The organism is Altericroceibacterium xinjiangense (assembly GCF_003958635.1).
In the GTDB taxonomy this organism is placed as follows: Bacteria; Pseudomonadota; Alphaproteobacteria; order Sphingomonadales; family Sphingomonadaceae; genus Altericroceibacterium_A; species Altericroceibacterium_A xinjiangense.
On sequence record NZ_RSEK01000002.1, the window covers coordinates 55,190 to 110,584 of the forward strand.

The window sequence follows — 55,395 nt, forward strand, 5'->3', positions numbered from 1 at the left end:
AACGTCGCGATCAACCCGGACGAAGCGAAGGCGGAGCCGCACAAGGAACCCACGATCCAGGGCGACATCGACCACGCGATGAAGGAAGCCGCGCACGCGGTCGACCTGACCTACACGACTCAAGGACAGGTTAGTGCGGCGATGGAGATGCACGCGAGCATCGCCGAATGGGACGGGCATACGCTGACGGCGCATTCCAGCCTTCAGATGCTCAACTACAACATCAACGAACTGGCCGACGCGCTGGACCTTGAGCCCGAGCGGGTGCGGCTGATTTCCCGCTACGTCGGCGGCGGTTTCGGATCGAAGCTCGGCATCGCGGCGGAACTGGTCGCCGCCTCCGTCGCGGCGATCGAACTGGGCCGCCCCGTGCGGGTGGTGATGACGCGGCGGCAAGTGTTCGAATGCGTCATCCGCCGTTCGGAAACGGAACAGCGGCTGAGGCTCGGCACCGATGCCGACGGGCGCCTGACTGCCTTCGGGCACGAAGCGCGCGTCAGCAATCTTCCGGGCGAAAAATTCGCTGAGCCGGTCACGCAGGCCAGCAAGTTCCTTTACGCCGGGCACAACCGGAAGCTGGCGATCAACCTGGCGCGAATCCACCGCGTCACTGCCGGGTCCGTCCGCGCGCCGGGCGAGGCAGTCGGAATGCAGGCTCTCGAAGCTGCGATGGACGAACTGGCAAACGCCGTCGGCATCGATCCGGTCGAATTGCGCCTGCGCAACATCCCGGAACGGCACCCGACGATGGACATCCCCTACAGCTCCCGCAAGCTGGCCGAGTGCCTGCATGTGGCGGCCGAACGCTTCGGCTGGGACGGTTCCGACCGGCGACCCGCCCAGCGGCGGGAGGGAGACTGGTGGATCGGCACCGGCATGGCGAGCGCGGCACGCGTCCACAACCTCGCCAACGCGCAGGCCCGCGTCACGCTGCAGGCGGACGGCACGGCAATCGTCGCCAGCGACATGACCGATATCGGCACCGGCACCTACACCGTGCTGCGCCAGATCGCGGCCGAGATGCTGGGGCTCGATCCCGAAAACGTGCTGGTCCGGCTGGGGGATACCGACTTCCCGCCCGGCCCCGGCTCCGGCGGCAGCCACGGCGCGGCATCGACCGGGTCGGCCGTGCAGTTGGCGTGCGAGACCATTCGTGATCGGCTGGTCGAACGGCTCGGCTGCAAACCCGACGAACTGACGCTGAAGGACGGCTTCGCCACCTGCGGCAACCGGCGCGCCGCCTATCCCGACCTTTTGCAAGGCGCGGACATCGAGGAAATCGGGAAGTTCGAGGTCGGCAAGATCAAGGGCCAGTATTCCACCGCGATGTACGGCGCCTTCTTCACCGAGGTCGCGGTGAACGCCTGGAGCGGCGAGACACGCGTTCGCCGGATGACCGGAGCGTTCGGCATCGGGCGCGCGCTCAACGAAAAGACCGCCCTTTCGCAGTGCATCGGCGGCATGGCCTGGGGGATCGGGCAAGCCTTGACCGAACAGCTGATGTTCGACCGGCGCGATGGGCACATCGTCAATCCGGATCTGGCCGAATACCACGTGCCGGTGAACCTGGACGTGCCCGATCTCGACGCGGTGCTGGTGGAAGAACGCGATCCGGCAGCCAGTCCGCTGCAGGCCAAGGGCGTAGGCGAACTGGGCATTTGCGGGGCGGGCGGCGCGATCTGCAACGCGATCTACCACGCCACTGGCGTGCGAGTGCGCGATTTCCCGATTACGCCGGACAAGCTGATCGCGCAGCTTCCGGACGTGTGACGCGGCTGTTTTGGGATCCGGGGCAGAGTGTCGGGAGGCGGCGTTCAGGCGCTCTCCGAGGTCTGCGAATCAGCTTCCCGGCTCCAACCCCGATGATCGCCCCGGCTCTGTGATCTCCTGCGCGAAATTCCCCGCGCAGCCAGCGGCGCAGCGCGGCGGTCCCGGTCATCCCGAAGGGGACACTTCCGCCAAAGCCTGAACGGTGCAGCGCGGACGCAGCGGCGAATGCTTCCGCCGGGTGCTCGAGCGGGAAAGCTCTCACGTTCCCGCAACCGCAGTGCCGACTCGCCGGTCAGTTGCAGGTGCGCGCAGAATCGGCAGGCTCCAGCGGTGCTGAAGGTCGCTTCCGTGCGGATCGAGACCGCAAGCGGAAAAATCGTCGCTGTGGGGGAACGCGGCGGTGAGGCCGCTAAACCACTGGTCGGGACGACTGGATTCGAACCAGCGACCCCCACACCCCCAGTGTGGTGCGCTACCAGGCTGCGCTACGTCCCGATCAGTGGAAGCGGGCCTATAGGCTGCGCGTTCTACGATGGCAAGCGGGCGCGTTGCCAGTCGATTCCTTTGCTGCTAGGCGGCGCCGGTATTCACCGCAGCCCCGGTTCGGGGACTGGCGGTGCGCTATTCTTTTGCCGATCTTCGGACATGACAGGTCTTCGCCATGCTTGATTTCCTTACTGTCGGTGCGGCCGGGGCAGAGCCTCCGGCATGGGCCAGTTTCCTGCCGATCATCGGAATGATCGCGATCTTCTGGTTCCTGATCATCCGTCCGCAGATGCGCCAGCAGAAAGCGCACCGCGCCAAGATTGCTGCGATCAAGCGGGGGGACCAGGTAGTCACCGCCGGCGGCCTGATCGGCAAGGTCGTCCGGGTGGACGATGATTATGCGGATATCGAAATCGCACAAGGCGTGCGCGTGAAGGCCGTCAAGTCCACCATCGGCGACATCGTCGCGCCGAGTGGCAAGCCGGCCAACGATTAATCCTATCGGGACCGGCGCGAACATGCTCGATTTTCCTCGCTGGAAAAAAGTCTGGTACTGGCTGATCACCCTTGTGGCGATCGCGGCCTCGATCCCTTCGCTCGTCTCCATGACGGGTGCCCGGTGGCCGGATTCCCTGCCCGACCCGCAGATCAACCTGGGGCTGGACCTTGCCGGCGGCAGCCGCATCCTGCTCGAAGCCGATCCCGCCCAGGTCGCCCGGCAACGTGCCGAAACGATGGAAGAGGCCGTGCGCGGCGCGTTGCGCGAAGCCGATCCGCCGATTCGCATCGGCGATATCTCCAGCCGCGGCGCCACCCTGAGCTTCATGCTGGAAGACCCGTCGGAGATCGACCGGGCCCGCGAGATCCTGCTCCCGCTGATGAACGGCGTCGGCATGGTGCGGGAATGGGACCTGCAGGTGCTGGACGGCAACCGCTTCGTCCTCTCCCAGACGCAGGCTGGGCTTGAAACCGCCGTCACGCAGGCAATGGACAGCGCGACCGAAGTCGTTCGCAAGCGCATCGACGCACTCGGCACCCGGGAACCGACGGTCCTGCGGGAAGGCGATACGCGCATCCTGGTGCAAGTACCGGGGCTGGGCGATCCTACCGCGCTGAAGGACCTGCTCGGCCAGACGGCGAACCTCGAATTCAAGCTGGTCGACCAGACTGCTTCGCCCGCCGACCTCGCCCAGGGAATCGCGCCTCCGGGGGCGGAAATCGTGCCCTACGCGGCGGACAGCGGGTTTGCCGGTCAGCAGATCGCCGTCCGGCGGCTGGGCGGAATTCGCGGCGATTCGCTGATCAACGCGCAGCAGACCTTCGAATCGCAGGGCAATGCGCCGGTGGTGTCGATCACCTTCGACAAGCAGGGCGCGGACCGTTTCGCCCGGCTGACCAGCGAGAACGTCAACAAGCCTTTCGCCATCATCCTTGACGGAGAAGTGCTCTCCGCGCCCAACATCAACGAGCCGATCCTCGGCGGAACGGCGATGATTTCCGGCAACTTTACGGTCGAAAGCGCAAACCAGCTGGCGATCTCCCTGCGCTCCGGCGCGCTGCCGGTTGATCTCACCGTGATCCAGCAGGGTACTGTCGGGCCGGAACTGGGTGCCGATTCGATCCGCAAGGGCCTGATCGCGATGGGCGTCGGCGCGCTGGCCGTGCTGGTGATCATGGTCGTCACCTATGGCCGCTTCGGCCTTTATGCCGACATTGCGCTGGTGCTGAACGTGCTGATGCTGTTCGGCATCATGGCGATCCTCAACACCACGCTGACCCTGCCGGGCCTTGCCGGTTTCGTGCTGACGATCGGCGCGGCGGTGGACGCCAACGTGCTGATCTACGAACGTATCCGGGAAGAGCGGAAACGCGGCCGCCGCGTGATCGCCGCGGTCGAGAACGGCTACAAGGAAGCCAGCCGCGCGATCTATGACGCAAACGTGACCAACTTCATCGCCGGAACCCTGTTGTTCCTGTTCGGGTCAGGTCCGGTGCGCGGCTTTGCCATCGTGCTGATCATCGGCCTGTTCACTTCCGTGTTCACCGGCGTTACCCTGACCCGGATGTGGGTTGCCGGCTGGCTGCGCCGCGCGCGGCCGACCGACCTCAACGTGTAAGGCTACCCATGAGACTGCTGAAGCTCGTCCCCGACAACACCAACATCCACTTCCTGAAGTGGCGGGTGCCGTTCTACATCGTCAGCCTGCTCCTGATCGCGGCCAGCCTGACGCTTGTGTTCACCAAGGGCCTCAACCTCGGCGTCGATTTCGTCGGCGGGCAGCAGATCCAGGTGACCTTCACTCAGGACCAGGAAGCGCCCGTGGCTTCCTTGCGGGAACGGGTGGAAGCGCTCGGTTACGGTGATCCGGTCATCCAGCGTTCGGGCGCGGAAAACCAGGTCTCGGTCCGCTTCCGCCTGCCGCCGGAAATCGCCGAGAATCCGGAGGCGTCCGATGCGATGACCACCCGGGTGACCAGCGCCATCACCGAGAATTTCCCCGGCGCCCGGATCGATGACCTGAGCGCGGTTTCCGGCAAGGTTTCCGGGGAACTGTTCACCACCGCGATGTACGCGCTGGTGCTGGCGATGATTGCCATCGCGATCTACATCTGGATCCGGTTCGAATGGCAATTCGGCGTCGGCGCGCTGTTTGCGCTGTTCCACGACGTTGTCCTGACACTGGGCATGTTCGCCCTGTTCCAGTTCGAATTCGACCTGAAGATCATCGCCGCGATTTTGACGATCATCGGCTATTCGCTGAACGACACGATCGTGGTCTATGACCGTATCCGCGAGAACATGAAGAAGTACCGCCGGATGCCGCTGCCCGAGTTGCTCGACTTGTCGGTCAACGAGACTCTGTCGCGCACGGTCATGACCTCGCTGACGCTGCTGATCGTGCTGATCTCGCTGCTCGTACTCGGCCCGGCCAGCCTGTTCGGCTTCACCGCGGCAATCACGCTGGGCATCTTCGTCGGAACCTACAGCTCGATCTACATGGCCGCGCCGATCCTGATCTGGCTGGGGGTTTCGTCCGACAGCTTCGTGCCTGCGGAAGGACCCGGTGACCGGGCGGAAAGAGTGACCCCCCGGCCCTGACAGGGCCGCGGGTTACAGCTTCCGAACCAGCATTTCCGCCACCGCCAGCCAGGCCGGCTTGTCGATCACGATCTGCCGCTGGCCCGTGCCGGGGGGCAGCAGGCCCACCATCTCACCATTGCGGTCGATCAGCCGTCCGAACGCAAAGCGCCCGCCGCTGCGCGGGACAAGCACGTCGCGGTTGATCATCCGGGATACGTCCTCCAGCGGAAACTGGCGCAGCCAGACCTGGTCGCCTGCGCGGTATTCGCCTTGCGCCGCCTCGACGGTCAGGCAGACGAGCGGGGCCCCGCTGTTGAGGTCGGTCGGCAACATCGCAGCGCGCGGAGCGGAGAGCGCCTCAGCCCCGGCATCGGTAAGCCGCGCGACGACTTGCGCTTCGGCGGTGTCTTCCCCTTTCACCAGCATTTCGGGATCGACTTCTAGCGCCGCAGCGATCCGGTTCATCCAGTCGAGCGAAAGGCTGCGCATCCCGGTTTCCAGACGGCCGATGGTTTGCGCAGTGGTGGGCGGATCGCACCGTTCCGCAACTTCGGCCAGCGTCAGGCCCTTGTCCTTGCGAATGTCCCGTATGCGATTGATCACCGTGCTTACCTCATAACCGGTGCGGTTATTTTCCTTTCCTACACTAACCTTCCTTTGGCAAGAGGGGAGCGCGTCGAGAGGAGAGATTCGCGGATGAAACAGCAACTTGCCGAAAGGGAACTGACGTCCGAAGGCGTGCGGCGCCTGCCCGGAGTGGGGCGGCGCAAGCGCAGCGTCACGGTCAATCTCGCCGAATCGCCGCTGGCCTGGCTGTTCGCCCGCGGACACCTGGAAGAACGGCTGTTCGATGCGGGGGAGCGCCTGCGCACCGATTACGAACGCGCCCAGCTGCCCCCCAGCGTGACGATGAACTGGAGCCCGGTGCAGATCCGCAGCACCGCCGATCGGGGGCTGAACGCGACCGAACGCCAGATCGCGGCGCGCACCCGGTTCGATGGGGCGATGGGCGCGGCGGGCAAGGGGCTGCAGGACATCCTCTGGCGCGTCGTTTGCGCGGGCGAGGGGCTGCCCGACGCGGAAAAGATCCTCGAATGGCCGGCGCGCAGCGGCAAGCTGGTGCTGAAGCTGGCGCTGGAGCGCGTGGCGGACTTCTACCGCCTCGCCTGACGCGTGATCGGCGCGGTGGCCGAGCACGTGTCAGGAGCCAACACATGGCAGTGCGGACGGGGGCGCAGTTCGGGGCCGGGCGGGAAACGTCCGGCCCCTTTACCCTTCGACGAGTTCGGCGAGTTCCAGCCAGCGTTCTTCAGCCGCGTCCTTCTCGGCACGGGTCTTTTCCAGTTGCTCGGTCAGCTGCGCGAACCGGTCAGGATCACGGGTATAAAGCTGGGGATCGGACAAATCCGCCTCGCCGCGAGCGATTTGCGCGTCCAGCTCCTCGATCCGCTTTGGCAGCAAGTCGTAGTCGCGCTGGTCCTTGTAGGTCAGCTTGGTCCGGGACGGCGGCGGCGGGGGAGGCGGCGGAGCCGTGTCGGCTTTCGGCTTCGCTTTCGCGGGCGCGTTGCGCTGCGTGCGTTTCGCCTGCCAGTCCTCGTACCCGCCGGCGACCACATCGACATGGCCCGAGCCATCGAGGCCGAGCGTCACCGTCACCGTGCGGTCGAGAAAGTCGCGGTCGTGGCTGACGATCAGCACGGTGCCATCGTAATCCGCAATCACTTCCTGCAGGAGGTCGAGCGTTTCGAGGTCGAGATCGTTGGTCGGCTCATCCAGCACCAGCAGGTTGGACAAGCGCGAGAATTCCCGCGCCAGCAGCAAGCGGGAGCGTTCGCCGCCCGAAAGCGTACCGACCCGGGCGTCGATCAGCGAAGGATCGAACAGGAAGTCCTTGAGGTAGGCCTGAACGTGCTTGCGGGTGCCGCGCACGTCCACCCAGTCGCCGCCTTCGGCCAGAATGTCGCGCACGCGTTTTTCCGGTGAAAGCAGGCTGCGCTGCTGGTCCACCATCACCCCGCTCAGGGTTTTGGCCAGCGTGATCGTACCCTCGTCCGGCTCAAGTTCGCCGGTCAGCATCTTCAGCAGGGTGGTCTTGCCCGCCCCGTTCGCGCCGACGATGCCGATCCGGTCGCCCCGCTGAATGCGCAAGGTGAAGTCCTTGATGATCGTGCGGTCTTCGTACCGCTTGGTCACGTTCTCGGCGACGATGACGGCCTTGGTCTTCACCTCGTCGCTGACGAGCTTCATCTTCGCCGTGCCCGCCGGGCTGATCATCGATGCGCGCTGGGCGCGCATCTGCCACAGCTTTTCCAGCCGGCCCTGGTTGCGCTTGCGCCGCGCGGTTACCCCGCGTTCAAGCCAGTGCGCCTCGATCTTCAGCTTGGCGTCGAGCTTGTCCGCCGCACGCGCTTCCTCGGCATAGACTTGCTCTTCCCATGCCTCGTACCCGCCGAACCCGATTTCCTTGCGCCGCAAGCCTCCGCGATCCATCCACACCGTCGCGCGCGTCAGCCGCTTCAGGAACGTCCGGTCGTGGCTGATGGTGACGAATGCGCCGTTGTAGCGCTGCAGCCAGCTTTCCAGCCAGTCGATCGCCGCGAGGTCGAGGTGGTTGGTCGGCTCGTCCAGCAGCAGCAAGTCCGGGTCCTGCGCCAGCGCGCGGGCGATGGCGGCGCGCCGCCGCTCGCCTCCGCTGGCGCTTGCCGCCTCCCGCTCCATGTCGATGCCGAGCTGGTCGGCGATTGCTTCCACTTCGTGGCGGGCAGGGGCATCCGTGCCGGACAGCGCAAAGTCCATCAGGGTATCGCAGGCGGTAAAGCGCGGCTCCTGTTCCAGCAGGACGATCTTCAAGCCGGGTTTCAGCGTGCGCAGCCCCCGGTCGGATTCGATCTCGCCCGCGATCAGGCGCAGCAGCGTCGTCTTGCCCGCACCGTTGCGCCCGATCAGCGCCAGCCGGTCACGCGGGCCGATGAACAGGTTAAGGTCCTGGAACAGCCAGCCGCTGCCTTGCTGAAGGCCAAGGCCTTCCCAACTGAGGATCGGAGCTTCCGCCATTCGCGGGCAGGTAGGGACTCGCGGACCAACCGGCAATGGCAAAGCCGCTGCATCGCACTCTGCACCGGCGGCAACATTCACGCACGGTTCAATGGACCGGGCCTAGGGGCGGGGCATGCGCAAGCCGATCCTGACCCTGACCGCCGCCGTGTTCATGAGCGGCCTCTCCTTCTCCCCCGGCTTTGCCCAGGCGCATGACGAGCAGCAGCACGCGCGCAAGGAAATGCGGTCAGGCACCCTGATGCCGCTGCGTGAGATCGAGCAGAAGATCCTGCCGCAGATGGCCGGGCACGAATACCTCGGCCCCTCGTACGATCCGGCCGCGATGGCCTATCGCCTCAAGTTCATTCGCAGCGGCAAAGTCGTGTTTCTCGATGTCGATGCGCGCACCGGCAAGGTGCTTGCCCGTTCCCGCTGAAGGGTTTCATGAACGGCCCGATGAAACAGGCGCGCGGTTGACGCGTTCCTTAACAGAGCCCACATCTCGGGCCGCGTGAAGACAGGGGACCGGCAACAATGCGCATTCTGATCGTCGAGGACGAGCCCACTCTCGGGGAACAGCTGAAGTCGACCCTTGAACAGAACGGCTACGCCGTCGACTTGTCGACCGATGGAGAGGACGGACACTTCCTCGGCGCGTCCGAGGATTACGACGCCGTCGTGCTCGATCTCGGACTGCCGGAGATCGACGGGCTGACCGTGCTCGGCATGTGGCGCAAGGAAGGGCGCAACTTCCCCGTGCTGGTGCTGACCGCGCGCGACAGCTGGTCGGACAAGGTCGCCGGTCTCGATGCCGGGGCCGACGATTACCTCGCCAAGCCATTCCAGACGGAGGAACTGATTGCCCGCCTCCGCGCGCTGATCCGGCGCGCGTCGGGCAATGCCTCGTCCGAACTGATCGCCGGCGACGTCCGGCTGGATACCCGGTCCGGCCGCGTCACCCGGGCGGGAGAGCCGGTCAAGCTGACCGCGCAGGAATACAAGCTGCTGAGCTACCTGATGCACCACAAGGGCAAGGTCGTCAGCCGCACCGAACTGATCGAACATATCTACGATCAGGATTTTGACCGCGATTCGAACACGATCGAGGTTTTCGTCACCCGCATCCGGAAGAAGCTGGGTGCCAACGTGATCACCACCATCCGTGGCCTTGGCTACAGCCTCGACGACCCCGACGAACCCCACCGCGGCGAGTGAGGCCCGGCCCGCAGACGCGCCTCGCGCCGCTGCGGACGGACCATCGCGCCCGGAGCAGGAACAGGTGACCGTCGCGGCCGGGCCGCTGCACACGGGCAGCCTTGCCCGGCGGATGATGCTGATCGCGGCGGGCTGGATCTTCATCCTGCTGCTGGTCGGCGGTCTCGCGCTCGATCGTACGCTCACATCGCTGGTGACGCAGCAATTCGACGAACAGCTCGACTACATGCTCACCGCGATGATCGCTTCGGCGGAAGTCGGGGACGATGGCGATGTCTATTTCAACCGGCCCTTGGGCGATCAGCGGTTCCTTGAGCCGAACAGCGGTCTCTACTGGCAGATCAGCGGAGAGGGCCGCGAGGATTTCCCCTCCCGTTCCCTGTGGGACCGCAGCCTGACGGTCCCGGGGGCGGAGCTCGCGGACTTCGAACCGCACCACTACGATTCCGACGAATTTTCAGGGGAGCCGCTGCGGGTCGCCGCCCGGTCCATCGTCCTGCCCGGCAGCGACACGCGGTGGTGGTTCATCGTCGGCGCCGCGCGCGATTCGCTGAACGCGCAGATCGCCAGCATCCGCGCGATCCTGGCGTGGAGCTTCGCCGTGCTCGGCATCGGCTTGTTCGTGATGGCGGGCTTGCAGACCTTGTACGGCCTTGGCCCGCTGCGCCGCATCCGCCAGGCCATCGCCCGGATACGCACCGCAGGCACCAACCGGGTGACCGACCCCCTGCCGCTGGAAGTCCAGCCGATGGTGGAGGAACTGAATGCGCTGCTCGCCCACTCGGAACGGCAGGCGGAAGAAGCGCGGACCCACGCCGGCAACCTCGCGCACGCGCTCAAGACCCCGCTGACCGTCCTGACCAACGCCGCCAGCGCCCAGTCGCCCAATTTGGACGAAACCGTGCTGCGCGAAGCCTCCGTAATGCGTCGGCAAGTCGATCATCACCTTGCCCGCGCCCGCGCGGCCGGGCGGCGCGCGGTCGGCCTTGCCCGCGCCAACGTGCTGGAAAGCGCCGAAGCGGTGGAACGGGCGGTAGCCCGGCTCTATCCGCAAGTGCGGTTCGACATCGCCGGGTCCAGCGCGGCGGAAGTCGCGATCGAGCGGCAGGATCTCGATGAGTTGGTCGGCAACGTGATCGAGAACGCAGCCAAGTACGGCGGCGGCAGCGTGTTCGTCACCGTCGATGCCGAACCGGAGGCCGAATGCTGCGTCGTCTGGGTGGAGGACGATGGATCGGGCATTCCCGAAAGCCAGCGGCAATCCATCTTCCAGCGCGGGGCGCGGCTCGATACGGAAAAACCGGGTACCGGGCTTGGCCTTGCGATCGTGCGCGATGTGGTGGAAATCTACGGCGGATCGGTCAGCCTGGCGGAAAGCGAGGATCTGGGCGGGCTGCTGGTCAGGCTCTGCCTGCCGCGCGCTCCTGCGGAATAGCCCGCTTCGCTACCCGCGCGATCAGGCGCGCCGGGCGCGCTCGTGGTGCCGGATCACTTCCTCGATCACGAAGCGAATGAACTTCTCGCTGAATTCCGGGTCCAGATCGGCTTCCTCGGCCAGCTTGCGCAGGCGCTGAATCTGCCGTTCCTCCCGCGAAGGATCGGCCGGGGGGAGCTGGGCCTGCGCCTTGTATTCGCCCACGGCCTGCGTGATGCGGAATCGTTCCGCCAGCATGTGGATCAGCGCCGCGTCGATGTTGTCGATGCTGCGGCGAAAGCCGGCAAGCATCGGGTCGGCTGGGGAGCCGGCTGTGTCGTCTGACCGCGGATTGTTCATCGAAACCTGTAGTTGGCTGGCCATGCGCGCACGCTAGCAGCAATTGGGCGCTTGCCAAGCGCAAGGCAGCAACTGCGCGCTTGCCAAGTGCGGGCAGGGGCTCCATGTGCACGGGCGATGAGTGCACAGGTCGCCACGCTGCCCCGGAAGGAGCCCTCGCTGGCTCCCATGCTCAACCTTACCGCGACCGCGATGAATTCGGTCAACGCGGTGATCCTCGATCGGATGCAAAGCGAAATTCCGCTGATCCCGGCGCTGGCCGGGCATCTGATTTCGGGCGGGGGCAAGCGAATGCGCCCGATGCTGACCATCGCCGGGGCGGAACTGGTCGGGTATCAGGGCACGCGCCACCACAAGCTGGCCGCCGCGGTCGAGTTCATCCACACCGCTACCCTGCTGCACGATGACGTTGTCGACGGGTCCGAAACTCGCCGCGGCCGGGAAACCGCAAACATCGTGTTCGGCAATCCGGCAACGGTGCTGGTGGGCGATTTCCTGTTCTCGCGTGCGTTTGAGCTAATGGTCGAAGACGGCAGCCTGCGAGTGCTGAAGATCCTTTCGTCCGCCAGCGCGGTGATCGCGCAAGGGGAAGTCGATCAGCTGACCGCCCAGCGCAAGATCGAAACCACCCAGGAACATTACCTCGACATCATCGGCTCCAAGACGGCCGCGCTGTTCGCCGCTGCAAGCCGGATCGCGGCCGTGGTCGCCGAATGCGGCGAAGCGCAGGAGCAGGCGCTCGACGATTACGGGCGCAATCTCGGCATCGCCTTCCAGCTGGTCGACGATGCGATCGATTACGATTCCGACCGGGCCGAAATGGGCAAGGACCAGGGCGACGATTTCCGCGAAGGCAAGATGACCCTGCCGGTGATCCTCGCCTATGCGCGCGGGGACGCCGAAGAACGCCGGTTCTGGCAGGATGCGATTGCGGGCTTCCGCAATTCGGATGAGGATCTGGCCCATGCGATCGAGCTGATCGGGCGCCACGATGCGGTCGCCGCCACCCGGGAACGCGCCCGCCACTTCATCCAGCGCGCCTGCGATGCCTTGTCGATCTTCCCCGACAACAAGGCCCGCACCGCCATGATCGAAGCGGCCCAGTTCGTGATCCGGCGCAGTTCGTGATCCGGCGCGGCTGCTGAACCCGCCGCCGCTTCCCTACACCGGGCAGACGGTGGCAGACGAATCGAATGCCTGCGCCTTTCTCTTCCCCGCCGCGTCTCCGGCCGCTCCCGCCGGCGCATCATTGTTGCGCCGGCGGGAAAGAACATTTTATTTTCCTCGCGTGGGGAGAGGCGTCACTTTTCAGCACCAAGATACTGAAACCGTGAGGAAAAGTCGGGTGACACCGGGGTGTAGGACATGTCAGGTGTGTCAACCTCGGTCCGCGGCATGAGCGACGACCTGCCGATCCACGCGGTCCTCCCGGACGTGCTTGCAGCGCTGCGCCAGCGCAGCTCTGCGGTGCTGATCGCCCCGCCGGGCGCGGGCAAGACCACCGCAGTCGCTCCGGCTCTGCTGGATCAGGACTGGTGCAGCGGCACGGTGATCCTGCTCAGCCCGCGCCGGGTCGCCGCCCGCGCTGCGGCAGAACGGATCGCCAGCCTGCTGGGTGAACCTGTGGGGGAGCGGGTTGGCTACCTCACCCGGCTCGACAGCAAACGCTCCGCCGCCACCCGCATCATGGTTGTGACGGAGGCGATCTTCGTCTCCCAGATCCTGTCCGATCAGGAGCTTTCCGGCGTCTCCGCCATCCTGTTCGACGAAGCACACGAACGGCATCTCGACAGCGATCTCGGCCTCGCGCTGGCGCTGGAAAGCCAGGCGGTCCTGCGGGAAGACCTGCGGATCTTGGTGATGTCGGCCACCATCGACGGCGCGCGCTTCGCCCGTCTGCTCGGCGGCAATGCCCCGGTGATCGAAAGCGAAGGCAAGGCCTACCCCTTGCGGATCGAATGGTTCGGCAGCCGCCCTGAACTGCGCATCGAAGACGCGATGGCGAGCGCGATCCTCACCGCCTGGCGAGAGGAGGAAGGGGACATCCTCGCCTTCCTCCCCGGCGTACGGGAGATCGAACGGACGCGGGAACGGCTGGTCGAACGCCTCGCCGAAGCGCTCATCCTCCCGCTCCACGGGCAAGTCGATCCCGCCGCGCAGCGCATGGCGATCCGGCGCGATTCGCAAGGGCGGCGGCGAATCGTGCTGGCGACCAGCATCGCGGAAACCTCGATCACGCTGGAAGGCGTTTCGGTGGTGGTCGACAGCGGGCTTACCCGGCGCGCGGAATTCGATCTGGCGGCGGGCACGACCCATCTCGTCACCCACCGCGCCAGCCAGGCCTCGGCCGCCCAGCGTGCGGGCCGCGCCGCGCGGCAAGGGCCGGGGGCCGCCTATCGCTTGTGGGAAGAAGCCGCACACGCCGGGCGCCCGCCGTTCGATCCGCCGGAAATGGTCACCGCCGATCTGGCCCCGCTCACGCTTGCGCTGGCGCAGTGGGGCGTGGCCGACCCCGCCTCGCTGCCGTGGCTCGATCCGCCGCCGGAGACGGCGCTGTCCGCTGCCCGCACGCGCTTGCAGACGCTCGGCGCACTCGATGCGGACGGCCGGATCACGCCGCACGGGCAGAAAATCGCCGCCCTGCCGATGGCGCCGTGGCAAGCTGCGATGCTGCTGTTCGGCGCACAGCACGCGGCGGAACGGGACGCCGCCCGGCTGGCGCTCCTGCTGCAGGAACGCGGCCTCGGCGGGCGAGGGGAGGACCTCGGCGCCCGGTTGTCTCGCTGGAACGCGGACCGAAGCCCGCGCGCCGATGCCTCGCGCAAGCTGGCGGACGGCTGGGCGAAGCGCGCGAGGGCGCAGGTCCCCGCCGGCAAGGAGAAGGGGAGGGAGGCGGTTCCCCCCGGCATTCTCCTCGCGACGGCGTTGCCCGACAATCTCGCCCGCCGCCGCGATGCGTCGGGGGAAACCTGGCTCTCGGCCGGCGGGCGCGGCTACCAGCTCGATCCGGCGTCGCCGCTGGCCCGGGCGGAATGGCTCGCCATCGGGGATGCGCAAGGACAAGCAAAAGCAGCGCGGATCACGGCCGCGGTGCCGCTGACGACTGCAGAAGTGGAGCAGTGGCAGTCCAGCCGGGTCGAGCGGCGCTCGACCCTCCGCTGGACCGGGGACCGCCTTGAAGCGCGGCTGGAACGGCGGCTCGGCGCGATTACGCTCGCCACGGGGCCCGACTCGCGCCCCGACGAGGATGCCATTGCCGCGCTGCTTGTGGATAAAGCTGTGGGAAACGCCGGGGAAAACCTGGGGGAGATCCTTCCTGCAGAACTGATCGCCCGCGCCCGCTTTGCAGGCATCGAAGCGCTTCAGCCCGAAAGATTGGCCGAGACCGCGGATCAGTGGCTCGCGCCGTTGCTCACCGGGCGCCGCGATCTGGCCGTGCCCAAAGGCGCGGTGACGGACGCGTTGCTCGGGATGCTCGACTGGGACACGCGGCAGCGGCTCGACAAGCTGGCCCCGCGTGAATTCGCCACCCCCGCCGGAACCCGGCACGCGATCGACTATGCGGGGGAGGGTGCCCCCTCGGTCGAAGTGCGGGTCCAGGCGCTGTTCGGACTGGACCGTCAGCCGATGATCGGGACCACGCCGCTGCTGCTCCAGCTGACCAGCCCCGCCGGGCGGCCGATCCAGGCGACCCGCGACTTGCCCGGCTTCTGGCGCGGAAGCTGGCAGGACGTGCGCAAGGAGATGAAGGGCCGGTACCCCAGGCACCGCTGGCCGGATGAACCCTGGGCCGAAGTCGCCAGTCTCAAGACGAAGAATGCGTTCGAGCGCTCTTGATTTCGCCTTCGAATAGCAGGAAAGCACCCCCATGCAGGCTCGTATCTTCAAGCGCCCGAAAAACGCGATGCAATCGGGCAAGGCGCTCACCGATCAGTGGGTACTCGATTTTGTGCCCGCGGAGGCGCAGCGCGCCGATCCGCTGATGGGCTGGGCGGGCAGCGGCGATACCCGCCGCCAGATCCAGCTCAGCTTCCCCAACCTTGAGGCAGCCAAGGCCTACGCCGAAAAGTACGGCATCGATGCCATGGTCCACCAGTCGCCGCCCCGCCGGCTGAAGCTCCAGGCCTACGCGGACAACTTCCGGTAGGTTTGCCTTGATGGAAGGGCCTGATGGGGAGGGTCTGATGGGAAGGGGTTGAAACCCCGCCCATTACCCGCCATACAGGTTGCGGGAGTCGGGTGGACGTTCGCGTCCGCCAACTTGGTCAGGTCCGGAAGGAAGCAGCCACAACGGATGGCAGCGGGTCGCCCGGCTCCTTTTTAGCGCAGAAGCGCTTCTCCTCTGATTCGCTCTCATGACAATCGGCTCGCCAGCCCCTACCTTCCGGGGCATGGACGATTCAGGCGAGACATTCGGCGATACCCGGCCCGAGGACGCGGACGACCCGCAACCGACGGCTGCCGAACTGGAAGCGGCAGGCCAGTCGGCCTTGTTCGCTCCGCCGGACACCGCTCCGCAGCCGCCGAAGGCGCCGCCCGCTTCTGCATCCCGAACGACAACGGTGGAGGCGGCTCAGCCTTACCGCGTGCTCGCCCGCAAGTACCGGCCGCAGACGTTCGCGGAATTGATCGGCCAGGATGCGATGGTTCGCACGCTGGCCAACGCAATCGCGCGCGACCGGCTGGCCCACGCCTTTCTGATGACCGGGGTTCGCGGGGTCGGCAAGACGTCCACCGCGCGGCTGATCGCCAAGGCGCTGAACTGCATCGGGCCTGACGGGCAGGGCGGACCGACGATCGATCCCTGCGGCCGGTGTGAGCCGTGCCGCGCGATTGCCGAAGGCCGCCACATCGACGTGATCGAGATGGACGCCGCAAGCCACACCGGCGTGGACGACGTGCGCGAGATCATCGAAGCTGTGCGCTATGCGGCCGTTTCGGCACGCTACAAGATCTACATCATCGACGAGGTCCACATGCTGTCGCGCAACGCGTTCAACGCGTTGCTGAAGACGCTGGAAGAACCGCCGCCGCACGTGAAGTTCCTGTTCGCGACCACCGAGGTCGAAAAGCTGCCCGTGACGGTACTCAGCCGCACGCAGCGCTTCGACTTGCGGCGCATCCCCACGTCCTTGCTGCAGGATCATTTCGGGAAGATCTGCGAGCAGGAAGGAGTCGGGGCAGAAGACGAGGCGCTGCAGATGATCGCGTCGGCCGCCGACGGGTCGGTGCGCGACGGACTGTCGATCCTCGACCAGGCCATTGCCCATGCGGACCTGGAGACGGGCGGCACCGTAACTGCGGAGCGGGTGCGCGACATGCTGGGCCTGTCGGACAAGGGTGCGCAGCGCCGGCTCTTCGCCACCCTGCTCGAAGCCCAGCCGAAAGCGATGCTGGAGGAAGTCGCCCGGCAGTACGCCCTCGGCATCGAGCCGGTGGCGCTGATGCGCTCAACGATGGAACTGGTCCACCGGATCACCGTCGCGCAGATCAGCGGCGCCGGGGACGCGGCCAGTCCGGAGGAACAGCAAACGCTCGAAGACTGGGCGGGCAAGCTGTCGGCCGGGCAATTGCATCGGCTGTGGCAATTGCTGCTGAAAGGGTACGAGGAAGTGCGCGGCGCGCCCGATCCGCTGGTTGCGGCGCAGATGGCCTTGCTGCGCGTGCTCCATGCTTCCGCCATGCCCGATCCGGGTGAACTGGCGCGCAAGCTGGATGAAATGGCCGCAGGCGGAGTTGCGCTTGCCGCGCAGGCTCCCGCGCAAGTCGGCACTTCCGCGGCAGCTCCTGTCGCTCTGGATTGGGGGGCTTTGTGCGACCAGGTGGAATCCACCGGCCAGCTCCGTGTCGCGCAAGTGATGCGCGACTGGATCAGGGTGATCGAACTGGTTCCGGGACGGCTGGTCTATGCCCTGTCACCGGGCATGTCGGACGACCCGGGGACGGAAATCCGCGATGCCCTGCGGCAGGTCACCGGCGAGAGGTGGGACGCCGAACGCGGCGCGGGTGAGGGAGCGCTGAGCTTGCGTGAGCAGGCGGAAGCCGCCAAGGCTGCCGAACAAGAGCAAATCCGTCGCTCTCCGCTGGTCGAGGCTGCGTTCGCGGCCTTCCCGGAGGCAGAGCTGATCGAAGCCGAAGAAGCGCCGCGAGGCGATCGCAACTGGAGCAGACGAGCATGAAATCGATGGAAGAGATGCTGCAGGCCGCGCAGCAGGCCGCCGAAACGATCCAGAAGCAGATGGGCGAGGCTCAGGCCAAGCTCGACACCGTCGAAGTGGAAGGGTCCTCTGGCGGAGGTCTGGTAAAGATACGTGCCACCGCCAAGGGGCGTATCCTCGGTGTATCGATCGACGACAGCCTGATCGTGCCGAACGACAAGCAGGTGCTGGAAGACCTGATTACCGCTGCATTCAATGACGCGCGGACCAAGGCGGACAACGCCGCCAACGCCGAAATGAGCCGCATCCAGCAGGGCATCGGCTTGCCGCCCGGCTTCAACTTTCCCGGAATGGGCTGAACCAGGCCTATCAAGCCGCAAGGCCTGGACTTCTCCGGTCTTGCGGCTTGAGCACCGACCGCTTTTGCCATCCTGACGGGGGTTCCCGCTAGGTGGCCTTCCGGCATTGCAGCGTCCTGCGCCGCACCCCATATTCGGTTGCAAGCAAATGGGCTGCGCCGCGGCGCGCCAGCAATGGACTGTCTGATTTTATGAATTCCTTCCCTCTCCTTCCCCTGCGGGACATCGTTGTTTTCCCCGGCATGGTCGTGCCGCTGTTCGTCGGCCGTGAGAAATCGGTCGCCGCACTCGAAGCGGCAATGGAAGCGGACAAGGACATCTTCCTGCTCGCCCAGCTCGATCCCGGGTGTGACGATCCCGCGCGTGACGATCTCTACGACGTCGGCGTGGTCGCGCAGGTTCTGCAGTTGCTGAAGCTGCCCGACGGCACGGTGCGCGTGCTGGTCGAGGGGCAGAGCCGCGCCACGCTCAAGACGATGCGCGAGGAAGGCGGCTGCATGATCGCCGATGTCGACATGCAGGAAGAACAGACTGCGTCGGGCAACGAGGTCGCGGCGATGATGCGCTCCGCGCTAGAGCAGTTCGCGGACTACGCCAAGCTCAACAAGAAGCTGCCCGAGGACCTTGAGGAAGAGCTTTCCGCGATCGACGACGCGGGCCGCCTGGCCGACGCGATCGCTGCAAATCTTTCAGCGAAAGTCGCGACGAAGCAGTCGCTGCTGACCGAACCCGATCCGCTGAAGCGGCTGGAAATGGTCTATTCGATCATGGAAGGCGAACTGTCGGTGCTGCAGGTGGAGCGGAAGATCCGCGGCCGCGTGAAGCGCCAGATGGAGAAGACGCAGCGCGAGTATTACCTCAACGAACAGCTGAAGGCGATCCAGTCCGAATTGGGCGGTGACGAAGGCGAGGGTGACGAGCTCGCCACGCTGCAGGAAAAGATCGAATCCCTGAAGCTGTCCAAGGAAGCGAAGGCCAAGGCAACTTCCGAGCTCAAGAAGCTGCGCACGATGCAGCCGATGAGCGCGGAAGCCACCGTGGTACGCAACTATCTCGATGTGCTGCTCGGCCTGCCGTGGGGCAAGAAGAGCCGACTGAAGAAGGACATCGGTAAGGCGCAGGAAGTCCTCGACGAGGATCACTACGCGCTGGACAAGGTGAAGGACCGGATCGTCGAGTATCTCGCAGTTCAGGCACGCACCAACAAGCTGAAGGGCCCGATCCTGTGCCTCGTAGGCCCGCCGGGCGTCGGCAAGACCAGCCTGGGCAAGTCGATTGCCAAGGCGACCGGGCGCGAGTTCGTGCGCCAGTCCCTTGGCGGTGTGCGCGACGAGGCGGAGATTCGCGGTCACCGGCGCACTTATATCGGGTCGCTACCGGGCAAGATCGTCAGCAACTTGCGGCGAGCCGGTACGTCCAATCCTCTGTTCCTGCTCGACGAGATCGACAAGCTGGGCCAGGATTTCCGCGGCGATCCCGCGTCGGCTCTGCTTGAGGTGCTCGATCCGGAACAGAACTCTAAGTTCCAGGACCATTATCTTGAGCTGGATATCGACTTGTCCGACGTGATGTTCGTCTGCACGGCGAACTCGCTCAACCTGCCGCAGCCGCTGCTGGACCGGATGGAGATCATCCGGCTGGAAGGTTACACCGAAGACGAAAAGGTCGAGATCGCGCAGCGCCACCTCATTGAAAAGCAGGTGGAGGCGCACGGACTCGAGAAGGACGAGTTCGAACTGGCTGAGCCGGCATTGCGCGACCTGATCCGTTATTACACGCGCGAAGCCGGCGTGCGGACGCTGGAGCGTGAGATCGCGAGGCTGGCGCGCAAGTCGTTGCGCAAGATTCTGGAAGGCGACGCGGACCAGGTCACGATCACGCCCGACAATCTCGGTGACTTTGCAGGGGTCCGGAAGTTCCGCCACGGTATGTCCGACGACGAAGCGCAGGTGGGTGCGGTAACCGGCCTTGCCTGGACCGAAGTCGGGGGCGAGCTGCTGACGATCGAGAGCGTCACTACCCCGGGCAAGGGGGAGATCAAGACGACCGGCAAGCTCGGTGAAGTCATGAACGAAAGCGTGGCCGCTGCCTTCAGCTTCGTGAAGGCGCGGGCGCCGGCGTACGGCATCAAGCCCTCGATCTTCCAGCGGAAGAACATCCACATCCACTTGCCGGAAGGGGCTGTACCCAAGGATGGGCCAAGCGCAGGCATCGGGATGGTCACTTCGATCGTTTCGACCCTTACAGGCATCGCGGTACGTCCCGATGTCGCCATGACCGGTGAGGTTACGCTGCGGGGTCGGGTTCTGCCGATTGGCGGGTTGAAGGAAAAGCTGCTTGCCGCGCTGCGCGGCGGGATCAAGACGGTGCTCATCCCGGAGGAAAACCAGAAGGATCTGGTCGAGATACCGGATAACGTGAAGGAAGGTCTTGATATCATTGCCGTAGCGCATGTCGATCAGGTGCTGGAACGTGCGCTCACAGCACTGCCCGCTCCGATCGAGTGGACAGAGGCGGATGATCTCGCGAGCCAGCCGAGCCCTCCGCACGTTGCAAGCGGCGCCGCCAGCGTTGCCCACTAGGGCAGCAAAGGTCGGTGCTTTGCCGGGCCAGCTCGTCTCGCTGGGTCCCACCGCGGCTGGAGTGCGATTGGTCGCCGGGAAATAAGTGTTTGCGCGTTGAAGCACGCTTTCGCGTGGTTTTGCCCTAGACAGGCGGCGGAAAACTCGCTCAAGTCGCGACATCGCAACCGCGATTCAGACAGTGGATTTTTCGTCACAGGCCTAGCTGATTGAGGGGGTGTTTTCTGAAATGAACAAGAACGAGTTGATCGGAGCCGTTGCGGATTCCAGTGGCCTTTCGCGCAGCGATGCCACCAAGGCGGTTGATGGGGTGTTCGACGCGATCACCGGTACACTGAAGAACGGCGACGAAGTGCGTCTGGTCGGATTCGGCACCTTCTCCGTTGCAAAGCGCAAGGCGTCCACCGGCCGCAACCCTCGCACGGGTGAACCGATGGAAATCAAGGCTTCCACCCAGCCGAAGTTCAAGCCCGGCAAGGGCCTGAAGGACGCGGTGCAGTAAGCCGTTTCCAGTTGGGTAAAAAAAGGGCCGCTGCCGGAAGGTAGCGGCCCTTTTTGTTTACGTGTGTGCCTTCAGTCGCTTGTCTCTGCGAGGTGTGCGTCAGGCGCGGCGAGTCGCCACCGCGTAAAGCGCGATCGCGGCTGCATTGGAGACGTTGAGACTTTCCATTGCCTCGCTGATCGGCAGGCGAGCCAGGGCGTCGCAGTGATCCGCCACGTTCGGCCGCAAACCTTCTCCTTCCGCACCGAGCACCAGTGCCACTGGCCCTGAAGGCAAAGCCTCGCCAAACGTCTGCGCGCCTTCCCCTGCCAGTCCGATTCGCCAGTATCCAGCCTCGGCGATGTCCTCCAGCGCCCGGGACAAGTTCACGACACGCACCCAAGGGACAATTTCCAGTGCCCCGGATGCGGATTTCGCCACAACGCCGCTCTCCGGCGGGGCATGCCGATCCTGCGTGATAATGGCAGCGGCATCGAATGCGGCGGCGGAACGCAAGATCGCGCCGAGGTTATGGGGATCGGTTACCTGGTCTAGCACGACCAGCGGCCGTGCGGGATCGCTCGTGAGTACCTCGTCGAGATGAAGGTCCTGCAGCGGCTCACATTCGAGTACCAGTCCCTGATGCGGCGCGTCACGTGCCACCAGTCGCGCCAGATCGGTGCCGTCTGCGTACTCGATCGGGAAATCGGCAGGCAGCTCACCATCGAGTGAGGCGATCGCTTCGCGGGTGGCCCACAGCTTGCGGTGCTCTCGATCCGGATTCTTCAGGGCAGCTTCCACTGCGTGGCGCCCCCACAGGCGCACGTGGCCCTGACTGGCGCGGCCTGACCCGCGGCCGCCCTGCATTCGTCCTGCGCGACCGCGCAGGGCCTTTTTCTCACCGCGTTTTGCCATGATATTCCCTTCTGGTCCGCGCTCCTGCCAGTCGCCCCATTGACACGCAAGCCCAGCTTCGCCATGGACCCCGGCACTCGGCCGGAGATGCTTCTCTCCGAACAGAACAGCACCTCGCGGGCAACCCCGCACCGGCGTGATGTGGACAGGTGGCCGAGTGGTTAAAGGCAGCAGACTGTAAATCTGCCCGCGCAAGCGTACGCTGGTTCGAATCCAGCCCTGTCCACCATTCGCCTTTTCTGAAGCCAAGGTCTCAAGCCTGGTTCCGTGGCCAAGCCGGTTATGGAACGCCGCTGGCGCTGTCGGGTCCGAGCAGCTTTGTGGGAAGACCTTAGGCAGTCAAAAAAATGACCTCGCGGGGACGGGAAGTCCGGGGGGGCGAGGTCATGAGGTTCCTTGGGGTTTATAAGCGCCTTCAATGAGCGCGGATGGAGCAGGTTCCTGCCCTGTGGTTACTACCTAGCGCAGTCCTGTCCTACGGCGGTTCAACAGGCAGTCACCGGGACGCGGAGGACCTTTCATCTCCCTTCCGCGAACTGGAACAGCAGGCGCCTCCCGCTGGAACGCGGATAAAGCGAAAGAAAAATCGTCACTGTCTATCCTGAGAAATCAGGGGGCGGTTTTCCTAAGTTGCTGGAATGATTGGACGCAGTTGAAAGATTGCGCCGCAGCAAGCCTCGCGTGGTGTACGCCGCAGCATTCCGCGGCATTTACCTATATTGACGTTCCGCCGAACCGACATAAATTGGTCGTTGTCACCCATAGGACGGGAGATCCGAGTGGGGGCCCTACCGGCACTGGGAGAGCGTGCCGGGCCCGACGCCGCCAAGGGTAAAGCGCAACGAAGCTTCCGGCTTCGTTGCGGCGGCTACTTCCCGATCTGAGTGCGCAACGTACAGGCGCCGGCCTGTTCAGCAGCGGTGATCCCCCCAGTAGCGGTCCCATCGCAGCGCCCATCCACCTTTCACCATTGCGCAGGACAGATCGCCATGATCTGGCGAATCGCACCAGGCCCCCGTCCTGTCCCCCACGGCGTCGCCGGTAGAAAGGCAGCGCAGTACCGGCCCTTGCACTGTTACGTGCCCGTATCGACTTTCTCCTGTTCGGTCGCCGAGCAGCGCCACCAACGCATCCCGTGCCTCGACACCACTCGCTTCCGGGCATGGCTGGTTCGATCGGCAGCCGCCATCGATCTCTCGCGCCGCAATGCCGGAAAGCCGCAGGCGTGGTCCTTCCTCGCACCAGACCGGGCCATCTCCATCCCACACGCGGGACGGCGTGCAGGTAAACCGCTCGCCTGCCTGAATCACCGGTACTTCTGAGCCGCTCGTTCCTTCCGAGCTTTGGTCAGGCGGGTCGCCGCATGCTGCGCAGAACAGTACGAGAGCGGGAACCCCTTTGCGCAGGAAAGCAGGCGAAAGAGCCCTCCAGCCATTGAGCGGATGGCGTTTTCGGCGAAATTGGAAGGCGCGGGGCTGCACCGGCCGACCTGGCTGTTTGCCGAACCATCTGCAGAAACCTTGGTCCTTCATCATTCGCTCCCCGGCGTCCGCTTGCAGCAGGTCGCCTCCACGCCAAGCCATTTCCCACCTCTCCCCCTGTTAGCCATGAGGCAATCTGGGCGTGCACGCCACAACGCTCGTGACGCCGCATCCTTCGGCCAAGGCTGGAGAGCGGAACGGCGCGGATGGCCTGTGTGTCGCTCATGCCTTGTGACAGGGGGCACAAGTCTCTAGGTGAAAGCGATGGCCGGAGATTTAGTCGATAACCGGGGGCGGGGCGAAGCTGCCTGGAATTGGCCTTCCATCCACCCCGAGGGGCGAAAATTCGGTCTGATCGCGGTTGCGATCAGCCTGATCTTCTTGCTCATCCTGGATTGGCCGCTCGTCGGCTGGGCGATGCTGCTGCTGTCGATCTGGGTATTTGCCTTCTTCCGCGACCCGGAACGCGTCGTGCCGCAGGACGAACGCTTCATCGTCGCGCCCGCGGACGGTCTGGTGACCCTGATCTCCGAAGTCGAACCCCCACGTGAACTGCAAGGGGAGGATTTGACCGGTATGGCCGGCTTGCCCGCCGGGCCGGTCACGCGCGTTTCCATCTTCATGTCGGTGTTCGACGTGCACATCAATCGCGCCCCGGTTGGCGGCACGGTTCGGCGCGTCGTGTACATCCCCGGGAAGTTCATGAACGCGGATCTGGACAAAGCCAGCGACGAAAACGAGCGACAGCACGTCCTGATCGAGCGGAACGACGGGCAAGTTATCGGAATGACGCAGATTGCGGGACTGGTCGCCCGGCGCATCGTGCCGTTCGTCAAGGCGGGAGATATTCTTGCTGCGGGGCAGCGGGTCGGGCTCATCCGCTTTGGCAGCCGGGTGGACGTCTACCTGCCGCGCGGGACCGAATCGCGTGTTTTGCTCGGGCAGAAGGTGATCGCCGGGGAAACAATCCTGGCAGAACTTGGGCAACAGAGCTTGATTGAAGGAGTTCGGCAGTGACCGAAGGTGATCCATCTGACACGCAGCCTGGTTGGCTAGGGCCGAAAGCGAGCGAGGACGAGGAGCCGATCGCCCGGCGAACAGCGCGCGGGCTGGCCATGCGCGCGGTCCTGCCCAACGCGATCACCGCAGCGGCTCTGTGCTCAGGCCTCACAGGCATTCGCTTTGCGATTGACGGCAATTGGTCGATGGCGGTGTTTGCGATCCTTCTGGCAGGAATGCTCGACGGGATCGACGGACGTATTGCCCGGCTGCTGAAGGCCCAGTCGCGCTTTGGGGCTGAACTGGACAGTCTTGCTGACTCGCTCAGCTTCGGCACGGCCCCGGCGATTGTCTTGTTCCTGTGGGCGCTGCACGACCTGCCGCGCTTCGGGTGGTTCGCGTCGCTTGCGTTTGCGATCTGCTGTGCCCTGCGACTTGCGCGGTTCAACGCCCGGATCGATCTGGATGACCAGCCGCACAAGTCGGCAGGGTTCCTAACCGGGGTGCCTGCCCCTGTCGGGGCGGGCCTGGCGTTCCTGCCGCTTTTCCTCTGGCAGGCCACAGGAGAGGCGGAGTTCCGTCACCCCGTGCTGGTAACGGTGTGGCTGGCGATAGTGGCGTTTCTGATGATTTCGAACCTTCCGACGCTCAGCTGGAGCTCGATCCGCCCGCGGCGACACATACGTCTGGAAGCAATTGCATTGGCCGGGTTGGTGTTCGCAGCCCTGCTGACCGAGCCGTGGTGGACGCTGGCGGTCCTCTCAATCATCTACCTGGTGCTGATGCCCTACGCCTTCGTCAATTACGGGAAGATCAGGCGGCAACGCGCTGCGGCGAAGCAGCCGGCCGCGTAGGCCGTGCAACGGGAGCGCGCGCGGGGCGCACGATCTTCGCTCGATCGCGGGCACCGAACTCCATCGTGCTGAAAAGGACCCGCGGGTCGGCGGCGATCTGGCCGCGAATCATCCGCGCGGTACGGAGCGCCCGGGACAGGGCTTCGGCCGTAACGGCGATTGCCCCCACTCCCACAGCGAGGAAGAACAACGAGATAAAGATGGTCGACATTTTCTCACCTTCCGCCTGTGCTCCAGGCAGCGATTTGCTGTGGAGAGCCTGTGGATAACGTCCTAGGAATCGTTCAGGTTCCACTTCATCCTATGACCGGACGCAATGTTCCCTATATGTTCTGAACCGTCAAGCGCGTTCTGCGGCAAGGCGCGCTTTTTTAGCGCTGAGATGAAGCTGGATTTTCCTCGCCTTCCGGACTAAGTGCCTGCCTCGCTGGAGGTAAAACACGCCAGGTCGGCTTTTTACCGGTCCAGCAAATTCACATGGAAGGCTCATATGCCGGTGCCCGATCTCTTCGGGTTCCCTGCCTTCCAGAGGACAGAACCGGAAAGGAAACTATCATGGCGGTACCCACCGTCTCAATGCAGCAGCTGATCGAGGCCGGCGCACACTTCGGCCACCAGACCCACCGCTGGAACCCGCGGATGAAGCCGTACATCTTTGGTGCGCGGAACGGGGTCCACATCATCGACTTGTCGCAGACCGTCCCGCTGATGGCTCGTGCGCTGGACTTCGTGTCGTCGACCGTCCGCTCCGGCGGCAAGGTGCTGTTCGTCGGCACCAAGCGCCAGGCGCAGGATCCGATTGCCGAAGCGGCTCGCCGGTCAGGTCAGCACTTCGTCAACCATCGCTGGCTTGGCGGCATGCTGACTAACTGGAAGACCATTTCCGGTTCGATCAAGCGCCTCAAGAGCCTGGAAGAGCAGCTCGCTGGTGACACCTCGGGGCTGACCAAGAAGGAAGTGCTCCAGCTTACTCGCGAGCTCGGCAAGCTTGAGATGTCGCTCGGCGGCATCCGCGACATGGGCGGAATTCCGGACGTGATGTTCGTGATCGATGCCAACAAGGAAGAGCTGGCGATCAAGGAAGCCAACATCCTTGGCATTCCGGTGGTCGCGGTGCTCGACACCAATGTCGACCCCAGCGGCATCGCTTTCCCGATTCCCGGCAACGACGACGCCAGCCGCGCCGTCCGTCTTTATTGCGACGCGGTTGCCCAGGCGGCGACACAAGGCCGTAACGAAGGTGTGGTGGATTCGGGCGCCGACATCGGCGGCATGGATCTTCCGCCTGAGGAAGCCGCGACGGCCGAACCGGCTGCTGCCGGAGCGTAACTGACGCATTTTTTTCGCACCGGGCCCTGCCGTTCCAGCGGGCCCGGTGCCCGACGAATTTCAAAAGAGGTACACAATGGCTGCTTACACCGCCGCGGACGTAAAGGCCCTGCGTGAGCGCACCGGCGCGGGCATGATGGATTGCAAGAAGGCGCTGGCCGAAACCAACGGCGACGTCGAAGCCGCCGTCGACAACCTGCGTGCGCGCGGGCTCGCTGCCGCTGCCAAGAAGTCGAGCCGCACCGCTGCCGAAGGTCTGGTTGGCATCGCCGTCGAAGGCACAAAGGGCGTTGCGGTGGAGGTCAACTCCGAAACCGACTTCGTCGCCAAGAACGACCAGTTCCAGGACTTCGTCCGCAATGTCACGCAGAAGGCGCTCGAGCTTTCCGCCGACGATGTCGATGCGCTGAAGGCTGCAGAATACCCGGGTGGCGGCACGGTTGGCGAAAAGCTGACCGATAACGTCGCCACGATTGGTGAGAACCAGCAGATCCGCCGGATCAAGACCGTTTCGGTCAGCAGCGGCGTGGTCGTTCCCTACATGCACAACGCGTCGGCCGCCAATCTCGGCAAGATCGGCGTGCTGGTCGCGCTTGAGAGCGATGCCCCCGCGGACGTGCTGGAGTCGCTTGGAAAGCAGCTTGCGATGCACATCGCCGCCGCATTCCCGCAGGCGCTCGACGCCGACGGTCTTGATGCCGAGGTGATTGACCGTGAGCGTGCGATCGCCCGTGAAAAGGCAGCCGAGAGCGGCAAGCCAGCCGACGTTCAGGAAAAGATGGTCGATGGCGCGGTAAAGAAGTTCGCCAAGGAAAACGCGCTGCTCAGCCAGCTGTTCGTCATGGACAACAAGACGCCGATTTCCGACGTGGTTGCGAAGGCGGGCAAGGACGCAGGCACGCAGATCGTGCTCAAGGACTATGTCCGCTTCCAGCTCGGCGAAGGCATCGAGAAGGAACAGAGCGACTTTGCTGCAGAGGTTGCCGCTGCCGTAAACGGCTGATCCGGCGATCCTTTCAAAACCCCGTGCGGCTCTGGCTGCGCGGGGTTTTTTGTGTCCGCCTCGCCCTTGGCACCGCGCGCCTTCGCCGTATAAGGGCCTAACGCCAGCCCCGGAGAGCTCCCGAAATGATCGTACCCAGCGCCAGGCGCATCCTGCTGAAACTGTCCGGCGAAGTGCTGATGGGCAATCAGCAGTTCGGGATCGATCCCGCTACCGTTGCCGAACTCGCGCAGGAAGTGAAGGATGCGAAGGATACCGGGCTGGAAATTTGCCTGGTCATTGGCGGCGGCAACATCTTTCGCGGAATGGCTGGAGCGGCGCAGGGAATGGACCGCGCTCAGGCCGATTACATGGGCATGCTCGCAACCATCATGAACGCGCTGGCGATGCAGAACGCGCTGGAGCAGCTCGGTGTCAGCACCCGCGTCCAGTCTGCCATCCAGATGGATGCGGTGTGCGAGCCGGTGATCCGCCGCCGGGCTGAACGTCACCTGGAAAAAGGGCGCGTGGTCATCTTTGCAGCCGGTGTCGGCAGCCCGTATTTCACCACCGACAGCGGGGCTGCCCTGCGCGCGGCGGAAATGAAGTGCGACGTGCTGATGAAAGGCACCAGCGTGGACGGGGTCTACGATTCCGACCCGAAGAAGAATCCCGAGGCCAGCCGGTTCGGAACCGTGACGTATGACCGGGTTTTGGCCGACAATCTCAAAGTAATGGACGCCTCCGCCGTCGCGCTCTGCCGCGACAACGCCATCCCGATCGTGGTGTTCTCGATCCGGGAAAAAGGCAACCTTGCCCGCGTTCTGACGGGCGAAGGGGTCCAGACGATAGTCAAAGAGGAAGCGTGACGATGGCGAAATATGACAAGTCCGACATCGAGCGGCGGATGGCCGGCGCGGTGGATTCGCTGAAGAGCGACCTTTCCGGCCTCAGGACCGGGCGCGCCAACATTGCGTTGCTCGATCCGGTTCAGGTGGACGTGTATGGGTCGCTGATGCCGCTCAACCAGGTCGCGACCGTCTCCGCGCCCGAGTCGCGGATGCTGTCGGTCCAGGTCTGGGACAAGGCGAATGTCCAGGCCGTGGCGAAAGGGATTTCCCACGCCAACCTTGGCCTCAACCCGATCATGGACGGACAGACCCTGCGTCTGCCGCTGCCCGATCTGACAGAGGAACGGCGCAAGGATCTGGCCAAGCTGGCCGGGCAGTATGCGGAAAAAGCACGCATCGCGATCCGCAACGTCCGGCGCGATGGAATGGAATCCCTGAAGCAGGACGAGAAGAAGAAGGACATCTCCGAGGACGAGCGCAAGCGCGCCGAGGACGAAGTCCAGAAGCTGACCGACAAGTACATCGCTGACGCTGATGCAGCCGCGGAGGCGAAGGAAAAGGAAATCCTTCAGCCGTGATGCGAGGCTCGCCCTCTCCTGCCTTCGTTCACAAGCCCGGCGATACGCTTGCCATGCAAAGCGAGGGCGGGGGAGCGGGCCACGGCGCCCGCCATGCGGCGATCATCATGGACGGCAACGGGCGCTGGGCGAAGCGCAACCGCCTGCCGCGCGCGATGGGCCACTATCGCGGGGTTGAGGCGGTCCGCCGGACGGTCCGCGCAGCCGGGGCGCTGGGGCTGGAATGCCTCACGCTATACGCCTTCTCCTCAGAGAACTGGAAACGGCCGGAGGAGGAGATTTCCGATCTCATGGGCTTGATGCGCAAGTTCATCGCGAGCGACTTGCCCGAGTTTATCGCCAACGGCGTACGGCTGAAGATCATCGGCGACTACACGGTGCTTGAGCCGGATATCGTCGCCATGCTGGACGATGCGCTGGCGCGGACCGCCAACGGGCAGCGCACCGTAGCGGTGGCGCTCAATTACGGCTCGCAACAGGAAATCGCCCGGGCCGCCGCGAAAGCAGCGCAAGCGGGCGAGATCACGCCGGAATCGATTTCCGCGCATCTCGACACGGCCGACCTGCCGCCGCTGGACCTGCTGATCCGCACGTCGGGTGAGGTCCGCTTGTCGAATTTCCTGCTGTGGCAAGCGGCTTATGCGGAAATGTGGTTCACCGACGTACTGTGGCCCGATTTCATGCCCGCCCATCTGGAAGAGGCGCTGAACAGCTTCGCCGGGCGGGAGCGTCGCTTTGGCGGGCGATAGGACCAGCGCCGTCGCAAAGCCGGCATCCCGAAACCCCGACCTGCCGGTGCGGGTCGCCTCCGCACTTGCGATGCTGGCGCTCGCCGCCGGAGCCTTCGCACTGGGTAATCCGTGGCTGCAGGCCTTCATCGTGCTGGTCACGCTCGTCACCCTGATCGAATTCAGCCTGCTGGTGGTGAAAGCCACCGACAACGTGTTCTACCGCGTCGGCGGTATTCTGGCCGGCGCAGTCTACATCCTCCTGTCAGCGGCCTTTCTCGTGTTTCAGGAACGGTTCGTAATGGCCATGCTGGTGATCTCGGTCATCCTGACTGACACCGGCGCCTACTTTGTCGGTCGGGCAATCGGCGGACCCAAGGTCGCACCGCGGATCAGCCCATCGAAGACCTGGGCCGGCTTGTTTGGAGGGATGGCGGCCTCCGCGGCCTGGTTGGCAGTGGTTGCCGGCGTACTCAGTTCCGCACTTGGCCGGCTCGACAGCGGGTCCGGTCCCGGCGTCGCATGGAACGCCGTGCTGGTCGCCGCTTTGATCGGGGCAGGGCTAGCCGTTGCGGCCCAAGCGGGTGATTTCTTCGAAAGCTGGCTGAAACGGAAGGCTGGGGTGAAGGATTCCTCGCGCCTGATCCCCGGTCACGGCGGCGTGCTCGACCGCGTGGACGGCTTGATCGCCGTCAGCCTGCTTGCCGGACTGCTGGGCGGCTGGGCCGGGTTGTGACGGTGCGCTCCATCTCGATTCTGGGGGCAACCGGCTCCATCGGTGCCTCCACGCTGGACCTGATCCGGCGCGATCGCGAACAATGGCGCGTCGTCGCGTTGACTGCCAACTGCCAGGCGTCGCAGCTTGCCGAGCTTGCGCGGGAATTCGACGCCGAAGTTGCAGTGGTGGCGGACGAAAGCTGCCTGCCCGCCCTGCGCGATGGATTGCAGCGAAGCGGGACGGAAGCGGCCGCGGGGGCGCAGGCGCTGTGTGAGGCGGCGGCGCGCGGAGCCGATGTGACGGTCGCGGCAATCGTCGGCTGCGCGGGACTGGCCCCCACGATGGCCGCGATCCAGCAGGGGCGGGTGGTCGCGCTGGCCAACAAGGAAGCGCTGGTTTCGGCCGGCAACGTGATGACCGCCGCGGTTGCGCAGCATGGCGCCACCCTGCTGCCGGTCGACTCGGAGCACAACGCGATTTTCCAGTGCCTTCAGGCAGGCGAGATCGCGGATGTTCGGTCGATCACCCTGACCGCCAGCGGAGGACCGTTCCGCACCTGGACGCTCGAGCAGCTGGCGCGGGCAACCCCGAAGCAGGCCGTCGCGCATCCCAACTGGGACATGGGCGCCAAGATCAGCGTCGATTCCGCGACGATGATGAACAAGGGGCTGGAACTGATCGAGGCCCACCACTTGTTTCCGGTGGGGCTGGACCGTTTGAACATCATCATCCACCCGCAATCGGTGGTTCATTCGATGGTCGAATACCGCGACCGCTCAACGCTGGCGCAACTTGGCCCGTCGGATATGCGGGTTCCTATCGCCAGTGCGCTCGCCTGGCCGCAGCGAATGGACACTCCCTGTCAGCCGCTCGACCTTGCGGGCCTGGGGGAACTGACCTTCTTTGCACCGGACGAGGAGCGGTTTCCCGCTACGCGCATTGCGAGGGCCGCGGCCGAGGCAGGCGGCGCCGCGCCTGCCGTGCTGAACGCGGCGAACGAAATCGCGGTGGCTGCTTTCCTTGCCGGTCAGATCGGGTTCACGCGAATCTCGTTACTGGCGCAACAAGTTCTGGAGTGCGCCTCCTTCCCCGATCCGTCGAACCTGGACGATGTCCTGGCCGTGGACACCGAGGCAAGAGCGCGCGCCGCCGCGTTGCTGGAGCGTGCCTGACGTGTTCGAAACCCCACCTTTCTGGATGTGGATTGTCGGGTTCATCCTCCTGCTCGGCCCGCTGGTCACGCTGCACGAGCTTGGTCACTATCTGGTCGGCCGCTTCTTCGGGGTGAAGGCTGACGCGTTTTCGGTCGGCTTCGGCAAGGAAGTTGCCGGGTTTACCGACAAGCGCGGGACCCGGTGGAAGCTTTCCGCCCTTCCGCTTGGCGGGTACGTGCAATTCGCAGGAGACATGAATCCTGCCAGCCAGCCGAGCGAGGAATGGCTCGCCCTGCCGGAGGAGGAGCGCCAAAGGACCTTCCCTGCCAAGCCGCTTTGGCAGCGTGCGCTGATTGTCGCCGCCGGCCCCGCGACAAATTTCCTGATCGCAGTGCTGATTCTTGCCGCGTTCAGCTTCGCTTTCGGCAAGCCGCAGGTTCCCCCGATCGTCGATGTGCTGGCGCAAGGCAGTGCGGCGCAAGCGGCCGGGATCGAGATCGGTGACCGGATTGTCTCGGTGGACGGCCAGGAAATCGAATCGTTCGAACAAGTGCGCAACTACGTCGCGCCGCATCCGGGCACTGAAATCGTGCTGGAGATCGATCGGGACGGTGAACGGATGCGGGTGCCGGTCGCGCTCGGCACCACCGTTGAACAGGACCGGTTCGGCAACGAATTCCGTATCGGCCAGCTTGGCGTGGGCGCCACGGGCGGGGAGCTTGTCTCGGTTGGGCCGGCGGAAGCCCTGGTTCTGGGGGTAAGCCGTACGGGACAGATCGTGGAGATGATGGTCACCGGGATCGGCCAGATCATCACCGGCCGCCGCTCTGTCGATGAACTTGGCGGCCCGATCAAGATCGCCAAGTTTTCCGCCGAACAATTGAGCCTCGGCTGGCTCCCGTTCATCAACTTTGCGGCCCTGATCTCGATTAACTTGGCATTCATTAACATCCTGCCAATTCCTGCGCTCGACGGCGGGCATCTGGCTTTCTACGCGGCGGAAGCGGTCCGTCGGAAGCCGATCGGCGCTCGGGGTCAGGAATGGGCGTTCCGCACAGGCATTGCCTTCGTGCTTGCTTTGATGCTGTTCGTCACGATCAACGATTTTCTCTCTCTGCCGGCTTTCAGCGGGTAGACGGAAAAAGGGACGGGTAAGGCGGCGCTTGACCGGCAGTACGCTTGATTGGCCGCGTGTCATCGGGCAGAGGCGCACTCCCACGCCACGCCGGAATTCGCGGGCTATCGTCGGGACCGGGAAAGCATCTGCCGGACGTGCGGCATCAATGAATGGACGGGATATGAGCCGCAGGGCGAAAATCATTTCAGCCTCGGAATTTGCCGTGGCGCTACTGGGCTGCACCATCCTGGCCGGAGTACCGAGTCAGGCGTTCGCCCAGGATGCCGCTCCGGTCGCCGGCGCCCAGCCATCCGCTCAGTCGGTCCCGGCCCAGTCGGCTCCGGCTGCGCAGGCTCCCGCCCCGCAGGGTAGCCCGATCCAGTCTATCGTCGTCGTCGGAGCCGAACGGCTCGAGCCGCAGACGATCCTCAGCTACATCAAGCTGCGCCCGGGTGAACTGTACACCCCGGCGGCCGCCGACCAGGCGCTGAAGGACCTTGCCGCGACGGAGCTGTTCTCCGACTACCAGATCAGCAACGAAGCGGGCGTAGTTACGATCCAGATCACCGAAAACCCGGTGATCAACCGGATCGTCCTGGAAGGCAACAAGCGGATCAAGGACGACAAGATCCTGCCCGAAATCCGGCTGGCGCCGCGGCAGATCTTCACCCGTTCCAAGGTGCGCGCCGACGTTGCCCGCATCATCGAGCTTTACAAGCGGCAAGGCCGCTTCGCCGCCGTCGTCGAACCGCAGATGGTCAAGCTTGACCAGAACCGCGTCGACGTGGTGTTCGAGATCAACGAAGGCCCCAAGTCCAAGGTTCGCCAGATCAACATCATCGGCAATGAGGAATTCAAGGATTCCGAGCTGAAGGATGAAATGGTGACCAAGGAAGCCGGTCTCCTGAAGATCTTCAGTTCCGGCACCAGCTACGATCCCGACCGGCTGGCGTTCGATCAGCAGAAGCTCCGGCTGTTCTACCTCAGCCAGGGCTATGCCGATTTTCGGGTGATCTCGGCCGTGGCCGAACTGACGCCCGACAAGAAGGACTTCATCATCACCTACGTGGTGGAGGAAGGCCCGCGCTACAAATTTGGCGATGTGTCGGTGGAAAGCCAGCTGCGCGACTTCGATAGCGGCGCGCTGACCAAGGCCCTGCCGATGGACGAAGGCGACTGGTACAACGCGAAACTGGTCGAAGACACCGTCGATCAGCTGACCGAAACCGCCGGAACTTTCGGCTACGCGTTCGCGAACGTGCGTCCGGAGTTCGAGCGTAATCGCGAAACGCTAACGATGGACGTCAACTTCGTGATCCGAGAGGCGCCGCGCGTCTATGTCGAGCGAATCGATGTAAACGGCAACACGCTGACGCAGGACAAGGTGATCCGGCGCGAGTTCCGCATCGCGGAAGGCGACGCGTTCAATTCGCTGGCGGTCAAGCGCTCCACCAACCGGATCAACTCGCTGGGTTATTTCCAGGAAAACTTCGAGATCGAACAAGTGCCGGGAAGCGCCCCGGACCGGATCGTGCTTCAGGCCAACGTGCAGGAACAGCCGACCGGGCAGCTTTCGCTTTCCGCCGGGTTCTCCAGCCTGGAAAGCTTCATCCTGCAGGCCTCGATCCAGCAGAAGAACTTCCGCGGCCGCGGACAGACGGCAGGCGCGAGCATAAACTGGTCGCGCTTTTCCCGTTCCGCCCAGCTGAGCTTCACCGAACCCTACGTGTTCGACAAGAACATCTCGGCCGGCATCGACATCTATCGCAGCAACTTCAACAACGGTTACTATGACCGTGATGCTGCCACCTATGAGCAAACCACGACCGGTATGCAGCTGCGGCTTGGTGTTCCGCTGACGGAATACTTGTCGGTGCTGGCGCGCTACACGCTCAACTACGATCAGATCTCGCTTGATGAGCGGACCTACTTTGCCGATCTTGACGGGGACGGGGTCAGCACCTGCGAACCACTGCTTTCCGGCCGCTACCTGTGTGAGGCGATCGGCAACCGGGTAAGCTCGATCCTCGGTGTTTCCGGTATCTACAGTACGCTCAACAACTCGATCCGGCCGACCCGGGGTGAGCGTGTGACCGCAAGCCTCGATTTCGCCGGCCTTGGCGGTTCGGTCCGCTACATCCGGGCGCGCGCGGCAGGGGCGAAATACTGGGACATCGGAAGCGGGTTCATCTTCTCGCTTGCGGCGGAAGGCGGCCACATTCAGGGGCTGAAGGACCGGGGGGAGAATGTCGACGACGTGCTTCTGACCGACCGATTCTTTCTGAACCAGCAACAGCTTCATGGCTTCGACATCCGCGGTGTCGGGCCGCGCGTGATCCGCCGCTTCTATGAACAGGGTGCCGACGGCAAGTATACGCTGCTCCCGCTGAACGACGATCGCAACACCGACGATGCACTTGGCGGCAACACCTACTACCTCGCCCGGGCAGAGCTAGAGATCCCGCTCGGCGCGGGGGCGCGCGAACTGGGGCTGCGGCCATCGCTGTTCGCGGATATCGGATCTGTGTTCAACGTGACCTCTCCGGAACTGATCTCCATCGCGCCGCCAAGCCTGTTCGTTCCGACGCGCAACGACGCCGGGCAAGCGCTTTATTCGCAAACCGGATCGGATGGCACTGTCACGCTTGTCACCAACCCGACCCGCGCAGATGGCACCGCAAATACGCCGGTCGGCAACTCGATCCCCGCTTTCCAGGAGGTCTTCGTCGGCAACTCAGCCAGCCCGCGCATGACGGTGGGGCTTGGCGTGAACTGGAATTCACCCTTCGGCCCCTTCCGGATCGATTTCGCCTATCCCATCCTGAAGCAGGAGGGTGACGATACCCGGATCATCTCCTTCAACGTAGGAACCCAATTCTGATGAAAGCTCTTCTCAAGGCGGCGCTTCCTGCCGCAATCCTGATGACCGCTGTCTCGCCGCTCGCCATCGCGCCCGCCGCCGCCCAGACGGCTCCGAACATCGGCGTGGTCAACATCCAGGCGGTGGTCGCCAACTCCAACGCCTTCAAGGCCGCGCAGCAGCAGCAGCAGACGACCTACCGGGCGCAGCTGGACCAGGCCAACACCCGCCGCCAGGCGATTCAGGCGCAATTGCAGCCGATGATCCAGCAGCTGCAGACCGCCAGCCAGGCCGCCAATCCCAACCAGCAGGCGCTCCAGCAGCAGGCAGCCCAGCTCCAGCAGATCCAGACGAGCGGTCAGCGCGAGCTGCAGCAGATCCTGCAGCCGGTTTCGCTGTCGGAAGCCTATGTGCAGGAACAGCTTGAGGCTCAGCTGGGAACGGCGATCCAGAACGCGGCCCGGCGCCAGAACATCAGCGTCGTGATCACGCCCGATAACGTGCTTTACGCGGATACCGCCGCGGTGCTCAACCAGGCGGTCCTGACCGAGCTGAACACGCTTGTCCCGTCGGTCCAGATCACCCCTCCGCAAGGTTGGCTGCCGCGTGAACTGCGCGAACAGCAAGCCGCTGCCGGCGCGCAGCAGCCGGCTCAGCCGCAGCAGGCCGCCCCGGGTCGCTAAGGAAGAGGGCAGGGCATGAGCGAGGAACCACAGGCTTACGGCATTGCGAAGATCCTCGCTGCCCTGCCGCACCGCTATCCGCTGTTGCTGGTCGACAAGGTCGTAAAGCTCGACCTTGGTGAGCAGATTCATGCGGTGAAGGCGGTAACCTTCAACGAACAGTTCTTTCAGGGGCACTTCCCCGGCCGCCCGATCATGCCGGGCGTGCTTCAGATCGAGGCTCTGGCGCAAGCCGCCGGGATCTTGGCGGTGGAAACGCTGGAACTGGCTGGAAGCGGCAAGCTGGTGTATTTCATGGCCATCGAGGAAGCCAAGTTCCGCGCTCCGGTGGAGCCGGGCTGCCTGCTCGATCTCAAGGTCGCGTTCGTCCAGAAGCGGAGCCGGGTGTGCAAGTTCCGGGGCGAAGCCAGCGTCGAGGGCAAGGTCACCTGCGAAGTGCAGTTCACCGCGATGATCGCTGACGCGCCCAAGGAAGACTGAGCCGGGCCAAAGCCTTGTAGTATCGGCGTCCTGTGTGTATGGGCGCCGCTTTCCCGCATTCGGCCGGTCGGAACCGGCCACCAATGGAGTCCAGCGCGATGAAGGCCGAAATCCATCCCGATTACCACATGATCAAGATCCAGATGACCGACGGCACCGTGTACGAAACCCGTTCCACCTGGGGGAAAGAGGGTGACACGATGACGCTGGAAATCGACCCGACGAGCCACCCGGCCTGGACCGGTGGCACGCGCCAGGTGGATCAGGGCGGCCGCGTCGCGCAGTTCAACAAGCGTTTCGGCGGGCTCTCGCTCACCAAGAAGTAAGCGCCAGCGCGACTACGAATCGAGAAGGGCGGCCCGCGAGGGTCGCCCTTTTTCGTTCAGCCTTCGGGTTCGTATCGCATCATCCCGGCATAGCGGCTCGTGCCGCCGTCCACCGGGTGGTTCTGCCCGTCGAACACCGGCACTTCTGCCCAGTCGTATGGGCTGAACCCTTCAAGACACGCCGCGTTGATGCCGTACTTGTCCGGATCCGACCGGGTCTGGTGGAAGGTATGGATGCCGCAGCGGGAACAGAAGCGGTGCTTTGCCTCTCCGCTGTGAAAGGTGTAGAGCGTCAGCGCGTCTTCACCTTGGGTAACCGAAAGGGCGCCAAGCGGCACGTCGATCATCACCACGCCCTTCATCGCACAGATCGAGCAATTGCACCGCCGCGGGCGCGGATCGGCTGGCAGGTCGACCGTGAACCGCACGGTGCCGCAGTGGCAGGAACCACCGTGCTTTCCGCTGGTGGGCGCTTGCGTCGCGGATCCGCTCATCTCCAAGGCCTTTCCCGGTACCATTTGGTGATCACGTACTTTACCCCTTTGCGCACCTTCATGCCGTGGTGGAGCGTCGCCGGATTCAGGGTGCCGTCCGGCCGGTGGTTGTTCCAGCACAGCAGCTTGCCCATCTCGGGCTGAAAGGTCTTGCCGATCACCTTGAACCGGGTGGCGCCGCCCGCTTCCGGTTCGTTGAGGTAGATCATGAACGTCCAGGTCCGCTGCCCCGCAACGGAGCAGTAGCGGGTGAAATCCGCGCCATCCGGCTCGAAGTAGTCGGTGTGGTTCTTGAATTCCTGCCCGACGGCATAGCGCTGGCCCTGAACCGGCTCACCATGCACAGGATCGATGCCATTGAGCGCGAACAAGCGGCGCTCCAGTTCCTGCACCATCGGTTCCGCCGGGTTGAGGTCGCAGGTTTCACTGGTGCGGAAGGCGGCGTCTCCGTTGGGATCGGCCAAGGTCGACGGGCGCCGGTTTGAATCGATCAGGCCGATCAGCTGCAAGCACAGTTCCGGCGGGAGAAAGCGCGGGCAGTCGAACACTTCGGCCCGGGGGGAGGGTACGCGCCGGACCCCCGGCTGCGTCAGCAACTGCGCAGCCGAGGTTTCGCCGGGATGAGCCAGGGTCGTCATCGAGGTGGACTGCGTGCGAGGTCAGGCCATCTCCACCGCGACGGCAGTGGCTTCCCCGCCGCCGATGCACAGCGAGGCGATGCCGCGCTTCTTGCCCTGCTGCTTCAGGGCATTGAGCAGCGTGACGATGATCCGGGTGCCGGACGCGCCGATCGGATGGCCAAGCGCGGTGCCGCCTCCGTTGACGTTGATCTTGTCATGCGGAATGCCGAGATCCCTCATCGCGAACATCGCGACGCAGGCGAACGCCTCGTTCACCTCGAACAGATCGACATCGTCCACCGACCAGCCGGTCTGCTTCAGCAGCTTCTCGATCGCGCCGACGGGGGCGGTGGTGAACGCGCGCGGTTCCTGCGCGTGGGCGCTCATCCCCACGATCCGGGCAACAGGCTGCACGCCTTTGTCCTTCGCCACGCTTTCGCGCGCCAGGACCACGGCGGCCGCACCGTCCGAAATGGAAGATGATGTCGCGGCCGTGATCGTCCCGTCCTTGGCGAAGGCGGGCTTGAGCTGCGGGATCTTCTCCGGGCGGCCGCGTCCCGGCTGTTCGTCGGTATCGACCACTGTCTCGCCCTTGCGGCTCTGAATGGTCACGGGCACGATTTCGTTGGTGAACGCGCCGCTCGCGATGGCCTTGTTCGCCCGGTCGAGCGATTCGATGGAGTAATCGTCCATGTCCTGCCGGGTGAGCTGGTACTCGTTGGCGGTTTCCTGCGCGAACGAGCCCATCGCGGCGCCGTTTTCGTAGGCATCCTCCAGCCCGTCCAGGAACATGTGGTCATACGCGGTGTCGTGGCCCAGCCGTGCGCCGGAGCGGTGCTTCTTCAGCAGGTACGGCGCGTTGGTCATGCTTTCCATTCCCCCGGCCACGACAAGGTCGATCGTGCCCGCAGCCAGCGCCTCTGCTCCCATGATCACCGTCTGCATGCCCGATCCGCAGACCTTGTTGACGGTGGTCGCCTCAACCGACTTGGGCAGGCCGGCCTTGATCGCCGCCTGGCGCGCCGGCGCCTGGCCCAGTCCGGCCGGCAGCACGCAGCCCATGTAGACCCGGTCAATGTCCTCTCCCGCGATCCCGGCGCGTTCGACCGCGCCCTTGACCGCGGCCGCGCCGAGATCGGTCGCCGCGACATCGGACAGCGCGCCTTGCATCCCGCCCATCGGCGTGCGCGCGTAGGAAAGGACGACGATGGGATCGGCTTGCGAGAAGGTGGCCATGGATGCGTCTGCCTGTCTGGAGTTGAAACGTTCGAGGATCGACCCAATCTAAAACCCCGACTGGCCAAAAGCAAACCCGGTACCGGCATTCCCTCTGAGGACGCCGCCGGGTTCACGCACATCCAAACCTATGAGCTACGAACCTGCGAACCCTTGAACCTGCGGGCCGGGGCGACTAGGGGCCAGTCAGTTTCTTAGCAAACGAGTCAGCCCTTTGGTCGCCACCGAATACCTTCTCGGATACCTTCCGATCCTGATCTTCCTGGGCGTCGCGCTGGCGCTTTCGGCGTTGTTCGTCTTCCTGCCGATCGGGGTGTCCCGCATCACCGGCTCGCACAGGCCGGACACCGCCAAGCTGAGCGAGTACGAATCCGGGTTTCCGGCTTTCGAATCCCCGCGCAGCCAGTTCGACGTGCGGTTCTATCTGGTCGCGATCCTGTTCATCATCTTCGACCTGGAAGCGGCCTTCTTGTTCCCGTGGGCAGTGAGCCTTGAGTTCACCGGCTGGCCGGGCTGGATCACGATGATGGTATTCCTGGCGGAACTGGCCATCGGCTTTGCCTACGCCTGGAAAAAGGGAGCCCTGGAATGGGAGTAGACCAGCAGAACCACCGGACCGGTCGCCCGCCCGCGACCACGGTTCCCGGTGCCGCCCACAATCAAATCCTCCACCCCGAGATCCGCCAGCCGGATGGGGTGTTCTACGAATCCCTGACCAACGAGGTGTCCGACAAGGGTTACCTCGTCACCTCGGCGGAAGAACTGTTCCAGTGGGCCCGCACGGGCTCCTTGTGGTGGATGACGTTCGGCCTCGCCTGCTGCGCGGTGGAGATGATCCACGTCAGCATGCCACGCTATGACATGGAACGCTTCGGCGTCGCTCCGCGCGCGTCGCCGCGACAGTCGGACGTGATGATCGTTGCCGGTACGCTGTGCAACAAGATGGCTCCGGCGCTGCGCCGGGTCTACGATCAGATGAGCGAGCCGAAGTACGTGATCTCGATGGGCAGCTGCGCCAACGGCGGCGGTTATTATCACTACAGCTACTCGGTGGTTCGCGGCTGTGACCGGATCGTGCCCGTGGACATCTATGTTCCGGGCTGCCCCCCGACGGCCGAGGCACTGCTCTACGGCGTGATGCAGCTTGAGCGGAAGATTCGCCGCATCGGCACGATTGAACGGTGAGGCCTGCACGATGACAACCCCGGTCCTGCACTCGGCCCCGCGCTATGCTTCTCACGAGGGCATGCGCGAGGGGATTTCCGCCGCGCTTGGCGCGATGCTGCTCGACTCGCGGGAGCAGAACGGAGAGCTGCTGTTCACCGTCCGGCGCGAAGCGATCGAGGACGCGCTGCGCCTTTTGCGCGACCAGTTCCAGTACCAGCAGCTGATGGACATTGCCGGCGTCGACTACCCGTCGCGGCTGGAACGGTTCGAAGTCGTGTACATGCTGCTCTCGGTAACGAGGAACCACCGGATCATCGTCAAGGTTTCGACCGACGAGACGAGCCCCGTACCGACGGTGACCACGCTGTGGCCGAACGCCGGCTGGCTGGAGCGGGAAACCTACGACATGTACGGCGTGCTGTTCGACGGCAATCTCGACTTGCGGCGCATCCTGACCGACTACGGCTTCGAAGGGCATCCGTTCCGCAAGGACTTCCCGCTGACCGGCTACCAGGAACTGCGCTATTCCGAAGAGCAGAAGCGCGTGGTCTATGAGCCGGTCGAGCTGCCGCAGGACTTGCGCAACTTCGATTTCCTGAGCCCTTGGGAAGGTGCGGACTACCCGCTGGCCGGCGATGAGAAAGCTTCGCCCGTGCCCCCCGCGCCGCATGCCCAGCCGGTGCCGGAGAAGGGCGGCGTCGTCGACACCAAGAACCCGGTGACCCGCGGCGCGCCCACCGTCGACGTACCGCAGACGACCGACAGCCCGAAGGAAACCGGCGCCGGTGCGAAGACCGACGACAAGGCCGCCGATCACGTAGCCCCCGGACGGGTTTCCAAGGGTACGGTTTCCGGGCAGGGCGACGCGAACCCCGATCCGGTGGAAACCGACATCGATGCCCCCGGCGCGCCGGAAGCTACGGAGAGCCGTCCCGGCCGCGATGCGGACGACGATGTCGACCGCGACAACAAGCCTGAAAGCGGCACCGGCAAGCCCGGCCGTTCGGGTGAAGGAGAAGGCGCATGAGCGTCAACCTGACCATCGACCAGGGCGGCGCCCCGCTCGGCGAGGGCATCCAGAGCTACACGCTCAATTTCGGTCCGCAGCATCCCGCGGCGCACGGCGTGCTGCGCATGGTGATGGAGCTTGACGGTGAGGTGATCGAGCGGATCGATCCCCACGTCGGCCTCCTTCATCGCGGCACGGAAAAGCTGATCGAGTACAAGACCTACCTCCAGGCGCTGCCGTACTTCGACCGCCTCGATTACGTCAGCCCGATGTGCATGGAGCACACCTGGGTGCTGGCGATCGAGAAGCTGCTCAATCTCGAAGTGCCGATCCGCGCGCAGTACCTGCGGGTGCTGTTCGCGGAACTGACCCGGATCAAGAACCACCTGCTCAACATCGGCAGCCACGTGATGGACGTCGGCGCGATGACGCCGAACCTGTGGCTGTTCGAATTGCGCGAAGACCTAATGAACTTCTACGAACGGGCCTCGGGTGCGCGGATGCACGCCGCGTGGTTCCGCCCGGGCGGGGTGCACCAGGACGTGCCGCTCAAGCTGCTGGCCGACATCTCCGACTGGCTAGACACTCGTTTGCCGACGCTGTTCGAAGACGCGATGAGCCTGGTGGTCGACAACCGCATCTTCAAGCAGCGCAACGTCGACATCGCCATCGTCAGCAAGGAAGACGCGCTGGCCTGGGGCTTTTCCGGGCCGATGATCCGCGCGGCCGGCATTCCGTGGGACCTGCGCAAGAGCCAGCCCTACGATGTCTATGACCGGATGGACTTCGAAGTGCCGATCGGCACCAACAGCGACTGCTATGACCGGATGATGATCCGGGTCGAGGAAGTGCGCCAGTCCGCAAGGATCATGAAGCAGTGCCTGGCGGAAATGCCGGAAGGGCCGATTGCATCCGACGACCGCAAGATCGCGCCGCCGAAGCGGGGTGAAATGAAGCAGTCGATGGAAGCGATGATCCATCACTTCAAGCTCTACACCGAAGGCTTCCACGTTCCGGCCGGCGAATGCTACGTGGCGACCGAAAGCCCGAAGGGCGAATTCGGCGTCTATGTGGTCAGCGACGGCACCAACAAGCCGTATCGCTGCAAGATCCGCCCGACGGCCTTCAGCCATCTGCAAGCAATGGATTTCATGAGCAAGGGCCACATGCTGCCGGATGCCACCGCCATTCTCGGCGCGATCGACCTTGTCCTTGGGGAGTGCGACCGGTGAGGTCCAGTATCGACATGATGCGGGTGTGGGCCGCGGCGACCGGATTGATCCTGATCGCGTGGTTCGTGGTGCAGATGGTTTCCGGCCAGTCGGTTTCCGAGATGCTCCCGATGCTGATCGCCGCGATCCTCGGGTTCGAGCTGACGCTGCTCGGCCAGGATGCATGGCGCAAGCGGGAGCAGCGCCGTGGCTGAGCGGGCAATCGCACAAGACACCCCCGAACTGCGCGCGCGGTGGGGCAACTTCGCCTGGAGCGCAGAGAACGTGGCCAAGGCGAAGGAAATCGTCGGGCGCTACCCGGAAGGGCGATCCCGTTCGGCGGTGATGCCGCTGCTGTTCCTGGCGCAGTACCAGGTCGGCGCGGAAACCAACACGCAAGGCTGGCTGCCGATCCCGGTGATGGAGTTCATCGCCGACTATCTCGGCATGCCGGTGATCCGGGTGCTGGAGGTCGCGACCTTCTACACCATGTACAACCTTGCCCCGGTCGGGCGCTATCACGTGCAGGTCTGCGGAACGACGCCGTGCATGCTGCGCGGGTCGGACGACCTGATCGAGGCGTGCTACCGCCGCGGTATGCGCAAGGGGCACACGTCCCCGGACGGCTTGTGGACTTTCACCGAGGTGGAATGCATGGGCAACTGCGCCAGCGCGCCGATGGTCCAGATCAACGACGACAACTACGAGGATCTGACCGTCGAACGGCTCGATCACATCCTCAATGAACTTGTCGCCGGACGGCAGCCGAAGACCGGAACGCAGGAGCCGGGCCGCCATACGGTGGAGCCGATCGGCGGACCGACCACGCTGACCGACATGGTTTCCGACAACCACGATTATCGGGGCGAATGGGGATGAACACTGTTGTCTTCCTGCTCGTGGCGCTGGTCGCCATCTTCCTCGCGTGGAAGTTGCTGGCCGGCATCGTCAAGACCGTGGCCCTGGCGGCGATCCTGATCATCGCGGCGATCGTCGTATTCGGAGTGCTCAGCTGATGCTCGCTGACAAGGACCGCATCTTTACCAATCTCTACGGCTTCCAGGACTGGAGGCTCGATGCCGCACGCAAGCGGGGGGACTGGGATGAAACCAAGGCTCTGATCGCCCGCGGACAGGACGCGATCATCGACGAGATCAAGGCGTCGGGTCTACGCGGGCGCGGCGGAGCAGGCTTCCCCACCGGCATGAAGTGGTCCTTCATGCCCAAGGAGAGCAAGGACGGTCGTCCCAGCTTCCTGGTGATCAACGCCGACGAATCCGAACCCGGATCCTGCAAGGACCGCGAGATCATCCGGCACGATCCGCACAAGCTCGTCGAAGGCGCGCTGGTCGCAGGCTTCGCGATGCGGGCGCGCGCCGCCTATATCTACATCCGCGGCGAATACATCCGCGAGGCCGAAACCCTGTTTTCTGCCGTGCAGGAAGCCTACGACGCCGGGCTGCTGGGCAAGAACGCCGCCGGGTCGGGCTATGACTTTGACGTCTTCGTCCATCGCGGCGCCGGCGCATATATCTGCGGTGAAGAAACCGCGATGATCGAAAGCCTGGAAGGCAAGAAGGGCCAGCCGCGCCTGAAGCCGCCGTTCCCGGCCGGCGCAGGCCTCTATGGCTGCCCGACCACCGTCAACAACGTGGAATCGATCGCGGTCGTGCCGACGATCCTGCGGCGCGGCGCCGCCTGGTTCTCCAGCTTCGGACGGGAGAACAACAAGGGTACCAAGCTGTTCCAGATTTCCGGCCATGTCGAACGGCCCTGCGTCGTCGAAGACGCGATGGGCGTGCCGTTCCGTGAACTGATCGAGAAGCACTGCGGCGGAATTCGCGGCGGATGGGACAACCTGCTGGCCGTGATCCCGGGGGGGTCATCGGTCCCGCTGGTTCCGGCCGAACAGATCATCGACGCTCCGATGGACTTCGACGGGCTGAAGGAAGTCGGTTCCGGCCTCGGCACCGCCGCGATCATCGTGATGGACAAGTCGACCGACATCGTCCGGGCGATCAGCCGCATCTCGTATTTCTACAAGCACGAAAGCTGCGGCCAGTGCACTCCGTGCCGCGAAGGCACCGGCTGGATGTGGCGCATGATGGAGCGCTTGCGCGTAGGCGAGGCGCTGCCGGAAGAGATCGACATGCTGTACGAAGTGACCAAGCAGGTCGAAGGCCACACCATCTGCGCGCTTGGCGACGCCGCCGCGTGGCCGATTCAGGGCCTGATCCGTCATTTCCGCCCGGAACTGGAACGCCGCATTTCGGAACGCCAGACGGGATTGCAGGAGGCCGCAGAGTGAGGAGCCTCGCAGGTTCCATCGTGACGGGGGCGCTGTTTTCGTCTGCTGCGCTTGCCTGCGCCACCGCGCCTGCGGCGGCGCAGGACACAGCGACGGGGTCGCGGGTCAACCCGGGGCGCCAGGCGACCGCCAATTCTGCGACTGCCGAACGTCCTGCGCTGCTCTATCGCGTGATCGGTTGCGCGGTGCACAAGCGTCAGGACAAGGCCGAGGCGTTTCTCCGGGCCCTCGATCCGGAGCAGGCCGAATACGAAGTAAACGTCCTTCTCAAACCGCGGGAGTGCCACTTCGGCACACTGGCCGACGCGCGCGAAACTCAGATCGAGTACACCGCCAGCACAAGCCTCATCCGCGGGATGACGGCAGAGGTCCTGCTCAAGAAAAGTCAGCGGGACGATGCGCTGCAGCCGATGGAGCTTCAACTCCATTACCCGCGCGAATGGCATGCGCTGACCACGCGGGACAAGGCGGTGGACGAGATGGCGACATGCGTCGCCGACAGCAATCCGCAAAGCATCGAAGCGGTCTTGCAGACAGCGCCCGGCGGTCCGGAAGAGCGTACATCGATCCAGGCGCTCGCCCCTTGGCTAGGCGTCTGCCTGCAATCGGGGTATGAGCTTGACGGGCAGCCACTTGGTTTGCGAAGCGCACTTGCCGAGGCACTCTACTACCGCACATTTCACCCCGAACCGGCCGCCACTGCGGACCGGACGGAAGCGAGCAAATAATGCCCAAAGTCACCGTAGACGGTCAGGAAATCGAAGTCCCCAACGGGGCAACCGTGCTGCAGGCGTGCGAGCTTGCCGGCAAGGAAATCCCGCGCTTCTGCTATCATGAGCGGCTGTCGATTGCCGGCAACTGCCGCATGTGCCTGGTGGAAGTGAAGCCGGGACCGCCCAAGCCGCAGGCCTCCTGTGCGCTGCCCGCCACCGAAGGCCAGGAAATCCGCACCGACAGCGAAATGGTCAAGAAGGCGCGGGAAGGGGTGCTGGAGTTCCTCCTCATCAACCACCCGCTCGACTGCCCGATCTGCGATCAGGGCGGCGAATGCGACTTGCAGGACCAGACCCTGTTCTACGGCCGCGGCGCCTCGCGCTACCATGAGAACAAGCGCGCGGTGACCGAGAAGTACATGGGCCCGCTGATCAAGACGATCATGACCCGCTGCATCCACTGCACCCGCTGCGTGCGCTTCTCCGAAGAAATCGCCGGCGTGGACGAAATCGGCGCGCTCTATCGCGGCGAGGACATGCAGATCACGACCTACCTCGAACAAGCCGCCAGCCACGAACTGTCCGCCAACGTGATCGACTTGTGCCCGGTCGGCGCGCTGACCAGCCGTCCGTTCTCGTTTGAGGCGCGTCCGTGGGAGCTGAAGAAGACGCTGTCGATCGACGTGTCCGATGCGACGGGCGCCAACATCCGGGTCGACAGCCGCGGGCGCGAAGTGCTGCGCATCCTGCCGCGCAACAACGATGACGTGAACGAGGAATGGATTTCCGACAAGGGCCGCTTCCAGGCTGACGGGCTGATCCGCAGGCGGCTGGATCGGGTGTGGATCCGCCGCGGCGGCAAGCTCGAAGCCGCGCTGTGGGACGATGCCTTTGCGATGATTGCGGGCGTGAACGCGGGCAGCAGCGTGGCTGCGCTTGCGGGCGACCTGCTCGACTGCGAAACGATGTTCGCGGCGAAGAAGCTGCTTGGCGCGCTCGGTTCCAACCTGATCGAAAGCCGCCAGACCGGCATGGCTTACGACGTTTCGAACCTCGCGGGCGTGAACTTCAACACCTCGCTGGCCGAAATCGAGAACGCCGATACGATCCTGATCGTCGGCAGCCATGTCCGCTGGGAAGCGCCGCTGCTCAACGTCCGTCTGCGCAAGGCGGTCAAGCGCGGGGCCAAGGTGTTCATCGTCGGCCCGCAGTGGGATCCGACGTATGCCGCCGAGTTCCTAGGCGAGGACGCAGGCGTGTTCCACGACTTGCCGAGCCACGTGACCGAAGCCTTCGGGCAAGCGGAGCGTCCGGCGGTGATCGTTGGGGCGGGCGGGTTGGTGGCCGGCGCGCTTGGCCCGGCACTCGCGTTCGCGCAGCAGCATAACTTGGTCAGGGACGGCTGGAACGGCTTCAATGTCGTCCACACGGCTGCCGCCCGCATGGGCGCGCTGATGCTCGGCTTTGCGCAAAAGGGCGGCATGGCCGACATCGTCGCGGCCCAGCCGAAGCTGGTGCTTTCGCTCGGCGCGGACGAAGTCGACTACAGCCAGTTCCCGGGCGCGCTGAAGGTCTATATCGGCCATCACGGTGACAAGGGCGCGCACGCGGCGGACATCATCCTGCCTGCCTCCGCCTTCACCGAAAAAGCCGGGACTTACGTCAATACCGAAGGCCGGGTGCAGTTTTCCGACAAGGCTGTGTTCGCACCCGGAGACGCTCGGGAAGACTGGACGATCCTGCGCGCGCTGGCCGATACGCTCGGCGTCTCGATCGGGTTCGACAGCTTTGATCAGCTGCGGGCCACCATGATCGCTGAAGTTCCTGCTCTCGGGCAGGAAGGGCTCGCCCATTACGGCGCGCTGCCGCTGGCGCCGCGAGGAGCACGGGCAACGGGCGCGATCGCTTATCCGATCAAGGACTTCTATCTGACCAACCCGATCGCACGGGCCAGCGAGACACTGCAGCGCTGCTCGGCCGAATTGCTTCACGGGCAGGATTTCGCGGAGGCAGCGGAGTGACCGAGACCTTTGTCTATTGGGGAATGGACCCCGACTGGGCCTGGTTCCTTGCGACCGTCGCCGGCATCCTGCTGATCGCGCTGCCGCTGATGCTCGCGGTGGCGATGGTGATCTATGTCGACCGCAAGGTCTGGGCGGCCATGGCGCTGCGGCGCGGGCCGAACGTGGTCGGGCCGTTCGGCTTGCTGCAAAGCTTTGCTGACGGGCTGAAGGTGTTCCTGCAGGAAACCATCATCCCGACCGCGGCGAACAAGGGCTTGTTCCTGATCGCCCCGATCATCACGTTCACCGTCGCGCTGATGGCGTGGGCGGTTATCCCGTTCAATTCAGGCGCGGTGCTGGCCAACATCAACGTCGGCTTGCTCTACATCTTCGCGATCAGTTCGCTCGGCGTGTACGGCGTGGTCATTTCCGGCTGGGCCTCCAACTCGAAGTACCCGTTCTTCTCCGCGATGCGCGCTTCGGCGCAGATGATCAGCTACGAAGTCTCCATCGGCTTCATCATCGTTTGCGTGGTGCTGTGGGCGAACAGCTTCAATCTGAACGCGATCGTTTGGGCGCAGAAAGGCCACATCTTCGGTCTGATCAACGGGTTCGCCTTCAACCCGCTGCTGTTCCCGGTGTGGGTCCTGTTCCTGATTTCCAGCCTCGCCGAAACCCAGCGCGCCCCGTTCGACCTGACCGAGGCGGAAAGCGAGCTCGTCGCCGGCTACCAGACCGAATATTCGTCGATGAGCTTTGCCCTGTTCTGGCTCGGCGAATACGCCAACGTGTTGCTGATGTGCGCGCTGAATGCGACGCTGTTCTTCGGCGGCTGGCTGCCGCCGCTCGACATCGGGTTCCTTTACCTGGTGCCGGGCTGGATCTGGCTGTTTGCGAAGATATTCTTCTTCTTCTTGGTGTTCAGCTGGATCAAGGCCACTGTCCCGCGCTTCCGCTATGACCAGCTGATGCGTCTGGGCTGGAAGATTTTCCTGCCGATGAGCCTCATCTTCGTGGTGATCGTCTCCGGCTTCCTGATGTTTACGAGGTACGGGGCATGAACGTCGCCCAGCTCGTCAAGAGCTTCACTCTCTGGGAATTCGTGAAGGCGCACGCGCTGACTCTGAAGTATTTCTTCAAGCCGAAGGCGACGCTCAACTACCCCTACGAAAAGAACGCGATCAGCCCGCGCTTTCGCGGTGAACACGTGCTGCGGCGCTATCCCAACGGGGAAGAACGCTGCATCGCCTGCAAATTGTGCGAAGCGGTGTGCCCGGCCTGGGCCATCACGATCGAGGCCGAACCGCGGGAGGACGGCAGCCGCCGCACCACCCGTTACGACATCGACATGACCAAGTGCATCTACTGCGGCTTCTGCCAGGAAGCTTGTCCGGTGGACGCGATTGTCGAAGGGCCGAACTTCGAATTTTCCACCGAAACCCGGGAAGAGCTTTTGTACGACAAGGCAAAATTGCTCGCCAACGGGGACAAGTGGGAACGGGCCGTCGCGGCGAACCTTGAAGCGGACGCTCCGTACCGCTAGGCGGCGCAAGCTGCGATGATTCACCAGGGCCGTGATCCCGGTGCGGGGATTCGCGACACAAAGTCCGACCAGGAGGCGTGAAATTCCGGGATTTCCCGGAGTGACGGAAACCAGGCATGATTCAAGCTTTCGCCTTCTATCTTTTCGCCGCGCTGGTGCTCGCCTCGGGCGCGTTCACCATTCTCGCGCGCAATCCGGTGCATTCGGTGCTCTGGCTGATCCTCGCGTTCTTCAACGCGGCGGGCCTGATGGTGATCGTCGGGGCTGAATTCATCGCGATGCTGCTGGTGATCGTCTACGTCGGTGCGGTCGCAGTACTGTTCCTGTTCGTGGTCATGATGCTCGACATCGACTTTGCCGAACTGCGCTCCGGCCTCGTTCGCTATTTCCCGCTCGGGCTGGCGATCGCGGTGGTGCTCGCCGCGGAACTGGTGCTCGGCGTCGGCGCTTACCGCGCCGGTGCGCTGGAGCTGGGGACGCCGGCGGCCGAAACCGCGCCGCTGGTGGGTGAGGCGAATATCGTCAGCATCGGTGCGCTACTCTACGGCAGGTATCTGTTCCTGTTCGAAAGCGCAGGGATCATCCTGCTGGTGGCGATGATCGGTGCCATTGTGCTGACCCAGCGCGAAGCGCGGGCGGATGCCGGGCGCTCACAGCAGAACATTTCCCGCCAAGTCAGCCGCCGTCCCGAGGAAGCGACGGTCAACACGCGGCCGGAAGTCGGCCAAGGGGTGCAGCTGTGATTGGTATCGAACACTATATCGTCGTCAGCTCGATCCTGTTCGTGCTCGGCGTTCTGGGGATCTTCCTCAATCGCAAGAACGTGATCGTCATCCTGATGGCGATCGAACTGATCCTGCTGTCGGTGAACATCAACTTCGTCGCGTTCAGCGCGTTCCTGAACGACCTTGTCGGCCAGGTGTTCGCCATGTTGGTCCTGACGGTCGCCGCGGGCGAGGCGGCGATCGGGCTGGCCATCCTGGTGATCTATTATCGCAGCCGCGGCACAATCGCGGTGGACGATGCAAACCGGATGAAGGGGTAAGCTCCAGATGATCGAGATCATCGTCTTCGCGCCCCTGCTGGCGGCGATCGTTGCCGGGTTGGGCAATCGCGGGCTCGGCAACACCGTGGCCAAGGTTGTGACCACCGGCGCGCTGTTTCTTTCCTGTGCGCTGTCCTGGCCGATCTTCCTCGGTTTCCTCGGCGGCACGGCCGAGCCGGGCGTCGTGCCTGTGCTCCACTGGGTCCAGTCCGGCAGCCTGAGCTTCGACTGGTCGCTGCGCGTGGATACGCTGACCGCGATCATGCTGGTGGTGATCACCAGCGTCTCGGCGCTCGTGCACCTCTACAGCTGGGGCTACATGGACGAAGATCCGGATCAGCCGCGCTTCTTCGCCTACTTGTCGCTGTTCACCTTCGCGATGCTCATGCTGGTGACGGCCAACAACCTGGTGCAGATGTTCTTCGGCTGGGAAGGCGTGGGTCTTGCGTCCTACCTGCTGATCGGCTTCTGGTTCCGCAAGCCCACTGCCAACGCCGCCGCGATCAAGGCATTCGTCGTGAACCGCGTTGGCGATCTTGGCTTCATGCTCGGTATCTTCGGCCTGTTCCTGGTGTTCGGAACCGTCTCGATCCCCGAGATCCTCGTCGCCGCTCCCACAGCTGCGGGTTCCAGCATCACCTTCCTCGGCATGCGGCTGTCCACGCTCGACATCCTCTGCTTCCTGCTGTTCATCGGCGCGATGGGCAAGTCGGCCCAGCTCGGCCTGCACGTCTGGCTGCCGGACGCGATGGAAGGCCCGACGCCGGTGTCCGCGCTGATCCACGCCGCGACGATGGTCACCGCAGGCGTGTTCATGGTCTGCCGCTTGTCCCCGCTGTTCGAACTGGCGCCGGTCGCCTCGACCATCGTCACGATCATCGGTGCCGCGACGTGCTTGTTCGCGGCGACGGTCGGCACCACGCAGTGGGACATCAAGCGGGTGATCGCGTATTCCACGTGCTCGCAGCTCGGCTACATGTTCTTCGCTGCGGGCGTCGGTGCTTATGGCGCCGCGATGTTCCACTTGTTCACCCACGCATTCTTCAAGGCGCTGCTGTTCCTTGGCGCGGGCTCGGTGATCCACGCGATGCACCATGAGCAGGACATGCGGTATTACGGCAACCTGCGCAAAGAGATCCCGATCACCTTCTGGGCCATGATGGCCGGTACGCTGGCGATTACCGGGGTCGGCATTCTGGACGTATTCGGGTTCGCCGGTTTCTATTCGAAGGACGCGATCCTGGAAGCCGCCTATGCATCGGGCAGCGAAGCGGGCCGGACCGCGTTCTGGCTCGGCGCGTTCGCCGCGCTGCTGACCAGCTTCTATTCCTGGCGCCTGATGTTCCTCACCTTCTGGGGCCGTCCGCGCTGGGCGCTGAGCGAGCATATCCAGCACGCTGTCCATCACGGGCATGACGATCCCGACGAAGCCAATCCTCCCCGGCAGGAGAACTCGGACATGGGCGAACCGCACCATGTTCCCTCTCCGGACAAGGGCGATGGAACCGCCGGATACCACCCGCATGAAAGCCCATGGGTCATGCTGATCCCGCTGCTGATCCTGTCGGTCGGCGCGGTGTTCGCGGGGTTCGTGTTCCATCATCAGTTCATCGACAGCGCCGCCTTCTGGAATGGTTCGATCGCGTACGACGAACACCTGATCCACGCGATGCACGACGTGCCGCTGTGGGTGAAGCTGACGGCGACGATTGTCATGCTGGTCGGCTTGTTCATCGCCTGGCTCGGCTACCTGCGGGACACCTCGATTCCCGGCAAGTTCGCCGACCAGCTCGGGCCGATCTACCGGTTCGTGTACAACAAGTGGTATTTCGACGAGCTTTACCGCCTAATCTTCATTCGCCCGGCCTTCTGGTTCGGCCGCCAGTTCTGGCATGCCGTGGACGTCGGCTTCATCGACCGCTTCGGCCCGAACGGGGTCGCCGAACTGGTCGACAAGGGCGCCTATGCGGCCAAGCGGCTGCAATCCGGTTATCTGTACAGTTACGCACTCATCATGCTGCTTGGCCTTGTGGCGGCCACCAGCTGGTTCATGGTGCGCTAAGTGGGGGGCTTTCCTATCCTTTCGCTGATGTTGCTCGTGCCGTTCGTCGGTGCGATCGCCTGCCTGTTCTCCGATGCACGGGCGGCTCGCACCATCGCGCTCGTCGCGACGCTGATCGATCTCGCGCTCGGGATCGTTCTGTGGGCCAACTACGATATTGGCGGCGCCCAGTGGCAGTTCGTCGAACATGCGCCGGTCTTCGCCAGCTTCAACTGGGCCTTGGGGATCGACGGCATCGCGCTGATGCTGATCGTCCTGTCGGTGTTCCTGATGCCGATCTGCATCGGGGCGAGCTGGAACGCGATCACCACCCGCGTGGGTGAGTACATGGCGGCCTTCCTGTTCATGGAAGTGCTGATGATCGGCGTGTTCGCCGCGCAGGACTTGTTCCTGTTCTACATCTTCTTCGAAGCCGGCCTGATCCCGATGTACCTCATTATCGGGGTCTGGGGCGGGGACAACCGGATCTACGCCTCGTACAAGTTCTTCCTCTACACGCTGTTCGGATCGGTGCTGATGCTGATCGCGATGCTGTGGATGGCGAACGAGGCGGGCACCACGTACATCCCGGCGCTGATGGCGCACGACTTCCCGGTCGATGCGCAGAACTGGCTGTGGCTCGCGTTCTTCGCCAGCTTCGCGGTCAAGATGCCGATGTGGCCGGTCCACACCTGGTTGCCCGATGCCCACGTGCAGGCACCCACTGCGGGATCCGTGATCCTGGCCGGCGTGCTGCTGAAGATGGGCGGCTACGGCTTCATCCGGTTCAGCTTGCCGATGTTCCCCGAAGCGAGCGAGCACTTCGCCTGGCTTGTCTACATCCTGTCGATGGTCGCGGTGGTCCTCACCAGCCTGATCGCGCTGGTGCAGCACGACATGAAGAAGCTGATTGCCTATTCCTCGGTCGCTCACATGGCGATCGTGACGGTGGGCCTGTTCGCCTTCAACGTGCAGGGGATCGAGGGCGGGATGATCGTGATGCTGAGCCACGGGCTCGTGTCCGGCGCGCTGTTCCTGTGCGTCGGCGTGATCTACGACCGGCTGCATACCCGCGAAATCTCCCGCTACGGCGGTCTCGCGATCAACATGCCGCAGTACGCGCTGTTCTTCCTGCTGTTCACGATGGCGAGCATCGGCTTGCCGGGGACGAGCGGCTTTGTCGGCGAGTTCCTGAGCCTGCTCGGCATCTATCAGGTCTCCAGCTGGGTTGCGCTGGTCGCGACGACCGGGATCATCCTCGGCGCCGGCTACATGCTCTACCTCTACTGGCGGGTTGCCTTCGGAGTGCAGCGGAACGCCGATGCCGCGGCGATGCCGGACCTTTCGGTGCGCGAATGGCTGATGCTCGGGCCGATCGCGCTCGCCGTGCTGTGGATGGGGATCTATCCCGAAAGCTTCCTCGCGCCGATGCGGGCCGATATCCACCGGCTTGATGCGCGGCTTGCCCGCGCGGCGCCGGAAGGCGATGCCCGACTCGTGCTGGTGGAGCCGACCGCTGCGACCGTTGTTGGTGAAGAACACGCGCCCGTCGGCGGAGAAGCTGCCCATCCTGCGCCCGCACCGGCCGCAATGCATACCGCGCCGGAGGGAGCGCACTAATGGAACTCACGTCTTCCCTCGGCCTTATTGCGCCGGAAATTCTGCTGTCCGTCGCGGGGCTGTTCCTGCTGCTCGTCGCGGCCTGGGCTGGTGACCGGGCGTCCAGCGCTATCTCGATCGCGGCTTGCGTGGTGCTCGGTGCCGCGTTCTTCCTTGTCGCGCCCAGCGTCTGCGCTGGCGCTGCCGGCCTCGAAACGGTCGCATTCGGCGGCCAGTTCCGCGCCGATGCGTTCGCCGGCTTTGCCAAGCTGATGATCTACGCCGCGGCGGGAGCCGCGCTGGTGGTCGCCCCTGCGTTCTTCACGCGGTACGCCGCAATGCGCGCGGAATACCCGGTGCTGGTGCTGTTCGGCACCCTGGGCATGAGCATCATGGTTTCGGCCACGGACTTGCTGACGCTCTACATCGGGCTGGAGATGCAGTCGCTCGCCGCTTACGTGCTCGCAGCGTTCCTGCGGCCGGACCAGCGTTCGGCGGAAGCGGGGCTGAAGTACTTCGTGCTCGGCGCGCTTGCCAGCGGCATCCTGCTGTTCGGCGCCAGCCTGCTTTACGGGTTCACCGGCACGACGCAGTTCGAGTTGATGCGGGTGGCAATGGCCGGTCCGATTTCGACCGGCACGCTCTTCGGCATCGTGTTCGTGCTGGCCGGGCTCGCGTTCAAGATCAGTGCGGTGCCGTTCCACATGTGGACGCCGGACGTGTACGAAGGCGCGCCAACCCCGGTGACGCAGTTCTTCGCTACCGCGCCCAAGGTTGCCGCGATTGCGCTGACCGCCCGCGTGGCGCTGGATGCGTTCGGCACCCACGCCGACGCGTGGCGTCAGGTGGTGATCTTCGCCGCGCTCGCCTCCATCGTCGTCGGTGCGCTGGGCGCAATCGGGCAGACGAACATCAAGCGGCTGCTCGCCTATTCGTCGATCAACAACGTCGGCTTCATCCTGATCGGCCTGGCTGCCGCGACCCCGCAAGGGGCCAGCGCGATGCTGGTCTACCTGGTGATCTACGTCGCGATGTCGGTCGGCAGCTTTGTCGCGGTGCTGATGCTGCGGGACGAAGACGGCGCCCCGGTGGAACGACTGGCTGACCTTGCGGGTCTTTCCCGGACCAAGCCGGCGCTGGCCTTCTGCCTTGCCGCGATGATGTTTAGCCTCGCGGGAATTCCGCCGCTGTTCGGCTTCTGGGGCAAGTTCGTCGTGTTCCAGGCCGCGGTCCAGGCCGATCTTGTCGCGCTCGCCGCGATCGGCATCGCAGCCTCGGTGATCGGCGCGTTCTACTACATCAAGGTCGTCAAGGTGATGTACTTCGATGAGGCGGTGAACGTGGTCCGGGACCGGAGCGACTGGGCCCACTGGGCGCTGCTGATCATCAGCACGGCGCTGATGTCGCC

General features: G+C 64.4%; 55 protein-coding genes, 2 tRNA genes and 1 other RNA gene (2 of these 58 only partly in view). 48 read left to right on the top strand and 10 right to left on the bottom strand.

Going from position 1 to position 55,395, the window contains the following annotated elements:
• On the top strand, positions 1-1,770 hold the 3' portion of the coding sequence (locus ELY13_RS02445; RefSeq protein WP_126172571.1) for a xanthine dehydrogenase family protein molybdopterin-binding subunit. The gene continues 417 nt to the left of window position 1, outside the view; 1,770 of the gene's 2,187 nt are visible here — the last part of the coding sequence; its start codon lies off the left edge, out of view; its stop codon occupies positions 1,768-1,770.
• Between the two features lie 418 nt (positions 1,771-2,188).
• On the opposite strand, the gene ELY13_RS02450 is transcribed toward ELY13_RS02445, so the two are convergent.
• Positions 2,189-2,265: transfer RNA gene (locus ELY13_RS02450), tRNA-Pro, on the bottom strand.
• Positions 2,266-2,431: 166 nt separating this feature from the next.
• On the opposite strand from ELY13_RS02450, the gene yajC reads away from it, so the two are divergent.
• From yajC to secF, 3 genes are read left to right on the top strand one after another with little or no spacing between them, the layout of a single operon-like run.
• Positions 2,432-2,752, top strand: coding sequence for a preprotein translocase subunit YajC (gene yajC / locus ELY13_RS02455; protein WP_126172308.1), 321 nt, complete (start codon positions 2,432-2,434; stop codon positions 2,750-2,752).
• Between the two features lie 22 nt (positions 2,753-2,774).
• A complete protein-coding gene (secD, locus tag ELY13_RS02460; protein ID WP_126172309.1) occupies positions 2,775-4,373 on the top strand; it encodes a protein translocase subunit SecD in 1,599 nt (532 codons plus the stop codon).
• Positions 4,374-4,381: 8 nt separating this feature from the next.
• Positions 4,382-5,356 (top strand): protein translocase subunit SecF, encoded by a 975-nt coding sequence (secF, locus tag ELY13_RS02465; protein WP_126172310.1) that lies wholly within the window; start codon positions 4,382-4,384, stop codon positions 5,354-5,356.
• A gap of 12 nt (positions 5,357-5,368) precedes the next feature.
• On the opposite strand, the gene ELY13_RS02470 is transcribed toward secF, so the two are convergent.
• Positions 5,369-5,941, bottom strand: a complete 573-nt coding sequence (locus tag ELY13_RS02470; protein WP_126172311.1) for a helix-turn-helix domain-containing protein — start codon at positions 5,939-5,941, stop codon at positions 5,369-5,371.
• 93 nt (positions 5,942-6,034) lie between these two features.
• Between ELY13_RS02470 and ELY13_RS02475 the strand changes: the two genes are divergently transcribed.
• Positions 6,035-6,508: a DUF6456 domain-containing protein gene (locus ELY13_RS02475; RefSeq protein WP_126172312.1), complete on the top strand. Its 474-nt coding sequence runs from the start codon at positions 6,035-6,037 to the stop codon at positions 6,506-6,508.
• A gap of 99 nt (positions 6,509-6,607) precedes the next feature.
• Here the strand turns inward: ELY13_RS02475 and ELY13_RS02480 are convergent, their stop codons facing one another.
• Positions 6,608-8,392: an ABC-F family ATP-binding cassette domain-containing protein gene (locus ELY13_RS02480; protein ID WP_126172313.1), complete on the bottom strand. Its 1,785-nt coding sequence runs from the start codon at positions 8,390-8,392 to the stop codon at positions 6,608-6,610.
• A 115-nt stretch (positions 8,393-8,507) separates the two neighbouring features.
• Here ELY13_RS02480 and ELY13_RS02485 point away from each other — a divergent pair, with 115 nt between their 5' ends.
• The 3 genes from ELY13_RS02485 to ELY13_RS02495 all read left to right on the top strand — a co-directional run bounded on the left by ELY13_RS02485 (position 8,508) and on the right by ELY13_RS02495 (position 11,024).
• Positions 8,508-8,810 carry a PepSY domain-containing protein gene (locus tag ELY13_RS02485; protein WP_126172314.1) on the top strand — a complete coding sequence of 101 codons (303 nt, stop codon included), beginning with the start codon at positions 8,508-8,510 and terminating at the stop codon, positions 8,808-8,810.
• A gap of 98 nt (positions 8,811-8,908) precedes the next feature.
• Positions 8,909-9,589, top strand: a complete 681-nt coding sequence (locus tag ELY13_RS02490) for a response regulator transcription factor (RefSeq protein WP_126172315.1) — start codon at positions 8,909-8,911, stop codon at positions 9,587-9,589.
• A 112-nt stretch (positions 9,590-9,701) separates the two neighbouring features.
• Positions 9,702-11,024, top strand: coding sequence for a sensor histidine kinase (locus ELY13_RS02495; RefSeq protein ID WP_126172572.1), 1,323 nt, complete (start codon positions 9,702-9,704; stop codon positions 11,022-11,024).
• A gap of 21 nt (positions 11,025-11,045) precedes the next feature.
• On the opposite strand, the gene ELY13_RS02500 is transcribed toward ELY13_RS02495, so the two are convergent.
• Positions 11,046-11,363, bottom strand: coding sequence for a chorismate mutase (locus ELY13_RS02500; RefSeq protein ID WP_126172573.1), 318 nt, complete (start codon positions 11,361-11,363; stop codon positions 11,046-11,048).
• A 117-nt stretch (positions 11,364-11,480) separates the two neighbouring features.
• Between ELY13_RS02500 and ELY13_RS02505 the strand changes: the two genes are divergently transcribed.
• The 8 genes from ELY13_RS02505 to ELY13_RS02540 all read left to right on the top strand — a co-directional run bounded on the left by ELY13_RS02505 (position 11,481) and on the right by ELY13_RS02540 (position 20,964).
• Complete coding sequence (locus ELY13_RS02505) at positions 11,481-12,491, top strand: polyprenyl synthetase family protein (RefSeq protein WP_126172316.1); 1,011 nt, start codon at positions 11,481-11,483, stop codon at positions 12,489-12,491.
• Positions 12,492-12,758: 267 nt separating this feature from the next.
• Positions 12,759-15,200: an ATP-dependent helicase HrpB gene (hrpB, locus tag ELY13_RS02510; RefSeq protein ID WP_126172317.1), complete on the top strand. Its 2,442-nt coding sequence runs from the start codon at positions 12,759-12,761 to the stop codon at positions 15,198-15,200.
• Positions 15,201-15,231: 31 nt separating this feature from the next.
• Positions 15,232-15,510, top strand: coding sequence for an ETC complex I subunit (locus tag ELY13_RS02515; RefSeq protein ID WP_126172318.1), 279 nt, complete (start codon positions 15,232-15,234; stop codon positions 15,508-15,510).
• A gap of 81 nt (positions 15,511-15,591) precedes the next feature.
• Positions 15,592-15,686: signal recognition particle sRNA small type (gene ffs / locus ELY13_RS02520), an RNA gene on the top strand.
• Between the two features lie 68 nt (positions 15,687-15,754).
• Positions 15,755-17,542, top strand: a complete 1,788-nt coding sequence (locus ELY13_RS02525) for a DNA polymerase III subunit gamma/tau (RefSeq protein ID WP_126172319.1) — start codon at positions 15,755-15,757, stop codon at positions 17,540-17,542.
• Positions 17,539-17,880 carry a YbaB/EbfC family nucleoid-associated protein gene (locus tag ELY13_RS02530; protein WP_126172320.1) on the top strand — a complete coding sequence of 114 codons (342 nt, stop codon included), beginning with the start codon at positions 17,539-17,541 and terminating at the stop codon, positions 17,878-17,880. The genes ELY13_RS02525 and ELY13_RS02530 overlap by 4 nt, the downstream gene beginning before the upstream one ends.
• A gap of 191 nt (positions 17,881-18,071) precedes the next feature.
• Positions 18,072-20,462 (top strand): endopeptidase La, encoded by a 2,391-nt coding sequence (lon, locus tag ELY13_RS02535; RefSeq protein ID WP_126172321.1) that lies wholly within the window; start codon positions 18,072-18,074, stop codon positions 20,460-20,462.
• Positions 20,463-20,691: 229 nt separating this feature from the next.
• On the top strand, positions 20,692-20,964 hold the full coding sequence (locus tag ELY13_RS02540) for an HU family DNA-binding protein (RefSeq protein ID WP_126172322.1): 273 nt from the start codon (positions 20,692-20,694) through the stop codon (positions 20,962-20,964).
• A gap of 99 nt (positions 20,965-21,063) precedes the next feature.
• On the opposite strand, the gene rlmB is transcribed toward ELY13_RS02540, so the two are convergent.
• Positions 21,064-21,858, bottom strand: coding sequence for a 23S rRNA (guanosine(2251)-2'-O)-methyltransferase RlmB (gene rlmB / locus ELY13_RS02545; RefSeq protein WP_126172323.1), 795 nt, complete (start codon positions 21,856-21,858; stop codon positions 21,064-21,066).
• A 143-nt stretch (positions 21,859-22,001) separates the two neighbouring features.
• Between rlmB and ELY13_RS02550 the strand changes: the two genes are divergently transcribed.
• A tRNA-Tyr gene (locus ELY13_RS02550) sits at positions 22,002-22,087 on the top strand.
• Positions 22,088-22,769: 682 nt separating this feature from the next.
• Here the strand turns inward: ELY13_RS02550 and ELY13_RS02555 are convergent.
• Positions 22,770-23,168, bottom strand: a complete 399-nt coding sequence (locus ELY13_RS02555; RefSeq protein ID WP_126172324.1) for a thermonuclease family protein — start codon at positions 23,166-23,168, stop codon at positions 22,770-22,772.
• A gap of 435 nt (positions 23,169-23,603) precedes the next feature.
• On the opposite strand from ELY13_RS02555, the gene ELY13_RS02560 reads away from it, so the two are divergent.
• Together ELY13_RS02560 and ELY13_RS02565 are read left to right on the top strand one after the other, a co-directional pair.
• A complete protein-coding gene (locus ELY13_RS02560; RefSeq protein ID WP_126172325.1) occupies positions 23,604-24,356 on the top strand; it encodes a phosphatidylserine decarboxylase in 753 nt (250 codons plus the stop codon).
• 98 nt (positions 24,357-24,454) lie between these two features.
• Positions 24,455-25,192, top strand: a complete 738-nt coding sequence (locus ELY13_RS02565; protein ID WP_126172574.1) for a CDP-alcohol phosphatidyltransferase family protein — start codon at positions 24,455-24,457, stop codon at positions 25,190-25,192.
• Here ELY13_RS02565 and ELY13_RS02570 read toward each other — a convergent pair.
• On the bottom strand, positions 25,152-25,403 hold the full coding sequence (locus ELY13_RS02570) for a hypothetical protein (RefSeq protein WP_126172326.1): 252 nt from the start codon (positions 25,401-25,403) through the stop codon (positions 25,152-25,154). The genes ELY13_RS02565 and ELY13_RS02570 overlap by 41 nt on opposite strands.
• Positions 25,404-25,747: 344 nt before the next feature.
• Here ELY13_RS02570 and rpsB point away from each other — a divergent pair, with 344 nt between their 5' ends.
• The 12 genes from rpsB (at position 25,748) to rpmE (ending at position 36,998) form a co-directional block, all read left to right on the top strand.
• Positions 25,748-26,521: a 30S ribosomal protein S2 gene (rpsB, locus tag ELY13_RS02575; protein ID WP_126172327.1), complete on the top strand. Its 774-nt coding sequence runs from the start codon at positions 25,748-25,750 to the stop codon at positions 26,519-26,521.
• 76 nt (positions 26,522-26,597) lie between these two features.
• On the top strand, positions 26,598-27,524 hold the full coding sequence (tsf, locus tag ELY13_RS02580) for a translation elongation factor Ts (protein WP_126172328.1): 927 nt from the start codon (positions 26,598-26,600) through the stop codon (positions 27,522-27,524).
• A gap of 125 nt (positions 27,525-27,649) precedes the next feature.
• Complete coding sequence (gene pyrH / locus ELY13_RS02585) at positions 27,650-28,372, top strand: UMP kinase (RefSeq protein WP_126172329.1); 723 nt, start codon at positions 27,650-27,652, stop codon at positions 28,370-28,372.
• Between the two features lie 2 nt (positions 28,373-28,374).
• Positions 28,375-28,932, top strand: a complete 558-nt coding sequence (gene frr, locus ELY13_RS02590) for a ribosome recycling factor (protein ID WP_126172330.1) — start codon at positions 28,375-28,377, stop codon at positions 28,930-28,932.
• A 53-nt stretch (positions 28,933-28,985) separates the two neighbouring features.
• Entirely contained in the window at positions 28,986-29,681 is a 696-nt protein-coding gene (uppS, locus tag ELY13_RS02595; protein ID WP_126172575.1) for a polyprenyl diphosphate synthase, read from the top strand.
• Positions 29,682-29,727: 46 nt separating this feature from the next.
• Entirely contained in the window at positions 29,728-30,396 is a 669-nt protein-coding gene (locus ELY13_RS02600; protein WP_241233509.1) for a phosphatidate cytidylyltransferase, read from the top strand.
• A 2-nt stretch (positions 30,397-30,398) separates the two neighbouring features.
• Positions 30,399-31,550, top strand: a complete 1,152-nt coding sequence (locus ELY13_RS02605; protein ID WP_126172331.1) for a 1-deoxy-D-xylulose-5-phosphate reductoisomerase — start codon at positions 30,399-30,401, stop codon at positions 31,548-31,550.
• Between the two features lies 1 nt (position 31,551).
• A complete protein-coding gene (rseP, locus tag ELY13_RS02610; RefSeq protein ID WP_241233510.1) occupies positions 31,552-32,667 on the top strand; it encodes an RIP metalloprotease RseP in 1,116 nt (371 codons plus the stop codon).
• Between the two features lie 163 nt (positions 32,668-32,830).
• Entirely contained in the window at positions 32,831-35,530 is a 2,700-nt protein-coding gene (bamA, locus tag ELY13_RS02615; protein ID WP_126172332.1) for an outer membrane protein assembly factor BamA, read from the top strand.
• Entirely contained in the window at positions 35,530-36,192 is a 663-nt protein-coding gene (locus tag ELY13_RS02620; RefSeq protein WP_126172333.1) for an OmpH family outer membrane protein, read from the top strand. The genes bamA and ELY13_RS02620 overlap by 1 nt, the downstream gene beginning before the upstream one ends.
• A gap of 15 nt (positions 36,193-36,207) precedes the next feature.
• The gene (gene fabZ / locus ELY13_RS02625) at positions 36,208-36,672 is read left to right on the top strand and encodes a 3-hydroxyacyl-ACP dehydratase FabZ (RefSeq protein ID WP_126172334.1); all 465 of its coding nucleotides are present in this window, start codon (positions 36,208-36,210) and stop codon (positions 36,670-36,672) included.
• A 98-nt stretch (positions 36,673-36,770) separates the two neighbouring features.
• Positions 36,771-36,998, top strand: a complete 228-nt coding sequence (gene rpmE, locus ELY13_RS02630; RefSeq protein ID WP_126172578.1) for a 50S ribosomal protein L31 — start codon at positions 36,771-36,773, stop codon at positions 36,996-36,998.
• Positions 36,999-37,054: 56 nt separating this feature from the next.
• Here the strand turns inward: rpmE and ELY13_RS02635 are convergent, their stop codons facing one another.
• The 3 genes from ELY13_RS02635 to ELY13_RS02645 are packed head-to-tail and all read right to left on the bottom strand — an operon-like array spanning position 37,055 to position 39,348.
• On the bottom strand, positions 37,055-37,492 hold the full coding sequence (locus ELY13_RS02635; RefSeq protein ID WP_126172335.1) for a GFA family protein: 438 nt from the start codon (positions 37,490-37,492) through the stop codon (positions 37,055-37,057).
• The gene (locus tag ELY13_RS02640; protein ID WP_206435964.1) at positions 37,489-38,130 is read right to left on the bottom strand and encodes a prolyl hydroxylase family protein; all 642 of its coding nucleotides are present in this window, start codon (positions 38,128-38,130) and stop codon (positions 37,489-37,491) included. The genes ELY13_RS02635 and ELY13_RS02640 overlap by 4 nt, the downstream gene beginning before the upstream one ends.
• Before the next feature lie 21 nt (positions 38,131-38,151).
• Complete coding sequence (locus ELY13_RS02645) at positions 38,152-39,348, bottom strand: thiolase family protein (RefSeq protein WP_126172336.1); 1,197 nt, start codon at positions 39,346-39,348, stop codon at positions 38,152-38,154.
• Positions 39,349-39,562: 214 nt separating this feature from the next.
• Between ELY13_RS02645 and ndhC the strand changes: the two genes are divergently transcribed.
• From ndhC to nuoN, 17 genes are all read left to right on the top strand, one after another.
• Positions 39,563-39,946, top strand: a complete 384-nt coding sequence (gene ndhC, locus ELY13_RS02650) for an NADH-quinone oxidoreductase subunit A (RefSeq protein WP_126172337.1) — start codon at positions 39,563-39,565, stop codon at positions 39,944-39,946.
• Complete coding sequence (locus tag ELY13_RS02655) at positions 39,937-40,533, top strand: NuoB/complex I 20 kDa subunit family protein (RefSeq protein WP_241233511.1); 597 nt, start codon at positions 39,937-39,939, stop codon at positions 40,531-40,533. Before ndhC ends, ELY13_RS02655 begins: the two co-directional genes overlap by 10 nt.
• Positions 40,534-40,543: 10 nt before the next feature.
• Complete coding sequence (locus ELY13_RS02660) at positions 40,544-41,542, top strand: NADH-quinone oxidoreductase subunit C (RefSeq protein ID WP_126172338.1); 999 nt, start codon at positions 40,544-40,546, stop codon at positions 41,540-41,542.
• Complete coding sequence (locus tag ELY13_RS02665; RefSeq protein ID WP_126172339.1) at positions 41,539-42,756, top strand: NADH-quinone oxidoreductase subunit D; 1,218 nt, start codon at positions 41,539-41,541, stop codon at positions 42,754-42,756. Before ELY13_RS02660 ends, ELY13_RS02665 begins: the two co-directional genes overlap by 4 nt.
• Positions 42,753-42,950, top strand: a complete 198-nt coding sequence (locus ELY13_RS02670; protein ID WP_126172340.1) for a hypothetical protein — start codon at positions 42,753-42,755, stop codon at positions 42,948-42,950. The genes ELY13_RS02665 and ELY13_RS02670 overlap by 4 nt, the downstream gene beginning before the upstream one ends.
• The gene (gene nuoE / locus ELY13_RS02675) at positions 42,943-43,614 is read left to right on the top strand and encodes an NADH-quinone oxidoreductase subunit NuoE (RefSeq protein ID WP_126172341.1); all 672 of its coding nucleotides are present in this window, start codon (positions 42,943-42,945) and stop codon (positions 43,612-43,614) included. The genes ELY13_RS02670 and nuoE overlap by 8 nt, the downstream gene beginning before the upstream one ends.
• A complete protein-coding gene (locus ELY13_RS14935; RefSeq protein WP_164549680.1) occupies positions 43,611-43,751 on the top strand; it encodes a hypothetical protein in 141 nt (46 codons plus the stop codon). Before nuoE ends, ELY13_RS14935 begins: the two co-directional genes overlap by 4 nt.
• Complete coding sequence (gene nuoF / locus ELY13_RS02680; RefSeq protein WP_126172342.1) at positions 43,751-45,043, top strand: NADH-quinone oxidoreductase subunit NuoF; 1,293 nt, start codon at positions 43,751-43,753, stop codon at positions 45,041-45,043. Before ELY13_RS14935 ends, nuoF begins: the two co-directional genes overlap by 1 nt.
• Positions 45,040-45,771, top strand: coding sequence for a hypothetical protein (locus ELY13_RS02685; RefSeq protein ID WP_126172343.1), 732 nt, complete (start codon positions 45,040-45,042; stop codon positions 45,769-45,771). The genes nuoF and ELY13_RS02685 overlap by 4 nt, the downstream gene beginning before the upstream one ends.
• Positions 45,771-47,777, top strand: a complete 2,007-nt coding sequence (nuoG, locus tag ELY13_RS02690) for an NADH-quinone oxidoreductase subunit NuoG (RefSeq protein ID WP_126172344.1) — start codon at positions 45,771-45,773, stop codon at positions 47,775-47,777. The genes ELY13_RS02685 and nuoG overlap by 1 nt, the downstream gene beginning before the upstream one ends.
• Before the next feature lie 23 nt (positions 47,778-47,800).
• Positions 47,801-48,820: an NADH-quinone oxidoreductase subunit NuoH gene (gene nuoH / locus ELY13_RS02695; protein ID WP_126172581.1), complete on the top strand. Its 1,020-nt coding sequence runs from the start codon at positions 47,801-47,803 to the stop codon at positions 48,818-48,820.
• Complete coding sequence (gene nuoI / locus ELY13_RS02700; protein WP_126172345.1) at positions 48,817-49,302, top strand: NADH-quinone oxidoreductase subunit NuoI; 486 nt, start codon at positions 48,817-48,819, stop codon at positions 49,300-49,302. Before nuoH ends, nuoI begins: the two co-directional genes overlap by 4 nt.
• 116 nt (positions 49,303-49,418) lie before the next feature.
• Positions 49,419-50,045 (top strand): NADH-quinone oxidoreductase subunit J, encoded by a 627-nt coding sequence (locus ELY13_RS02705; protein ID WP_126172346.1) that lies wholly within the window; start codon positions 49,419-49,421, stop codon positions 50,043-50,045.
• Positions 50,042-50,347, top strand: coding sequence for an NADH-quinone oxidoreductase subunit NuoK (gene nuoK, locus ELY13_RS02710; protein WP_126172347.1), 306 nt, complete (start codon positions 50,042-50,044; stop codon positions 50,345-50,347). Before ELY13_RS02705 ends, nuoK begins: the two co-directional genes overlap by 4 nt.
• A 7-nt stretch (positions 50,348-50,354) precedes the next feature.
• Entirely contained in the window at positions 50,355-52,409 is a 2,055-nt protein-coding gene (gene nuoL, locus ELY13_RS02715; RefSeq protein WP_126172348.1) for an NADH-quinone oxidoreductase subunit L, read from the top strand.
• Positions 52,410-54,008 carry an NADH-quinone oxidoreductase subunit M gene (locus ELY13_RS02720; protein WP_126172349.1) on the top strand — a complete coding sequence of 533 codons (1,599 nt, stop codon included), beginning with the start codon at positions 52,410-52,412 and terminating at the stop codon, positions 54,006-54,008.
• Positions 54,008-55,395, top strand: the 5' portion of a protein-coding gene (nuoN, locus tag ELY13_RS02725; RefSeq protein WP_126172350.1) for an NADH-quinone oxidoreductase subunit NuoN. 76 nt of this gene lie beyond the right edge of the window; only the first 1,388 of its 1,464 coding nucleotides appear in the window; its start codon is at positions 54,008-54,010; the stop codon falls past the right edge of the window. The genes ELY13_RS02720 and nuoN overlap by 1 nt, the downstream gene beginning before the upstream one ends.

What these genes read in the sequence shown, in the direction of transcription:
- yajC (WP_126172308.1), top strand. Translation starts at nt 2,432, where the DNA reads ATGCTTGATTTCCTTACTGTCGGTGCGGCCGGGGCAGAGCCTCCGGCA.
- nuoL (WP_126172348.1), top strand. Translation starts at nt 50,355, where the DNA reads ATGATCGAGATCATCGTCTTCGCGCCCCTGCTGGCGGCGATCGTTGCC.
- frr (WP_126172330.1), top strand. Translation starts at nt 28,375, where the DNA reads ATGGCGAAATATGACAAGTCCGACATCGAGCGGCGGATGGCCGGCGCG.
- ELY13_RS02645 (WP_126172336.1), bottom strand. Translation starts at nt 39,348, where the DNA reads ATGGCCACCTTCTCGCAAGCCGATCCCATCGTCGTCCTTTCCTACGCG.
- nuoI (WP_126172345.1), top strand. Translation starts at nt 48,817, where the DNA reads ATGAACGTCGCCCAGCTCGTCAAGAGCTTCACTCTCTGGGAATTCGTG.
- nuoF (WP_126172342.1), top strand. Translation starts at nt 43,751, where the DNA reads ATGCTCGCTGACAAGGACCGCATCTTTACCAATCTCTACGGCTTCCAG.
- ELY13_RS02485 (WP_126172314.1), top strand. Translation starts at nt 8,508, where the DNA reads ATGCGCAAGCCGATCCTGACCCTGACCGCCGCCGTGTTCATGAGCGGC.
- ELY13_RS02515 (WP_126172318.1), top strand. Translation starts at nt 15,232, where the DNA reads ATGCAGGCTCGTATCTTCAAGCGCCCGAAAAACGCGATGCAATCGGGC.
- ELY13_RS02635 (WP_126172335.1), bottom strand. Translation starts at nt 37,492, where the DNA reads ATGAGCGGATCCGCGACGCAAGCGCCCACCAGCGGAAAGCACGGTGGT.
- ELY13_RS02525 (WP_126172319.1), top strand. Translation starts at nt 15,755, where the DNA reads ATGGACGATTCAGGCGAGACATTCGGCGATACCCGGCCCGAGGACGCG.
- ELY13_RS02705 (WP_126172346.1), top strand. Translation starts at nt 49,419, where the DNA reads ATGATTCAAGCTTTCGCCTTCTATCTTTTCGCCGCGCTGGTGCTCGCC.
- ELY13_RS02540 (WP_126172322.1), top strand. Translation starts at nt 20,692, where the DNA reads ATGAACAAGAACGAGTTGATCGGAGCCGTTGCGGATTCCAGTGGCCTT.
- ELY13_RS02560 (WP_126172325.1), top strand. Translation starts at nt 23,604, where the DNA reads ATGGCCGGAGATTTAGTCGATAACCGGGGGCGGGGCGAAGCTGCCTGG.
- fabZ (WP_126172334.1), top strand. Translation starts at nt 36,208, where the DNA reads ATGAGCGAGGAACCACAGGCTTACGGCATTGCGAAGATCCTCGCTGCC.
- hrpB (WP_126172317.1), top strand. Translation starts at nt 12,759, where the DNA reads ATGAGCGACGACCTGCCGATCCACGCGGTCCTCCCGGACGTGCTTGCA.
- ELY13_RS02530 (WP_126172320.1), top strand. Translation starts at nt 17,539, where the DNA reads ATGAAATCGATGGAAGAGATGCTGCAGGCCGCGCAGCAGGCCGCCGAA.
- ELY13_RS02640 (WP_206435964.1), bottom strand. Translation starts at nt 38,130, where the DNA reads ATGACGACCCTGGCTCATCCCGGCGAAACCTCGGCTGCGCAGTTGCTG.
- secF (WP_126172310.1), top strand. Translation starts at nt 4,382, where the DNA reads ATGAGACTGCTGAAGCTCGTCCCCGACAACACCAACATCCACTTCCTG.
- ELY13_RS02495 (WP_126172572.1), top strand. Translation starts at nt 9,702, where the DNA reads ATGATGCTGATCGCGGCGGGCTGGATCTTCATCCTGCTGCTGGTCGGC.
- ELY13_RS02655 (WP_241233511.1), top strand. Translation starts at nt 39,937, where the DNA reads ATGGGAGTAGACCAGCAGAACCACCGGACCGGTCGCCCGCCCGCGACC.
- ELY13_RS14935 (WP_164549680.1), top strand. Translation starts at nt 43,611, where the DNA reads ATGAACACTGTTGTCTTCCTGCTCGTGGCGCTGGTCGCCATCTTCCTC.
- lon (WP_126172321.1), top strand. Translation starts at nt 18,072, where the DNA reads ATGAATTCCTTCCCTCTCCTTCCCCTGCGGGACATCGTTGTTTTCCCC.
- bamA (WP_126172332.1), top strand. Translation starts at nt 32,831, where the DNA reads ATGAGCCGCAGGGCGAAAATCATTTCAGCCTCGGAATTTGCCGTGGCG.
- ELY13_RS02500 (WP_126172573.1), bottom strand. Translation starts at nt 11,363, where the DNA reads ATGAACAATCCGCGGTCAGACGACACAGCCGGCTCCCCAGCCGACCCG.
- nuoG (WP_126172344.1), top strand. Translation starts at nt 45,771, where the DNA reads ATGCCCAAAGTCACCGTAGACGGTCAGGAAATCGAAGTCCCCAACGGG.
- uppS (WP_126172575.1), top strand. Translation starts at nt 28,986, where the DNA reads ATGCAAAGCGAGGGCGGGGGAGCGGGCCACGGCGCCCGCCATGCGGCG.
- ELY13_RS02660 (WP_126172338.1), top strand. Translation starts at nt 40,544, where the DNA reads ATGACAACCCCGGTCCTGCACTCGGCCCCGCGCTATGCTTCTCACGAG.
- ELY13_RS02565 (WP_126172574.1), top strand. Translation starts at nt 24,455, where the DNA reads ATGCGCGCGGTCCTGCCCAACGCGATCACCGCAGCGGCTCTGTGCTCA.
- ELY13_RS02665 (WP_126172339.1), top strand. Translation starts at nt 41,539, where the DNA reads ATGAGCGTCAACCTGACCATCGACCAGGGCGGCGCCCCGCTCGGCGAG.
- ELY13_RS02620 (WP_126172333.1), top strand. Translation starts at nt 35,530, where the DNA reads ATGAAAGCTCTTCTCAAGGCGGCGCTTCCTGCCGCAATCCTGATGACC.
- ELY13_RS02475 (WP_126172312.1), top strand. Translation starts at nt 6,035, where the DNA reads ATGAAACAGCAACTTGCCGAAAGGGAACTGACGTCCGAAGGCGTGCGG.
- ELY13_RS02505 (WP_126172316.1), top strand. Translation starts at nt 11,481, where the DNA reads ATGAGTGCACAGGTCGCCACGCTGCCCCGGAAGGAGCCCTCGCTGGCT.
- rpmE (WP_126172578.1), top strand. Translation starts at nt 36,771, where the DNA reads ATGAAGGCCGAAATCCATCCCGATTACCACATGATCAAGATCCAGATG.
- rlmB (WP_126172323.1), bottom strand. Translation starts at nt 21,858, where the DNA reads ATGGCAAAACGCGGTGAGAAAAAGGCCCTGCGCGGTCGCGCAGGACGA.
- rpsB (WP_126172327.1), top strand. Translation starts at nt 25,748, where the DNA reads ATGGCGGTACCCACCGTCTCAATGCAGCAGCTGATCGAGGCCGGCGCA.
- ELY13_RS02480 (WP_126172313.1), bottom strand. Translation starts at nt 8,392, where the DNA reads ATGGCGGAAGCTCCGATCCTCAGTTGGGAAGGCCTTGGCCTTCAGCAA.
- secD (WP_126172309.1), top strand. Translation starts at nt 2,775, where the DNA reads ATGCTCGATTTTCCTCGCTGGAAAAAAGTCTGGTACTGGCTGATCACC.
- pyrH (WP_126172329.1), top strand. Translation starts at nt 27,650, where the DNA reads ATGATCGTACCCAGCGCCAGGCGCATCCTGCTGAAACTGTCCGGCGAA.
- ELY13_RS02570 (WP_126172326.1), bottom strand. Translation starts at nt 25,403, where the DNA reads ATGTCGACCATCTTTATCTCGTTGTTCTTCCTCGCTGTGGGAGTGGGG.
- tsf (WP_126172328.1), top strand. Translation starts at nt 26,598, where the DNA reads ATGGCTGCTTACACCGCCGCGGACGTAAAGGCCCTGCGTGAGCGCACC.
- ELY13_RS02490 (WP_126172315.1), top strand. Translation starts at nt 8,909, where the DNA reads ATGCGCATTCTGATCGTCGAGGACGAGCCCACTCTCGGGGAACAGCTG.
- nuoH (WP_126172581.1), top strand. Translation starts at nt 47,801, where the DNA reads ATGGACCCCGACTGGGCCTGGTTCCTTGCGACCGTCGCCGGCATCCTG.